51 protein-coding genes, 1 tRNA gene, 1 other RNA gene and 1 pseudogene (1 of these 54 cut by a window edge) are annotated in these 56653 nt (G+C 69.6%); 27 read left to right on the top strand and 27 right to left on the bottom strand.

The annotated features are described in order from the left end of the window. The 3 genes from AWC30_RS10790 to AWC30_RS10780 form a co-directional block, all read right to left on the bottom strand. On the bottom strand, window positions 1-348 hold the 5' end (the start) of the coding sequence (locus AWC30_RS10790; protein ID WP_085110192.1) for an alpha/beta hydrolase. It extends 1176 nt beyond the left edge of the window; the window shows 348 of its 1524 coding nt (coding positions 1-348); its start codon is at window positions 346-348; its stop codon lies beyond the left edge, outside the window. A 69-nt stretch (window positions 349-417) separates the two neighbouring features. Further along, window positions 418-1962, bottom strand: a complete 1545-nt coding sequence (locus AWC30_RS10785) for an alpha/beta hydrolase (protein ID WP_085110191.1) — start codon at window positions 1960-1962, stop codon at window positions 418-420. 49 nt (window positions 1963-2011) lie between these two features. Continuing rightward, window positions 2012-3403 carry a WS/DGAT/MGAT family O-acyltransferase gene (locus AWC30_RS10780; RefSeq protein WP_085110275.1) on the bottom strand — a complete coding sequence of 464 codons (1392 nt, stop codon included), beginning with the start codon at window positions 3401-3403 and terminating at the stop codon, window positions 2012-2014. 140 nt (window positions 3404-3543) lie between these two features. Here AWC30_RS10780 and panB point away from each other — a divergent pair, with 140 nt between their 5' ends. Beyond that, on the top strand, window positions 3544-4374 hold the full coding sequence (gene panB / locus AWC30_RS10775; RefSeq protein WP_085110190.1) for a 3-methyl-2-oxobutanoate hydroxymethyltransferase: 831 nt from the start codon (window positions 3544-3546) through the stop codon (window positions 4372-4374). 25 nt (window positions 4375-4399) lie between these two features. Continuing rightward, window positions 4400-5215: pseudogene (locus tag AWC30_RS10770) on the top strand (CHAD domain-containing protein); the annotation flags it as partial. A 14-nt stretch (window positions 5216-5229) separates the two neighbouring features. Here AWC30_RS10770 and rnpB read toward each other — a convergent pair. After that, window positions 5230-5629: RNase P RNA component class A (rnpB, locus tag AWC30_RS10765), an RNA gene on the bottom strand. 45 nt (window positions 5630-5674) lie between these two features. Next, window positions 5675-6949, bottom strand: coding sequence for an HNH endonuclease (locus tag AWC30_RS10760; protein WP_109562025.1), 1275 nt, complete (start codon window positions 6947-6949; stop codon window positions 5675-5677). A gap of 93 nt (window positions 6950-7042) precedes the next feature. Between AWC30_RS10760 and AWC30_RS10755 the strand changes: the two genes are divergently transcribed. Continuing rightward, entirely contained in the window at window positions 7043-7759 is a 717-nt protein-coding gene (locus AWC30_RS10755) for a 2OG-Fe(II) oxygenase (RefSeq protein WP_085110189.1), read from the top strand. Between the two features lie 3 nt (window positions 7760-7762). On the opposite strand, the gene AWC30_RS10750 is transcribed toward AWC30_RS10755, so the two are convergent. Genes AWC30_RS10750 through cobC form a run of 4 tightly spaced genes read right to left on the bottom strand, consistent with a single transcriptional unit; the run spans window position 7763 to window position 11782 of the window. Next, window positions 7763-8878, bottom strand: a complete 1116-nt coding sequence (locus tag AWC30_RS10750) for a bifunctional RNase H/acid phosphatase (protein WP_085110188.1) — start codon at window positions 8876-8878, stop codon at window positions 7763-7765. Further along, window positions 8875-9612, bottom strand: coding sequence for a zinc ribbon domain-containing protein (locus AWC30_RS10745; RefSeq protein ID WP_085110187.1), 738 nt, complete (start codon window positions 9610-9612; stop codon window positions 8875-8877). Before AWC30_RS10745 ends, AWC30_RS10750 begins: the two co-directional genes overlap by 4 nt. Then, entirely contained in the window at window positions 9609-10748 is a 1140-nt protein-coding gene (locus AWC30_RS10740) for a Nif3-like dinuclear metal center hexameric protein (RefSeq protein WP_085110186.1), read from the bottom strand. Before AWC30_RS10740 ends, AWC30_RS10745 begins: the two co-directional genes overlap by 4 nt. Next, window positions 10745-11782, bottom strand: coding sequence for an Rv2231c family histidinol phosphate aminotransferase CobC (gene cobC, locus AWC30_RS10735; RefSeq protein WP_085110185.1), 1038 nt, complete (start codon window positions 11780-11782; stop codon window positions 10745-10747). Before cobC ends, AWC30_RS10740 begins: the two co-directional genes overlap by 4 nt. Before the next feature lie 60 nt (window positions 11783-11842). Between cobC and AWC30_RS10730 the strand changes: the two genes are divergently transcribed. The 3 genes from AWC30_RS10730 to AWC30_RS10720 are packed head-to-tail and all read left to right on the top strand — an operon-like array spanning window position 11843 to window position 13795. After that, the gene (locus tag AWC30_RS10730; protein ID WP_234808039.1) at window positions 11843-12499 is read left to right on the top strand and encodes an HAD hydrolase-like protein; all 657 of its coding nucleotides are present in this window, start codon (window positions 11843-11845) and stop codon (window positions 12497-12499) included. Then, window positions 12483-12986 (top strand): low molecular weight protein-tyrosine-phosphatase, encoded by a 504-nt coding sequence (locus tag AWC30_RS10725; protein WP_085110184.1) that lies wholly within the window; start codon window positions 12483-12485, stop codon window positions 12984-12986. The genes AWC30_RS10730 and AWC30_RS10725 overlap by 17 nt, the downstream gene beginning before the upstream one ends. Beyond that, entirely contained in the window at window positions 12986-13795 is an 810-nt protein-coding gene (locus AWC30_RS10720; RefSeq protein ID WP_085110183.1) for an SURF1 family cytochrome oxidase biogenesis protein, read from the top strand. The genes AWC30_RS10725 and AWC30_RS10720 overlap by 1 nt, the downstream gene beginning before the upstream one ends. On the opposite strand, the gene AWC30_RS10715 is transcribed toward AWC30_RS10720, so the two are convergent. After that, window positions 13777-14724, bottom strand: a complete 948-nt coding sequence (locus AWC30_RS10715) for a cobalamin biosynthesis protein (protein ID WP_085110182.1) — start codon at window positions 14722-14724, stop codon at window positions 13777-13779. The genes AWC30_RS10720 and AWC30_RS10715 overlap by 19 nt on opposite strands. 49 nt (window positions 14725-14773) lie before the next feature. On the opposite strand from AWC30_RS10715, the gene AWC30_RS10710 reads away from it, so the two are divergent. Beyond that, a complete protein-coding gene (locus AWC30_RS10710; protein ID WP_085110270.1) occupies window positions 14774-15586 on the top strand; it encodes an oxygenase MpaB family protein in 813 nt (270 codons plus the stop codon). Between the two features lie 7 nt (window positions 15587-15593). Here AWC30_RS10710 and AWC30_RS10705 read toward each other — a convergent pair whose 3' ends face one another. The 4 genes from AWC30_RS10705 to AWC30_RS10690 form a co-directional block, all read right to left on the bottom strand. Further along, window positions 15594-16742, bottom strand: coding sequence for a hypothetical protein (locus AWC30_RS10705; protein WP_085110181.1), 1149 nt, complete (start codon window positions 16740-16742; stop codon window positions 15594-15596). A gap of 63 nt (window positions 16743-16805) precedes the next feature. Beyond that, window positions 16806-16877, bottom strand: a tRNA-Val gene (locus tag AWC30_RS10700). Between the two features lie 62 nt (window positions 16878-16939). Further along, the gene (locus AWC30_RS10695; protein ID WP_085110180.1) at window positions 16940-17401 is read right to left on the bottom strand and encodes a peroxiredoxin; all 462 of its coding nucleotides are present in this window, start codon (window positions 17399-17401) and stop codon (window positions 16940-16942) included. Continuing rightward, window positions 17401-17823 (bottom strand): DUF3052 domain-containing protein, encoded by a 423-nt coding sequence (locus AWC30_RS10690; protein WP_085110179.1) that lies wholly within the window; start codon window positions 17821-17823, stop codon window positions 17401-17403. Before AWC30_RS10690 ends, AWC30_RS10695 begins: the two co-directional genes overlap by 1 nt. A 178-nt stretch (window positions 17824-18001) precedes the next feature. On the opposite strand from AWC30_RS10690, the gene aceE reads away from it, so the two are divergent. The 7 genes from aceE to AWC30_RS10655 all read left to right on the top strand — a co-directional run bounded on the left by aceE (window position 18002) and on the right by AWC30_RS10655 (window position 27546). Beyond that, window positions 18002-20791 (top strand): pyruvate dehydrogenase (acetyl-transferring), homodimeric type, encoded by a 2790-nt coding sequence (gene aceE, locus AWC30_RS10685; RefSeq protein ID WP_085110178.1) that lies wholly within the window; start codon window positions 18002-18004, stop codon window positions 20789-20791. Between the two features lie 74 nt (window positions 20792-20865). After that, complete coding sequence (locus AWC30_RS10680) at window positions 20866-22098, top strand: PucR family transcriptional regulator (protein ID WP_085110177.1); 1233 nt, start codon at window positions 20866-20868, stop codon at window positions 22096-22098. A 160-nt stretch (window positions 22099-22258) separates the two neighbouring features. After that, window positions 22259-23167, top strand: coding sequence for an ACP S-malonyltransferase (locus AWC30_RS10675; protein ID WP_085110176.1), 909 nt, complete (start codon window positions 22259-22261; stop codon window positions 23165-23167). A gap of 77 nt (window positions 23168-23244) precedes the next feature. Beyond that, window positions 23245-23547, top strand: coding sequence for a meromycolate extension acyl carrier protein AcpM (gene acpM / locus AWC30_RS10670; RefSeq protein WP_085110175.1), 303 nt, complete (start codon window positions 23245-23247; stop codon window positions 23545-23547). Then, window positions 23544-24794: a 3-oxoacyl-ACP synthase KasA gene (gene kasA, locus AWC30_RS10665; RefSeq protein WP_085110174.1), complete on the top strand. Its 1251-nt coding sequence runs from the start codon at window positions 23544-23546 to the stop codon at window positions 24792-24794. The genes acpM and kasA overlap by 4 nt, the downstream gene beginning before the upstream one ends. A gap of 14 nt (window positions 24795-24808) precedes the next feature. After that, window positions 24809-26062, top strand: a complete 1254-nt coding sequence (gene kasB / locus AWC30_RS10660) for a 3-oxoacyl-ACP synthase KasB (RefSeq protein WP_085110173.1) — start codon at window positions 24809-24811, stop codon at window positions 26060-26062. Window positions 26063-26124: 62 nt separating this feature from the next. After that, window positions 26125-27546 (top strand): acyl-CoA carboxylase subunit beta, encoded by a 1422-nt coding sequence (locus tag AWC30_RS10655; protein WP_085110172.1) that lies wholly within the window; start codon window positions 26125-26127, stop codon window positions 27544-27546. Window positions 27547-27749: 203 nt separating this feature from the next. On the opposite strand, the gene AWC30_RS10650 is transcribed toward AWC30_RS10655, so the two are convergent. Continuing rightward, window positions 27750-28499: an SDR family oxidoreductase gene (locus AWC30_RS10650; protein ID WP_085110171.1), complete on the bottom strand. Its 750-nt coding sequence runs from the start codon at window positions 28497-28499 to the stop codon at window positions 27750-27752. A 141-nt stretch (window positions 28500-28640) separates the two neighbouring features. Between AWC30_RS10650 and AWC30_RS10645 the strand changes: the two genes are divergently transcribed. Then, window positions 28641-29561, top strand: coding sequence for a LysR family transcriptional regulator (locus AWC30_RS10645; protein WP_085110170.1), 921 nt, complete (start codon window positions 28641-28643; stop codon window positions 29559-29561). Here the strand turns inward: AWC30_RS10645 and AWC30_RS10640 are convergent. After that, complete coding sequence (locus tag AWC30_RS10640; RefSeq protein WP_085110169.1) at window positions 29530-31047, bottom strand: glycerol-3-phosphate dehydrogenase/oxidase; 1518 nt, start codon at window positions 31045-31047, stop codon at window positions 29530-29532. The genes AWC30_RS10645 and AWC30_RS10640 overlap by 32 nt on opposite strands. An 83-nt stretch (window positions 31048-31130) precedes the next feature. Here AWC30_RS10640 and AWC30_RS10635 point away from each other — a divergent pair, with 83 nt between their 5' ends. Further along, entirely contained in the window at window positions 31131-32711 is a 1581-nt protein-coding gene (locus AWC30_RS10635) for an FAD-binding oxidoreductase (protein ID WP_085110269.1), read from the top strand. After that, on the top strand, window positions 32708-33619 hold the full coding sequence (locus AWC30_RS10630) for a diacylglycerol kinase (protein WP_264000203.1): 912 nt from the start codon (window positions 32708-32710) through the stop codon (window positions 33617-33619). The genes AWC30_RS10635 and AWC30_RS10630 overlap by 4 nt, the downstream gene beginning before the upstream one ends. Before the next feature lie 125 nt (window positions 33620-33744). On the opposite strand, the gene AWC30_RS10625 is transcribed toward AWC30_RS10630, so the two are convergent. Further along, window positions 33745-34257, bottom strand: coding sequence for a DUF3145 domain-containing protein (locus AWC30_RS10625; protein WP_085110168.1), 513 nt, complete (start codon window positions 34255-34257; stop codon window positions 33745-33747). 143 nt (window positions 34258-34400) lie between these two features. Next, complete coding sequence (locus tag AWC30_RS10620) at window positions 34401-35219, bottom strand: serine hydrolase domain-containing protein (RefSeq protein ID WP_085110167.1); 819 nt, start codon at window positions 35217-35219, stop codon at window positions 34401-34403. A gap of 51 nt (window positions 35220-35270) precedes the next feature. On the opposite strand from AWC30_RS10620, the gene AWC30_RS10615 reads away from it, so the two are divergent. The 4 genes from AWC30_RS10615 to AWC30_RS10600 all read left to right on the top strand — a co-directional run bounded on the left by AWC30_RS10615 (window position 35271) and on the right by AWC30_RS10600 (window position 39237). Next, window positions 35271-36356 carry an S-(hydroxymethyl)mycothiol dehydrogenase gene (locus AWC30_RS10615; protein WP_085110166.1) on the top strand — a complete coding sequence of 362 codons (1086 nt, stop codon included), beginning with the start codon at window positions 35271-35273 and terminating at the stop codon, window positions 36354-36356. Further along, window positions 36353-36976, top strand: a complete 624-nt coding sequence (locus AWC30_RS10610) for an MBL fold metallo-hydrolase (RefSeq protein ID WP_085110165.1) — start codon at window positions 36353-36355, stop codon at window positions 36974-36976. Before AWC30_RS10615 ends, AWC30_RS10610 begins: the two co-directional genes overlap by 4 nt. Window positions 36977-37061: 85 nt before the next feature. Continuing rightward, on the top strand, window positions 37062-38150 hold the full coding sequence (locus AWC30_RS10605) for a class I SAM-dependent methyltransferase (RefSeq protein ID WP_085110164.1): 1089 nt from the start codon (window positions 37062-37064) through the stop codon (window positions 38148-38150). Further along, the gene (locus AWC30_RS10600) at window positions 38143-39237 is read left to right on the top strand and encodes a DUF2804 domain-containing protein (protein ID WP_133053682.1); all 1095 of its coding nucleotides are present in this window, start codon (window positions 38143-38145) and stop codon (window positions 39235-39237) included. The genes AWC30_RS10605 and AWC30_RS10600 overlap by 8 nt, the downstream gene beginning before the upstream one ends. A 12-nt stretch (window positions 39238-39249) precedes the next feature. Here AWC30_RS10600 and AWC30_RS10595 read toward each other — a convergent pair whose 3' ends face one another. Together AWC30_RS10595 and AWC30_RS10590 are read right to left on the bottom strand one after the other, a co-directional pair. Further along, a complete protein-coding gene (locus AWC30_RS10595) occupies window positions 39250-40719 on the bottom strand; it encodes a glycoside hydrolase family 183 protein (protein WP_085110162.1) in 1470 nt (489 codons plus the stop codon). A gap of 203 nt (window positions 40720-40922) precedes the next feature. Further along, window positions 40923-41567: a TetR/AcrR family transcriptional regulator gene (locus tag AWC30_RS10590; RefSeq protein ID WP_085110161.1), complete on the bottom strand. Its 645-nt coding sequence runs from the start codon at window positions 41565-41567 to the stop codon at window positions 40923-40925. A gap of 109 nt (window positions 41568-41676) precedes the next feature. Here AWC30_RS10590 and AWC30_RS10585 point away from each other — a divergent pair, with 109 nt between their 5' ends. The 3 genes from AWC30_RS10585 to AWC30_RS10575 all read left to right on the top strand — a co-directional run bounded on the left by AWC30_RS10585 (window position 41677) and on the right by AWC30_RS10575 (window position 44759). Next, window positions 41677-42600 carry a metal-dependent hydrolase gene (locus tag AWC30_RS10585; RefSeq protein ID WP_085110160.1) on the top strand — a complete coding sequence of 308 codons (924 nt, stop codon included), beginning with the start codon at window positions 41677-41679 and terminating at the stop codon, window positions 42598-42600. Window positions 42601-42608: 8 nt separating this feature from the next. Next, on the top strand, window positions 42609-43784 hold the full coding sequence (locus AWC30_RS10580) for a hypothetical protein (protein WP_085110159.1): 1176 nt from the start codon (window positions 42609-42611) through the stop codon (window positions 43782-43784). An 84-nt stretch (window positions 43785-43868) separates the two neighbouring features. Further along, entirely contained in the window at window positions 43869-44759 is an 891-nt protein-coding gene (locus tag AWC30_RS10575; protein WP_085110158.1) for an SAM-dependent methyltransferase, read from the top strand. A gap of 12 nt (window positions 44760-44771) precedes the next feature. Here AWC30_RS10575 and AWC30_RS10570 read toward each other — a convergent pair whose 3' ends face one another. Then, window positions 44772-46316: an acetolactate synthase large subunit gene (locus tag AWC30_RS10570; protein ID WP_085110157.1), complete on the bottom strand. Its 1545-nt coding sequence runs from the start codon at window positions 46314-46316 to the stop codon at window positions 44772-44774. A gap of 124 nt (window positions 46317-46440) precedes the next feature. Between AWC30_RS10570 and AWC30_RS10565 the strand changes: the two genes are divergently transcribed. Then, entirely contained in the window at window positions 46441-47079 is a 639-nt protein-coding gene (locus AWC30_RS10565) for a cutinase family protein (RefSeq protein WP_085110156.1), read from the top strand. On the opposite strand, the gene AWC30_RS10560 is transcribed toward AWC30_RS10565, so the two are convergent. The 4 genes from AWC30_RS10560 to AWC30_RS10545 all read right to left on the bottom strand — a co-directional run bounded on the left by AWC30_RS10560 (window position 47076) and on the right by AWC30_RS10545 (window position 51028). Further along, entirely contained in the window at window positions 47076-48653 is a 1578-nt protein-coding gene (locus AWC30_RS10560) for a class I adenylate-forming enzyme family protein (RefSeq protein WP_085110155.1), read from the bottom strand. The genes AWC30_RS10565 and AWC30_RS10560 overlap by 4 nt on opposite strands. 42 nt (window positions 48654-48695) lie before the next feature. Beyond that, entirely contained in the window at window positions 48696-48998 is a 303-nt protein-coding gene (locus tag AWC30_RS10555; RefSeq protein WP_085110154.1) for a hypothetical protein, read from the bottom strand. After that, window positions 48995-50209, bottom strand: coding sequence for an inorganic phosphate transporter (locus AWC30_RS10550; RefSeq protein ID WP_085110153.1), 1215 nt, complete (start codon window positions 50207-50209; stop codon window positions 48995-48997). The genes AWC30_RS10555 and AWC30_RS10550 overlap by 4 nt, the downstream gene beginning before the upstream one ends. 264 nt (window positions 50210-50473) lie before the next feature. Beyond that, window positions 50474-51028, bottom strand: a complete 555-nt coding sequence (locus AWC30_RS10545) for a TetR/AcrR family transcriptional regulator (protein ID WP_234808038.1) — start codon at window positions 51026-51028, stop codon at window positions 50474-50476. Window positions 51029-51120: 92 nt separating this feature from the next. Between AWC30_RS10545 and AWC30_RS10540 the strand changes: the two genes are divergently transcribed. Next, entirely contained in the window at window positions 51121-52638 is a 1518-nt protein-coding gene (locus tag AWC30_RS10540) for a carotenoid oxygenase family protein (RefSeq protein ID WP_085110152.1), read from the top strand. A 31-nt stretch (window positions 52639-52669) separates the two neighbouring features. Here AWC30_RS10540 and AWC30_RS10535 read toward each other — a convergent pair whose 3' ends face one another. Further along, a complete protein-coding gene (locus AWC30_RS10535; RefSeq protein WP_085110151.1) occupies window positions 52670-53839 on the bottom strand; it encodes a globin domain-containing protein in 1170 nt (389 codons plus the stop codon). Window positions 53840-54116: 277 nt separating this feature from the next. Here AWC30_RS10535 and AWC30_RS10530 point away from each other — a divergent pair, with 277 nt between their 5' ends. Beyond that, window positions 54117-54878 (top strand): hypothetical protein, encoded by a 762-nt coding sequence (locus AWC30_RS10530; RefSeq protein WP_234808037.1) that lies wholly within the window; start codon window positions 54117-54119, stop codon window positions 54876-54878. 32 nt (window positions 54879-54910) lie between these two features. On the opposite strand, the gene AWC30_RS10525 is transcribed toward AWC30_RS10530, so the two are convergent. After that, the gene (locus AWC30_RS10525; RefSeq protein ID WP_085110150.1) at window positions 54911-56563 is read right to left on the bottom strand and encodes a sulfatase-like hydrolase/transferase; all 1653 of its coding nucleotides are present in this window, start codon (window positions 56561-56563) and stop codon (window positions 54911-54913) included. Window positions 56564-56653 lie beyond the last annotated feature (90 nt).

Here is a 56653-nt window from a genome sequence, read left to right as displayed (position 1 = left end):
GGCTCCCATGGTCGCGGCTGCGTCGACCGCCGAGGCGCCCGGTCCGCCCGGGTTGATCAGCAGAGCGCCGATGCGCTTTCCGGTGGCCGGGATGCGCAGCACCGCGATATCGGCCTGTGCGCCACCGGGTTCGGCGTAGTCCACCGGGACCGGAAGCATCGTGCAGCGGGCCGCGGGGATGGCGCTGGTGTCACCGACGAGTCCGCGGCAGTCCGACCAGTCGACCTGGCCGGCCCTCGCGTCGCGGGCCTGCCCGGCCCCGGAGTCGGGCGCCGCGGCCACCGGCGGGGCGCCGGCGAGCAACGCGACGGCGAACAGCGTTGTACCCCATCGGCTCGCGCGACCCATGGTTTGTGATCGTCGCAGAGCAACGCTGCGAAACGATCACGCTCGGGTCTCGTTTGCTGTAACGCCCGTTCAGCTGCCGGCGCAGCGGGCGTCCGGCGGCGGCATGGTGCCGTCGATGAGGTAGTCGCTGGCCATGTCGTCGACGCACTCGTCGCCCTGGAACACCACGGTGTGCTGGGTGCCTTCGTAGGTGATCAGGCCGCCGTCGAGCTGTTCGGCCAGGTCGACGCCGGCCTGGTACGGGGTGGCGGGGTCGCCGGTGGTGGAGACGACCACCACCGGGGGCAGGCCGGGCGCGGAGATCGTGTGCGGTTCGCTGGTCGGCGGGACCGGCCAGAACGCGCAGGTGCCCAGCGGGGCATCGCCGGTGAACTCGCCGTAGCTCATGAACGGCGCGACTTCGCGGGCCCGCTTGTCCTGCTCGATCACCTTCTCCCGATCGGTGATCGGCGGCTTGTCGACGCAGTTGACCGCGACCCGCGCGTCGGTGGCGTTGGTGTAGTGACCGTTCTTGTCCCGGTTCATGTACAGGTCGGACAACAGCAGCAGGGTGTCGCCCTTGCCCTCGACGAGCTCGTTGAGCCCGTCGGTGAGGTGGGTCCAGAACGCCGGGGAGTACAGCGACAGGATGGTGCCGACCACCGCGTCGTTGTAGCTCAGCCCGCGCGGGTCGCGGGTCTTGGCCGGCTTGTCGACCAACGGTTCGACCAGGCTGAGGTAGACGTCGACCGCCTTGTCCGGGTCGTCGCCCAGCGGGCACCGCGGTCCGGCAGCGCAGTCGGCGGCGTAGTCGTTGAAGGCGTTCTGGAACGCCTCCATCTGGCGCAGGTCGGCTTCCAGCGGGTCGGCGTTGGGGTCCACCGCTCCGTCGAGGATCATCGCGCGCACGTTCTCCGGGTACGCCTCGGCGTAGGCGGAGCCGATCCGGGTGCCGTAGGAGTAGCCCAGGTAGGTCAGCTTGTCGTCGCCGAGCGCGTCACGGATCGCGTCGAGGTCACGCGCCACGTTGACGGTGCCGACGTTGGCGAGGAACTCCTCGCCCACCTTGTCCACGCAGCGCTGGACGTACTCCTTGGTCTCGTCCTCGATCTCCCGGACCCCTTCGGGGCTGTAGTCCACCTGCGCCTCGGCGCGTAGCCGGTCGTTGTCGGCGTCGGAGTTGCACCACACCGCGGGCCGGGAGGAAGCCACCCCGCGCGGGTCGAAGCCGACGAGGTCGAACCGCTGACGGATCCGGTCGGGGATGGACTCGAGCAGGCTGGCCGCGGCCTGGACGCCCGATTCGCCCGGGCCGCCCGGGTTGATCAGCAGCGAGCCGATCTTCTCCCCGGTGGCCGGGAACCGGATCAGAGCCAGGGTGGCGACACCCGCGTCGGGGTCGTCGTAGTCGACCGGGACGGCCACCTCGCCGCATTCGGCGCCGGCGGGCAGTTTCGCCGCCGTCCCCGCCGACACCCGGCAGCGGTCCCACTTGACCTTCTCGCCGATCTTGGGTGAGCCGGGCACCGCCTGACCGTCGACGACACGGACACAGCCGCCCAACAGCAATCCGACGGCGACCAGGACGGTCCAGACCAGCGTGGTGCGCCCAACCCCGGCGCGATGGCTCCTCATGGCCGTCCATGCTGCCATGGCCCCGTGGCGGGCCCGGGGCGACGGGTGGTCAGCGGGTCGCCGAGAGCAGTTCGTCGAGCGCGGGCGCGAACCCGTCGGCGAGCCCCCACAGGTCCGGCAGCAGCTCCGGGCAGCCGATCAGGCCGACGTTGAGTTTGCCGTCCAGCGACATCACCGTGATGTTGAGGCCGGAGCCGTGGAAGATCGGCCCGATCGGGTACATCGCCTTGATCTCGCAGCCCAGGAAGTACAGCGGCTCCTGCGGCCCGGGCACGTTGGAGATCACCAGGTTGTGCACCGGGCGGCTGCTGGTCAGCCGGGTGCGGGCGTACAGCCGCATGGCGGCGCCGAAGACCGCCGGGCCGGCGAACTGCGACCAGTCCTGCAGCAGGGTGGCGCTGATCGCGGAGCTGTGTTCCTTGGCCACCGAGTTGGCCTCGGCGATGGCTTCCAGCCGGTTGACCGGGTCGGCGATCTGGGTCTCCAGCGGGGAGAACATCCCGGAGACCTGGTTGCGGCCCGGCCGGTCGGACTTGCCGTGCACCGAGACCGGCACCATCGCGACCATCGAGGAGGCCGGCAGCTGTCCCCGGTCGAGCATGTACCGGCGCAGCACACCGGAGACCAGCGCCATCACCACGTCGTTGACCTTGACGTCGAAGTGGTCCTTGACCTTCTTGACGTCCTCGAGGTCGAGTTGGGCGAACGCGATGTTGCGGTGCGCGGTGATGGTGGCGTTGAACGGGGTGCGCGGGGCCGCGAACGGGCGGGCCATGGTCAGTCCGGTCCGCGCCCGGTCGAGGGTGTTGACCACCGAGGACACCGTCGACGGCAGCATGCCGAGCAGGTTCAGCGGGCGGGTGGCGAAGCGCATCAGCCCGCCGGCGGCGATCTCCAGGGTGGTGGCACCGCCGACGCCCGCTTCGGGTGGCGGTGCGGGCGTGTCGGGTTCGAGGCTGCACAGGGTGGACATCAGGTTGGAGCCGCTGACCCCGTCGACTGCGGCGTGGTGCACCTTGGTCATCACCGCCAGCCGCCCGCCCTTGGCGGCCTCCACACCGTCGATGCCCTCGATGACCCAGGTCTCCCACAGCGGCCGGCTGCGGTCCAACGGCAGCGCGGCGATGTGTCCGCAGATCTGGGCGAGTTCGTCGCGGCCGCCGGGTGGCGGCAGCCCGATGCGGTGCAGGTGCCGGGAGACGTCGAACTCGGTGTCCTCCACCCACACCGGATGGTCCAGGTTCAGCGTCGTGTTGGCCAACTTCTCCCGGAACTGCGGCATCGCGGCCATCCGCTCGGCCAGCGCGTCGCGGAACGCCTCGAAGCTGTAGCCGCCCGGCATGGTGGCGGTGTCCAGATCGAGGATCGAACACACATGCAGGGGTTGGGTGGAGGTCTCGAGGTAGAGGAAACTGGCGTCGAGTCCGCTGAGGCGCTGCATCTGCCGATCGTATGTGAGAAATTCCACTGGAGTTCGCTGTTCAGTCCCAGTGCGATCAATGGCACACTGGCAGCGTCCGACGAACCCGGGGACCCCGCAGGGCCTCGAGGATCGTACCGACCACCGTTTGAAGGACAGTGATGTCTGAGCACACCGTGTACGGCGGGGCGGCTCCGCGTACCCAAACCCGAATCCACCATCTGCAGAAGATGAAGGCCGAAGGCCGGAAGTGGGCGATGCTGACCGCCTACGACTACTCCACGGCCCGCGCATTCGACGACGCCGGCATCCCGGTGCTGTTGGTCGGCGACTCGGCCGCCAACGTCGTCTACGGCTATGACACGACGGTGCCGATCTCGATCGACGAACTGATCCCGCTGGTGCGTGGGGTGGTGCGCGGCGCGCCGCACGCGCTGGTCGTCGCCGACCTGCCGTTCGGCAGCTATGAGTCCGGTCCCGGCGCAGCGTTGGCCGCGGCGACCCGCTTCATGAAGGAGGCCGGTGCGCACGCGGTGAAGCTGGAGGGCGGTGAGCGGGTCGCCGAGCAGATCGCGACGTTGAGCGCCGCCGGTATCCCGGTGATGGGTCACATCGGATTCACCCCGCAGAGCGTGAACACCTTGGGCGGTTTCCGGGTCCAGGGCCGCGGCGACGCCGGCGAGCAGACCGTCATCGACGCGATCGCGGTCGCCGAGGCAGGCGCGTTCTCGGTGGTCATGGAGATGGTGCCGGCCGAGTTGGCCACCCAGATCACCGGGAAGCTGACGATCCCGACCGTCGGGATCGGCGCGGGCCCCAACTGTGACGGGCAGGTGCTGGTCTGGCAGGACATGGCGGGCCTGACCACCGGGAAGACGGCGCGGTTCGTCAAGCAGTTCGGCGCCGTCGGCGACGAATTGCGGCGTGCGGCAAGCCAATACGCCACCGAGGTGGCCAGCGGCGAGTTCCCGGCCGAGGAGCACTGCTTCTAAGGGCGACCCCGTGCCCGAAGCCGTCGGGCCGCGGCCCGCACACCAGTCGGCCGACCACGCCGACCCGATCCGCGTGGCGGTGGCCGAGCAGGTCGAGTATTTGCTGGTCTGCGACCACGACGTGCGCGCCGGCGGCGAGGATGCGGTGCACCAGATGCGGGTGACCACCCGCAAGCTGCGCAGCCTGCTTCGGGCCCGGCTCCGCGATCGGGATCGGTGGCTGTCGGCGGAACTGCGTCAACTGGCCGCGGTGCTGGGGAGGGCTCGCGATGCGCAGGTCCTCGCCGAGCGCTATCGCGGCGCACTCGATCGATTGGCACCGGAGTTGGTGCGCGGGCCGGTGCGGCAACGGCTGGTCGACACCGCGGTGGCACGCTATGACGAAGGGCGCCGCGAGGCGCTGGCGGTCATGGACTCAGCGCGGTATCGCCGATTGCTCGACGGTCTCGACGGTCTGCGCACCGGGCCGTGGAGCGGCCAGGAGTCCCGGCCCGACCTGGCCGCCGCCCAGCGGCGGGTCCGCAAGGCCGCCAAGGCGGCCCGCGCCGCCACCGGCGCCGATCGCGACGTCGCGTTGCACCGGGTCCGCAAGGCGGCCAAGCGGTTACGCTATCTCGCCGCCGCCGCCGGGGCGGATGACCTGGCGCGCGACGCCAAGACGGTGCAGAGCCTGCTCGGCGATCACCAGGACAGCGTGGTCAGCCGGGGAAACCTGCTGCAGCAGGCGGAGGCCGCCCACCGGGCCGGGGAGGACACCTTCACCTACGGAATCCTCTACCGGCAGGAGGCCGAGCTGGCCCGACGGCGGCGGGCCGAGGTGGCGCCTGCACTGGCGCGGCTGCGCCGGACGGAGGGCGGACGAGTTGGCCTGTAAGCCGGATTCTGTTCCGCACCCCCGCAATACGGCGGCGCGGCGGCGACCATCCATCTGGGCACACCGTCGCCGGGTGCCTCGAGCGGCCTACCCGCAGACTCGGGCGAGCAACCCTCGAACATCTGCGCGGCCGCAGCGCGGCTGCGGCCTTCTTGGCCTTGCTTCGGGTGGGGTTTGCCGAGCCGTCCCGGTCACCCGGGACGCTGGTGCGCTCTTACCGCACCGTTTCACCCTTACTACCAGGTAGCGGTCTGCTTTCTGTGGCACTTTCCCGCGGGTCACCCCGGATTGCCGTTAGCAATCACCCTGCTCTGTGAAGTCCGGACTTTCCTCGACCCCGGCTGGCTGACCAGCAGGGGCCGCGGCCGCCCGGCCAACTCGTCCGCGCTGCATACGGTACCCGTTACCCGGCGTCACGGCCAGCGTTCATGCAGCGTGCTGCTCGGTCAGCAGGGCGTACAACGCCTTCTCCATCTCGCTGAATCGCGACGGCGGCCCGGTGGCCACCGGTGGGGCGGTGCTGCGGTAACACGCGCCGGTCGGGGTGACGTACTCGGCCCGGTGCCTGCCGGTGGCCTGGTCGGTGCCTGCCCCGACCCGCCAGCCGTCGGCCTCCTTGGTCTGATTGCACGCCTCGCACAGCCCCAGACCGTTCCCGGCGCTGGTCGGCCCCCCACGCCGGTGCGGCTCAGCGTGATCGCGGTGGCGGATCGGCGCATCGCAGTACGGGGTACGGCAACGCTGGTCACGCAACCCGATGAAGTCGGCCAGTCCGCGCGGGAACAGTCTCGCCCGCGATTCCAGTGCCACCAGCGCGCCCGACACCGGGTTGGCGTAGAGGCGCCGCAGCGTCGCCCGCGACCGCTTGTCGCCCAGCGCCAAGCCGATCATGCGCTCGGCGATCGCCACCGGTACCGGCCCGTATCCGCCGAGGACGGCGGAGCCCGGTACGCCGCCGAGCAGCACCTCGTCGGAGATCACCAGGTTCACCGCGACCGGGGCCGGCTGCGTCGCCGGGCAGCCGGTCACCCGTTCGATGAGGGTGTCGGCCATGACCTGGCCACGCGGGCGGCCGTCGCCGCAGGTGTCGGCGGCACGACGAAGGGCCGCGTACACCGACACTCCCTGCGCCACCGGCAGCAGCGCGGTCAGGTAGGTCATCGTGTCCGGCGCCGGACGGATCGTCACCCGGCGCTCCGATTCGGCTTTGGCGCACCGGTCGACGACCGCGTGTGGATCCAGCCGGTAGGCGATCGCCTTGGCCGCCGCGGCCAACCGGGCGTCGCCGACGCCCTCCAGGGCGGCCACGTCGCCACACAGTTCGCTGTCGAGTCGGCGCCGGTCGGCCACCTCCAGGCAGGCCGATTCACGCACCACGATGGTGGCCCGCCATTCCGAGAGGGCGCCGGCCTCCAACGCCGCGAGGGTGTGCGGCATCTCGTGGACGAGCGCTTTGGCGAACCCGAGATGCCGGTTTCCGCGGGCCGGGGAATCCTGCCGCGCCAGCGCTACTTCGGCGGCCACTCCCCGACCGCGCCGGGCCGACGGCACCCCTGACTGGGCCTGTGCCGCCCGCCGGGCGGCATCCAGCGCAGCCGCGGCCCGCGCCTGATCGGCCGCCGCGGCGGCTTTGACCCGCTCCAGCACCGCGATCCGTTCGACGAGATCGCGCTCCCCCAGGCCCGCGTCGACCACCGCCATCTCGGTCGAGATGGTGCTCATGGCGGCCGAATCGATCATGGTGCAACCGTATGTTGGGGGTCTGACAAGACCGGACCGTGAAGGAGACCGGCGATGACGACAACACGGTGGGGCAACCGGGTCGACCGCGCGGACTGGCCGGCGGTGGCCGCGGCGCTCGACGCCGACGGCGGGGCGTTGCTGCCCCGGCTGGTCACCGCCGCGGAGGCCGCGCGGTTGCGTCGGCTCTATCCCCGTGACGAATTGTTCCGCAGCACCGTCGACATGGACCGCCACCGCTACGGGTCAGGCCAGTACCGCTACTTCCGCTCGCCGAACCCCGAGCCGGTCGACGCGCTCAAGGCCGCGCTGTACCCGCGGCTGTTGCCGATCGCCCGGGACTGGTGGACCAAGCTGGGGCGGGCGACGCCCTGGCCGGAGCGCCTCGATGACTGGCTGGCGATCTGCCACCGCGCCGGACAGACCAAGTCCACCGCGCTGATGTTGCGCTATCACGCCGGCGGGTGGAACGCGCTGCACCGGGACCTCTACGGCGACTTGGTGTTCCCGCTACAGGTGGTGATCAACCTCAGCGACCCCGGCACCGATTACACGGGCGGGGAATTCCTGCTCGTCGAGCAACGGATGCGGGCGCAGTCCCGCGGGACCGCCACCCAGATCCCGTTCGGTCACGGCTACGTGTTCACCACCCGCGAGCGGCCGGTGCGCTCCCAGCGCGGCTGGTCGGCGGCGCCGGTGCGCCACGGGGTGTCGACGGTGCGCAGCGGTGAGCGGGTGACGCTGGGGTTGATCTTCCACGACGCCGCGTGAGGCTCAGGTCTGCGACGACGGAAGGTAGGCGGTCTGGTTGACCAGCCGCACCGCCGCACCCCCGTCGGGAAAGAACTCGGCGATACTGAGCGACGCCAGGTCCAGGTGCAGCCGGTAGAGGATGCCCGGCCCGGCGTCGAGGGCCATCCGCAGCAGCGTCTTGATCGGCGTGACATGGGAGACCACCAGCACGGTCGCGCCGCCGTATTCGGCGATGAGCCGGGTGCGGGCGCGACGGACCCGTCGGGCCACCGCATCGAAGCTCTCCCCGTCCGGCGGCGTCGTCGCGGTGTCCGCCAGCCAGGTGCGGTGTAACTCCGGATCGCGTTCGGCGGCTTCGAGGAACGTCAGCCCCTCCCACGCACCGAAATCCGTTTCGGTGAGGTCCTCGTCGACGGTGACCTCGAGGCCGAGCGCGTCGGCGGCGGCGGCCGCGGTGTCGCGGCAGCGCTGCAGCGGTGAGCTGACCACCGCGGCGATGCCGCCGCGCTGCGCCAGGTAGCGCGCTGCCGCGTCGGCCTGTTGACGCCCCACCTCGGTCAGCGCCGGGTTGCCCCGCCCGGAGTAGCGGCGCTGCACCGACAGCTCGGTCTGACCGTGGCGCAACAACAGCAGTCGGGTGGGGGTGCCACGGGCCCCGGTCCAGCCGGGCGCGGCCGGCTTCTCGGCCGGTTTCGCAGCCGGTTTCGCAGCCGGTTCGCCCGCCGGGTCGCCGGCGGCCGCGGCGTCCATCGCTTCATTGGCCAGCCGGTCGGCGTGGGAGTTCTTCTCCCGCGGAATCCAGGTGTAGCGGATGTGGTCGAATCGGTCGGCCAGCGCACGGGCCTGCCGGTGCAACTCGGCCAGATCGGGGTTCTTGACCCGCCAGCGCCCCGCCATCTGTTCGACGACGAGCTTGGAATCCATCAGCACCGCGACCTCGGTGGCGCCCACCTCGGTCGCCTCCTGCAACCCCGCGATCAGGCCGCGGTACTCGGCGACGTTGTTGGTCGCCCGACCGATCGCCTGCTTGTTCTCGGCCAGCACCGCCGAACGGTCCTCGCTCCACACCACGGTGCCGTAGCCGGCCGGACCCGGATTGCCCCGCGACCCGCCGTCGGCCTCGATGATGACCTTCACGCGCCGGCGCCTTTGGCGCGCAACAGGATCGCTCCGCACTCCGGGCAGCGCACCACGTCGTCGTCGGCGGCCGCCGCGATCCGGGCCAGCTCGCCGCGGTCGATCTCGATGCGGCAGGCCCCGCACCGCGGTCCCTGCAACGGTCCGGCGCCCACCCCGGTGCGGCTGCGTTGCCGTTCGTAGAGCGCCAGCAACGCTTCGTCGAGCTCGGCGCTCACCGTGTCGCGCCTGCCGCTGCGGTCGGTGCGGGTCCGGCCGATCTCGTCGGCGGCGGCCTCCAGCGCGCGCTGCGCCTCGGCCAGTTCGGCTCCGAGCGCGTCGCGTGTCGTCTCCTCGGCGTCGGCTTGCCCCTGCAGTTCCTCCCGGCGCTCCATGACCGCCAGCAGGGAATCCTCCAGGGACTGGCGTCGTCTCTGCAGTGTCTCCAGTTCATGCTGCAGGTCGGTGAGTTGTTTGGCGTCGATCGTGCCGGAGTCGAGCAGCCTGCGGTCACGATCCTCCCGTTGGCGCACCCCGTCGATGTCGGATTCGAAGCGGGCGATCTCACTGTCCAGATCGTCGAGGGCCAGGCGCAGCGCGCCGAGCCGGTCCTCGGCAGCGCCGTGCTCGGCGTTGATCCGGTCGCGCTCCACCTGCTCGGGCAGGTGGGCGGCGCGGTGGTCGAGTCGCGCCAGCTCGGCGTCGAGTTCAGCGAGTTCCAACAGCGAACGTTGTTGCGCTACCTCAGCCTTCATGCCTGTCCTTCCTCGGCCGCGGTTTCGATGTTCCACGGGTCGGTCCGGATCTCGCTGACCCGCACCGGGAGCCGGTCACCGAATTCGGTGCGCAGCACCCCGGCGGCCTGCCTACACCACGGGTACTCACTGGCCCAGTGTGCGACATCGACCAGCGCGACCGGCGAGGCCCGGCGGTGCTCGTCGGCCGGGTGGTGACGCAGATCGGCGGTCACGTAGGCCTGCACGCCTGCCACCGCCGCCGCGTCGAGCAGGGAATCCCCCGCCCCGCCGCAGACCGCGACCCGCGATATCGGCGCTCGCGGGTCGCCGGCAGCGCGTACCCCCCAGGTCGTGACGGGCAGGCGGGAGCGGACCCGGGCGGCGAACCGCTGCAGCGGTTCGGGTTCGGGCAGCGTCGCGATGCGGCCCAGTCCGACGTCGGCGGGGGTGGGCACCAGGCTGAAGATGTCGAACGCGGGCTCCTCATACGGGTGCGCCGCGCGCAGCGCCGCCAGCACCCTGCCCCGGATACGGGACGGCGCGATCGCCTCGACGCGGTCCTCGGTGACCTGCTCGACCGAGCCGACGCTGCCGATCGCCGGGTCGGCCCCCTCCTGTGGCAGGAACTGTCCGGTGCCCGTCACGCTCCAGCTGCAGTGCGAGTAGTCGCCGATGCGGCCTGCGCCGGCGGCGAACACCGCCTCGCGGACCGCGTCGGCGTCGTCGCGCGGCACATAGATCACCCATTTCTCGGTGTCGATGTCGGCGGGTTTGGGTTCCAGCACACCCTCGACGGTCAGCCCGAGGGTCTCGGCGAGCGCGTCGGAGACCCCCGGCGACGCCGAGTCGGCGTTGGTGTGCGCGGTGAACAGCGACCGCCCGGTCCGGATCAGCCGATGCACCAGCGCCCCTTTGGGCGTGCTGGCCGCCACCGTGTCGACTCCGCGCAGCAGCAGCGGGTGGTGGGCCAGCAGCAGGGACCGGTCCGGCACCTCGTCGACCACCGCCGCCGTCGGGTCCACCGCGATCACCACCGAGTCCAGCGGCTCGTCGGGGTCACCGCAGACCAGCCCCACCGAATCCCACGATTGGGCCAGCCGGGGCGGGTAGGCCCGCTCCAGCACGTCGATCACGTCGGCCAACCGCACCGTCATGAAATCCTTCTCCTTTCCGGTAACTCCGTGAGCGCGGCCGCCAACGCCGGCCACTCCGGCCGGACCGCCGCCCGCAGGTAGTGGCCGTCGAGGCCGACGAAGGTGTCACAGCGGCGCACCGCGATGTCGCGCGCCGCCAGATGCCCGCGTGCCCGCGCCGCGTCCTCGACGGTGAACAGCACGAACGGCGCCTGCCCAGCCACCACCGCGCAGCCCGCGGCGTGCAACCCGGCGACCATCTGGCGGCGCAGCCCGGCCAGCCGCTCGGCGTCGGCGGCGACCTCGGCCACCGCTCGCGGCGCACAGCATGCGGCGACGGCCGCGAGCTGCAACGTGCCCAGCGGCCAATGTGGGCGGCGCGCGGCGAGCCGGGCCAGGACGTCGGGCGGGCCCACCGCGTAGCCGACCCGCAGACCGGCCAGCCCCCAGGTTTTGGTGAGGCTGCGCAGCACCACCACGTCGGGCAACGACACCCCGGCCAGCGAGTCGGGCTCGCCGGGCACGGCGTCGGCGAAGGCCTCGTCGACCACCACGATCCGGCCCGGTCGCCGCAGCGCCAGCACGTGGTCGCGGGGATGGCTGACCGCGGTCGGGTTGGTGGGGTTGCCGACCACCACCAGGTCGGCTTCCTCGGGGACCGCGGCCCCCGCCAGGGTGAACGGCGGTGCCAGCACGACGTGGCGATAGGGCACGCCGGCGGCGTCGAAGACGGCTTGCGGTTCGGTGAACGACGGCGCGAGTAGCGCGGCCAGATTCGGTTCGAGCTGCGGCAGGAGCGCGAACCCCTCGGCCGCCCCGGCCAGCAGCAGCACCTCGTCGGGGTCGCGGCCGTGCCGGGCGGCGACGGCTGCCGTCGCGGCGTCCCGGTCGGCGGCGCCGGGGTAGCGGGCCAGGTCCGGCAGCCTGCCGGCGAGCCGGTCGAGCAGCCAGGCCGGCGGCCGGCGGTGCCGGACGTTGACGGCGAAGTCCAGCATTCCGGGCGTGACGGCCTGATCACCGTGGTAGCGCGGCGCGCTCACATCCAGACTCGCCACACCGCAAACAGTAGTGCTCCTCGGCGCGGGCCGGTCGGGCGCGTCGGGGAGAATGGGCACGTGACGCGCCCGAACTTGGTCATCTTCGATCTGGATGGCACCCTGACCGACTCCGCCGCCGGCGTGGTCTCAAGCTTCCGGTACGCGCTGGAGCAGGTCGGCGCCGCGGTCCCGGCCGGGGACCTGGTGGGCACCCTGGTCGGCCCGCCGATGCACCAGACCCTGACGGCGATGGAACTGGGCGCGCGGACCGACGCGGCGATCGCCGCCTACCGGGCCGACTACTCGCGCCGGGGTTGGGCGATCAACAGCGTCTTCGACGGGATCGCGCCGCTGCTGGCCGACCTGCGCGCGGTCGGGGTGCGGCTGGCGGTGGCCACTTCCAAGGCCGAGCCGACCGCCCGTCGGGTGCTGGAGCATTTCGGGTTGGACCACTATTTCGAGGTGATCGCCGGGGCCAGCCCGGACGGTTCCCGAGCGGTCAAGGCCGACGTGGTCGCCCACGCGTTGGCCCGGTTGGCCCCGCTTCCCGACCGGATCCTGATGGTCGGTGATCGCCGCCACGACGTCGACGGCGCCGCCGCCCACGGCATCGCCACCGTCGTGGTGGAGTGGGGTTACGGGCAGTCGGATGTCTTCGGCGACTCCCCTTTTGTCGCGGCACGTGCCGCGACGGTCGCCGAGCTACGGGAGGTACTCGATGTCGAAGTCCGCTGATCCGCGCCTGCACGTCACGTTCATCTGTACGGGCAACATCTGCCGCTCGCCGATGGCCGAGAAGATGTTCGCCCACCAGATCAGCCGACGAGGCTTGCACGACGCGGTGCGGGTCACCAGCGCCGGAACCGCCAACTGGCATGTCGGCAAGGGCGCCGACGAACGCACCAACCAGGTGCTGCGTGCCCGCGGCTACCCGACCGAGCACCGCGCCGCCCATGTCGGCGACGACCATCTGGCCGCCGACCTGCTGGTCGCCGCCGGACGCAACCACGTGCGGCTGCTGCACCAGCTAGGGGCCGCCGCCGGCCGGGTCACGATGTTGCGGTCGTTCGATCCGCGTTCCGGTGCGGTGGCGCTCGACGTGGAGGACCCGTACTACGGAGACATCGCCGATTTCGAGGAGGCGTTCACCGTCATCGAGGCCGCGCTGCCGGGCCTGCACGACTGGGTCGACCAGCGGCTCACCGACCGTGAGGGGGGTTGATGCGACGGCTCGGATTCCTGCTGCGGCCCGGCTGGCTGGCGCTGGGGGTGGTGGTGGTCGCGTTCACCTATCTGGCGTTCACCGTGCTCGCGCCGTGGCAGCTGGGCAAGAACACCGAAACGTCGCGGGAGAACAGCCAGATCGCGCACTCGCTGACCGCCGATCCGGTACCGGTGACCACGCTGCTGCCCGACCAGGATTCGGCCGCGCCCGACGCGCGCTGGCGGCGGGTGACGGCCACCGGCCACTATCTGGCCGACAAGCAGGTGCTGGTGCGCATGCGGGTCATCGACGGTCAACCCGCCTTCGAGGTGCTCGCCCCGTTCGTCGTCGACGGCGGCCCGACCGTGTTGGTCAACCGCGGTTTCGTACGGCCGCAGCAGGGCTCGCAGGTGCCGCCGATCCCGCCGCCGCCGGCCGAGACCGTGTCGGTCACCGCGCGGCTGCGCAACCCCGAAGGAGTGGCCCCCGGCAAGGAGCCCCTTGTCGGGGACGGCTTCCCGCAGGTGTACACCATCGACACCGGACAGGTCAGTGACCTGACCGGGGTGCCGCTGACCGGGACGTATCTGCAACTCGTCGACGATCAGCCCGGCGGGCTGGGGGTGCTGAACCTGCCGCAGCTGGACGCCGGACCGTTCCTGTCCTACGGCATCCAGTGGATCGCGTTCGGCATCTTCGCGCCGATCGCGCTGGGCTACTTCGCCTACGCCGAGTTGCGGGCCCGCCGCCGCGAACGGGACGCCGCCGCCACCCCGCCGCAGACGGTGGAGGAGAAACTGGCCGACCGCTACGGCCGTCGGCGCTGAGCGGCCACCAGAACCGCGAGCGCCGCGGCCCCGGCCTGCACCGCCCGGGACAGCCGCACCGCCCGGCGCAGATCGGTCACCGTCGGGTCCGGTCCCCCGCCCAGGGTGGGCCGGATCTCCAGCCCGTACCGGTAGGGCGTCGGGCCGCCCAGCCGGATACCGAGCGCGCCGGCGAACGCCGCCTCCACCACGCCGGCGTTGGGGCTGGGATGCCGTCCGGCGTCGGCCCGCCAGACCGCGAGCGCCTCGCCCGGCCGTCCGCCCACGATCGGTGCGCACACCGCGGTGAGCACGGCCGTGACCCGGGCACCCAGATGGTTCGCGACGTCGTCGAGCCGCGCGGCGGCCCACCCGAACCGCGCGTAGCGCGGCGAGCGGTGCCCGATCATCGCGTCCAGCGTGTTGATCCCGCGGTAGGCCAGCACCGCGGGCAGGCCGCCCAGCGCCGCCCACAGCAACGGGGCCACCTGGGCATCGGCGGTGTTCTCCGCGACCGATTCCACCGCCGCCCGCGCCAGTCCCGGCGGGTCGAGGGCGGCCGGGTCACGCCCGCACAACGAGGGCAGTAACCGGCGGGCCGCGTCGATGTCGCCGGCGTCGAGCAGATCAGCCATCACCAGGCCGATGTTGGCCAGGGTGGTGCCGCCCAGCGCCGCCCAGGTCGCCGCCGCGACGGGGACGAGCTGCCCGCCGGCGCTCGGGCGTACGCGCCGCGCCAGCAGGCCGAGGGCGGCCAGACCGCTGACCAGGATGGCGACGTGTGCGGCCCCCGCGGCCCGGCTGTCTCGGTAGGTGACCCGCTCCAACACCGCGGCGAGTTGCCCGAAGCCCGCGACCGGGTGCCCCCGGCGCGGATCGCCGAACGCGGCGTCGAGCAGACAGCCGACGGCGATCCCGGCCGCCCGGGGGCGCTCTTTGGGCGCAAACACCCCGGCAGCGTCTCATATTTGATGTACTCGGGATCGTGGAGCGATGCCGATGACGACCAGCGCCACCAGGATCGTCGATCTGCTCACGCCGGCCGGGCTGCTGTTGCCCGCCGCGAACGTGATCATGCAGCTGTCGCTGCCCGGGGTGGGCTACGGAGTCCAGGAGAGCCGCGTCGACAGCGGCAACGTCTACAAGCATCCGTTCAAGCGCGCCCGCACCACCGGCACCTACCTGGCGGTCGCGGCGCTCGGCAGCGAAGTGGAACGGCACCGCTACCGCAAAGCGGTCGACGTGGTGCACCGCGAGGTGCGGTCCACGGCGACCAGCCCGGTGCGTTACAACGCTTTCGACCCGAAACTCCAACTGTGGGTGGCGGCGTGTCTGTACCGCTACTTCGTCGACCAGTACGAGACGCTGCACGGTCCGCTCGATGAGGCCACCGCCGACGCGGTCTACGCCGACGCCCGGCGACTCGGAACCACCCTGCAGGTGCGCCCGCAGATGTGGCCGGCGGACCGGGCGGCGTTCGAGCAGTACTGGAAACAGACCCTGAACGAACTGCGTATCGATGCACCGGTTCGCGACCACCTGCGCGGGGTGGCGGCGATGGTGTTCCTGCCGTGGCCGCTACGACTGCTCGGCCCGTTCAACCTCTTCGCGACGACCGGGTTCCTGCCGCCGGAGTTCCGTGCGCTGATGGGGTTGGACTGGACGAACGGCCAGCAGCGCCGGTTCGGCTGGCTGGTGCGTGCGCTGCGCGTCGCCGATCTCGTCATCCCGCGCCGGATGTGGCTGCTGGGTTATCAAGCGTTCCTGTGGGATATGCGGCTGCGGGCGCGACTGGGTCTGCCGCTGGTGTGACGCCGTGTCACCCGGCGGGTCGGGCGGGCAGCGGCGCGATCGCGGTCACACCGTCAGCGATGTGGGTGCGATGCCCCTCCGCGTCGATGAACATCAGGGTGCCGTGCGGCACCTCGTCGGTCCGGCCGGCGGGGGCAACGACCGCGAGGCGGCCGCCGGCCAGCGGGAGGGCGAAGATCGCCGGGCCGCCGGTGTCCAGCTGCGACCAGCTGCCATCCTGATAGGCCCAGACCGACGGCGGCGGGCCGTCCTCGCTGTCGTCGGTGCCGCACCCGGCGGGCCGGTAGGCGACGTAGGCGGTGCCGTTGTTGCCCCACCAGGCTCGGGTGGCGCGCAGGTGGCGCCGCGATCCGGGGGCCGGCGGGTGGATGCGGATGGTGTGGCCGGAGGCGAGGTCGATGACATCCAACGGCGCGTAGCCGGGATCGGCGGCGCAGGGGTGCGTCGGGTCCGGCGATCCGCTGTTCAGCATCACCCGGTTCCCGCCGGGATCGACCACCGCCCAGACGTCGATCGCCCGGGCGAATCCGTCGTATCGACCCAGGTCGGTGGTGGTTCCGTCGAGCTGCGCCCGGTAGAGCGTCTGCGGCTGCTCCCAGAGTGGTGCGGTGTCCGGTGTGTCCGCGTCGGTGGCGAAGAACAGGTACTGGCCGGGTGTGGCGTCGAGGAAGTACGAGTAAGGCGCCGTCGCTGGTCCGGGCCGGGGCAGCCGGATGCGCCCCAGAGTGCTCGGCGTCGGTTCGGCGGCGGCGAGGTCGATCGCGTGTACGGCGGCCCAGGCGTGGTCGGTATCGGCGGCGGCGTCGAACCACCCGACCAGGCTGGCGCCGAGCGAAACCCGCGGACACGGTCCGGCGCAGGGGATCTCGGTGCGGCGCAGGCTGGCCGTGTCGAGGACGGATACCGACGACTCCCCCAGCGCGTACAGGAAGCGCCCGTCCTCGGTGACCGGGATCCGCGCCGCGACCGGGTCGGCGGTACCGCGCGGCAGGCGCGCGACCACCGTGACCCCGTCGACGACGGCGAGTTCATGGTCGGTCTGGAATACGAATCGGTCGGTGCCGTCCGCGGGCCCGGTCAGTTCCTTGCCCTGGCATCCGGCCAGGCTCGCCGCTACCAGTGACAACGCCACCATCAGCCGCAGCCACACCGTCACCGTCAGATCATCGCATCAGTCAGGGCAGGCGCACGCCGTTGGTGCCGACCGGGTCTGTTCGAGTGGGCGCGGACGGTATCGAACCGCCGACCGCTGGTGTGTAAAACCAGAGCTCTACCACTGAGCTACGCGCCCCTGCGTGGGGCAGGTTACCCGGCGCGGAGGCGGGTCCCCAAAACGCCGTCGCGTTCGAGCGATCAGCCGTCCAGGGCGGCCAGGGCGTCGGCCCACGCCTGTTGGTCACGGGCTTCGCCGGGCTGCTTCATCTCCGCGAACCGGATGATCCCGCCGCGATCGACGAGGAAGGTGCCGCGGTTGGCGAATCCGGTCTCGTCGTTGAAGACGCCATAGGCCTGGCTGACCGCCCCGTGCGGCCAGAAGTCCGACAGCACCGGGAACAGGAAGCCGCTGTCGGCGGCCCACACCTTGTGCGTCGGCGGCGGTCCCACCGAGATCGCCAGGACCGCGCGGTCGTCGTTCTCGTACCGCGGCAGGTGATCCCGAATCTCGTCGAGTTCACCCTGACAGATGCCGGTGAACGCGAGCGGGAAGAACACCAGCAGCACGTTCTTGGCATCCCGATAGTCGGTGAGGCTCACCGGCTGCTGGTTCTGGTCGCGCAGCGTGAAGTCCGGAGCGGCGGTGCCCACCGCCAGCATCAGCGCTTCCCGGGCCGCGACTTGGGTTGCACCAGCCGGCTGGCGCTCCACTCGCCCAGGTTGACCGACGAGGTCGGCATCAGCCCGGCGGTCGGCGCAGACTCGGCGATGTCGGCCGGCTGGACGTGGCCGGGCCGGCCGGTCTTGGGTGTCACCACCCAGATCACCCCGTCGTTGGCCAGCGCGGTGATGGCGTCCATCAACGTGTCCACCAGGTCGCCGTCGGTGTCGCGCCACCACAGCAGCACAACGTCGACCACCTCGTCGGTGTCTTCCTCCAGCAGGTCGTTGCCGCACGCCTCCTCGACGGCGCCACGGATGGCCTCGTCGATGTCCTCGTCCCAGCCCCATTCCTGGACTATCTGGTCTTTCTGGATGCCCAGCTTGCGGGCGTAGTTCGAGGCGTCGTCCGCCGCGACCACCTGGGACCTCCTTCACCTGTCAACGCGATCAGCACCATCGTTGCACAACCCGCCGCCTTTGCTCCGATCACCTCGCCGATAACCGAGTGGGGCACGATGGAGGAAGATGGCAGATGACCGGTGACCGACACATGGCCGCCGGGCCATCGAAGATCAACCGCCAAACGAGGAGCGGAAGTTGACTACCGAGTTCGTGCGCCACGACCTGGCGAAAAACTCAATCGGCTCAACCGAATCCGACCGGGTTCGAGTGATCCGCGAAGGAGTTGCGTCCTACCTGCCCGACATCGACCCCGAGGAAACTTCGGAGTGGCTCGAGTCGTTCGACGCGATGTTGTCGCGTTCGGGACCGTCGCGGGCCCGCTATCTGATCCTTCGGCTGCTCGAACGCGCCGGCGATCAGCGGGTGTCGATCCCGGCGCTGACGTCCACCGACTACGTCAACACCATCCCCACCGAATCCGAGCCCTGGTTCCCCGGCGACGAGGACGTCGAACGGCGCTACCGGGCGTGGATCCGCTGGAACGCCGCGGTCATGGTGCACCGCGCCCAGCGGCCGGGCGTCGGCGTCGGCGGCCACATCTCGACCTACGCGTCGTCGGCGTCGCTGTACGAGGTCGGGTTCAACCACTTCTTCCGCGGCAAGTCCGACCCCGGCGGCGGTGACCAGATCTTCATCCAGGGCCACGCCTCCCCCGGCATCTACGCCCGCGCGTTCCTGGAGGGCCGGCTGTCGGTGCATCAGCTCGACGGGTTCCGCCAGGAGCACAGTCACCCCGGCGGCGGTCTGCCGTCCTACCCGCACCCGCGGCTGATGCCCGACTTCTGGGAGTTCCCCACCGTCTCGATGGGGTTGGGCCCGATGAACGCGATCTACCAGGCCCGGTTCAACCACTACCTGAAAGACCGCGGCATCAAGGACACCTCCGATCAGCACGTGTGGTGCTTCCTCGGCGACGGCGAGATGGACGAGCCGGAGAGCCGCGGCCTGCTGCACGTCGCCGCGCTGGAGGGTCTGGACAACCTCACCTTCGTGATCAACTGCAACCTGCAGCGGCTCGACGGCCCGGTCCGCGGCAACGGCAAGATCATTCAGGAGCTGGAGTCGTTCTTCCGCGGCGCCGGCTGGAACGTGATCAAGGTGGTCTGGGGCCGGGAGTGGGATGCCCTGTTGCACGCCGACAAGGACGGCGCCCTGGTCAACCTGATGAACGCGACGCCCGACGGCGACTACCAAACCTACAAGGCCAATGACGGCGGCTACGTGCGCCAGCACTTCTTTGGCCGCGACCCGCGGACCAAGGCGCTGGTGGAACACCTGAGCGACGACGAGATCTGGAGCCTCAAACGCGGCGGTCATGACTACCGCAAGATTTACGCCGCCTACCGCGCCGCGCTCGACCACCAGGGCCAGCCGACCGTCATCCTGGCGAAGACGATCAAGGGTTACAGCCTCGGTTCCTACTTCGCGGCGCGCAACGCCACCCATCAGATGAAGAAGTTCCGAGCCAACGACCTCAAGGCGTTCCGGGACAGCATGCGCATCCCGATCTCCGACGCCGAACTCGACGAGAACCCCTACCTGCCGCCGTACTACCACCCCGGCGAGGACTCCCCGGAGATCCGGTACCTGCTCGATCGCCGTCGCACCCTCGGCGGCTTCCTGCCGGAACGGCGCACCAAGGCCAAGGTGCTGGCCCTGCCGGAGAGCAAGGTCTATCAGCCGGTCAAGGACGGTTCGGGCACCCAAGAGGTCGCCACCACCATGGCGACGGTACGGGTGTTCAAGGAGTTGTTGCGCGACAAGGAGATCGGTCCTCGGATCGTGCCGATCATCCCCGACGAGGCGCGCACGTTCGGGATGGACTCGTGGTTCCCGTCGCTGAAGATCTACAACCCGAACGGTCAGCTGTACACCTCGGTGGACGCTGAACTGATGCTGGCCTACAAGGAGAGCGAGATCGGCCAGATTCTGCACGAGGGCATCAACGAGGCCGGGGCGGCCGCGAGTTTCATCGCCACCGGCACCTCCTATGCCACCCATGACGTGCCGATGATCCCGGTCTACATCTTCTACTCGATGTTCGGCTTCCAGCGCACCGGCGACGAACTGTGGGCCGCCGGCGACCAGATGACCCGCGGGTTCCTGCTCGGCGCCACCGCCGGACGCACCACGCTGACCGGTGAGGGCCTGCAGCACGCGGACGGGCATTCGATGCTGTTGGCCAGCACCAACCCCGCGGTGGTGGCCTACGACCCGGCGTTCGCGTTCGAGATCGCCCACATCATCGAAAGCGGCCTCGCCCGGATGTACGGCGAGGCCCCGGAGAACGTCTACTTCTACATGACGATCTACAACGAGCCGTATGTGCAGCCGGCCGAGCCGGACGGCCTCGACACCGAGGGCCTGCTCCGCGGCATCTACCGCTACCGGGCCGCACCCGAATCGCGGCGGCACAGTGCGCAGCTGCTGGCTTCCGGGGTGGCGATGCCGTGGGCGCTGCGCGCGGCGGAACTGCTGGCCGAGGAGTGGGACGTGGCCGCCGACGTGTGGTCGGTGACCAGCTGGAGCGAGTTGCACCGGGACGGTGTCGACATCGAGCGGGAGCGGTTGCGCCACCCCGACCAGCAGCACCCGGTCCCCTACGTCGAGCAGGCGCTGGCCGACGCCCGCGGGCCGGTGGTAGCGGTGTCGGACTGGATGCGCGCGGTGCCCGAACAGATCCGGCCCTGGGTCCCGGGCCGTTACGTCACCCTCGGCGCCGACGGGTTCGGTTTCTCCGACACCCGCCCGGCGGCGCGGCGCTTCTTCAACATCGACGCGGAGTCGCAGGTGGTCGCGGTGCTCGAGGCGTTGGCCCGCGACGGTCAGATCGATCCGTCGGTGCCCGTTGAAGCCGCCCGCAAGTACCGGATCGACGACGTGCTGGCGGCACCGGAACAGACCTCCGACCCCGGGGTGGCCTGACCTCGACGCCACTTCGACGCCCACGCGACCGAGTTTTAGGGAGAACCGCCAGAAACCGCGCGTATCTTTTAGGGATGGCCGACAAACCGCTGCCGACCGCCCACTCGCCGCTGGTCCTGCTGGACACCGTCCCCGACTCGCTGCTGCGTCGACTCAAGCAGTACTCGGGCCGGCTGGCCACCGAAGCGGTGACCACCATGCAGGACCGGTTGCCGTTCTTCGCCGACCTGGAGGCCTCGCAGCGCGCCAGCGTGGCGCTGGTCGTGCAGACCGCGGTGGTGCAGTTCGTCGAGTGGATGCGCAATCCCACCGACGGGGTCGGCTACACCGCACAGGCCTTCGAGCTGGTGCCCCAGGACCTGACCCGCCGGATCGCGCTGCGCGACACCGTCGACATGGTGCGGGTCACGATGGAGTACTTCGAGGAGGTGGTCCCGGCCCTGGCCCGCTCGGAGGACCAACTCACCGCGTTGACCGTCGGCATCCTCAAGTACAGCCGGGACCTGGCGTTCGCGGCCGCCTCCGCCTACGCCGACGCCGCCGAGGCGCGCGGCACCTGGGACAGCCGGATGGAGGCCAGCGTCGTCGACGCGGTGGTGCGCGGCGACATCGGGCCCGAGCTGCTGTCCCGGGCGGCCGCGCTGAACTGGGACACCACCGGGGCGGCCACCGTGGTGGTGGGCACACCGGCGGCGGGCCGCGACGAGGCGCCGGACCCACACGCCAGTCAGGAGGTTCGCGACGCGGCGGCCCGGCACGGGCGTGCCGTCCTCAGCGACATCCACGGCACCTGGCTGGTGGCGATCGTCTCGGGCAAGCTGTCGCCGACCGAGCGGTTCCTCGCCGACCTGCTCGCCGCGTTCTCCGACGGCCCGGTGGTGATCGGCCCGACGGCGCCGATGCTGACCGCCGCGCACCACAGCGCCACCGAGGCGATCGCGGGCATGAACGCGGTCGCCGGCTGGTCGGGCGCGCCGCGCCCGGTGCTGGCCCGCGATCTGCTGCCCGAACGCGCGCTGATGGGCGATCAGGGCGCGATCGCGGCGTTGCACACGGACGTGATGCGTCCGTTGGCCGATGCCGGGCCCGCGTTGACCGAGACACTCGACGCCTACCTGGACTGCGGCGGCGCGATTGAGGCGTGCGCCAGGAAGTTGTTCGTTCATCCAAATACGGTCCGTTACCGGCTCAAGCGCGTCACCGACTTCACCGGACACGATCCGACCCAGCCGCGGGACGCCTACATCCTGCGGGTGGCCTCGACGGTGGGCCGACTTACCGTTCGACCTCCCCGAATCGAGGCATGAGGTGATCGCCGCCGCGATTCGGGCGACCGGTCAATATTGCGGCACGATCTCAGGAACGTTGCATCACGACGCCTTTTGTGGGATCCCCACAAAAGCCTAAGATGAGGTTTATGTTCGTTTACACCGCGCAAACCCCTCTTCACAGTGTTCTCTTAAACACGTGATTGCTTTGCTCGCACCCGGGCAGGGTTCGCAGACCCCCGGGATGTTGTCGCCGTGGCTGGAGCTGCCCGGTGCCGCCGACCAGATCACCGCTTGGTCGACGGCCAGCGGACTGGACCTGGCGCGGCTGGGCACGACAGCGCCGGCCGAAGAACTCACCGACACCGCGGTCACCCAGCCGCTGGTCGTGGCGGCCACGCTGCTCGCCCATCGGGAGTTGACCCGTCGCGGACTGCTCAGCGACGCCGAGCTGGTGACCGCCGGCCACTCCGTCGGCGAGATCGCCGCCTACGCGATCGCCGGAGTGTTCTCCTCCGACGATGCGGTGAAGCTGGCCGCGACCCGGGGCGCCGAGATGGCCAAGGCCTGCGCCAAGGAGCCCACCGGCATGTCCGCGGTGCTCGGCGGCGACGAGACCGAGGTGCTGGCCCGCCTTGAGCAACTCGACCTCGTCCCGGCCAACCGCAACGCCGCCGGTCAGATCGTCGCCGCCGGCGCGATGGCCGCGCTGGAGAAACTGGCCGAGGACCCGCCCGCGAAGGCCCGGGTTCGCGCGCTGGACGTCGCCGGCGCGTTCCACACCCACTACATGGCGTCGGCGCTGGACGGCTACGCAGCCGCGGCTGCGGCGATCACCCCGGGCGAGCCGACCATGACATTGCTGTCCAACTCCGACGGCCAGCCGGTCACCGGCGGAGCCGAGGCGATGGAGAAGCTGGTCGCCCAGCTGACCCGCCCGGTGCGCTGGGACCTGTGCACCACAACCCTGCGCGACCGCGGCGTGACCGCGCTCGCGGAGTTCCCTCCGGCGGGCACCCTCACCGGTATCGCCAAGCGGGAGTTGCGGGGTGTCCCCGCACGCGCCATCAAGGCGCCCTCAGACCTGGACGAGGTGGGGCAGCTCTAAGCCGATTCTCGCCAGTTACAACCACATAAGTACGTCCAGTTAGTAACCAACCGAACGAAAACGAAGGGAGCCACACTGTGGCCGCCAGCCAGGAAGAAATCATCGCCGGTCTCGCCGAGATCATCGAAGAGGTGACCGGGATCGAGCCGTCCGAGGTCACCGTCGAGAAGTCGTTCGTCGACGACCTGGACATCGACTCGCTGTCGATGGTCGAGATCGCGGTGCAGACCGAGGACAAGTACGGCGTGAAGATCCCCGACGAGGACCTGGCCGGGCTGCGCACCGTCGGTGACGTCGTCGCCTACATCCAGAAGCTCGAGGCCGAGAACCCCGAAGCCGCCGCCGCGCTGCGCGAGAAGTTCGGAGCGGACAGCCAGTGACCAAGCCGTCCACTGCCAACGGCGGTTACCCCAATGTGGTGGTAACCGCCGTTGAGGCGACCACATCGTTGGCTGCCGACATCGACGGCACCTGGAAGGCCTTGCTTGCCGGCGAGAGCGGCATCCACGTCCTCAAGGGCGAATTCACCGAGAAGTGGGACCTTGCGGTCAAGATCGGCGGGCAGCTCAAAGACCCCGTCGACGACCACATGGGCCGGCTGGACATCCGGCGGATGTCGTACGTCCAGCGGATGTCCAAGCTGATCAGCGGGCGGCTGTGGGAGAAAGCCGGCAGCCCCGAGGTCGACAAGGACCGGCTCGCGGTGGTCATCGGCACCGGTCTGGGTGGCGGCGAGAAGATCGTCGAGACCTACGACCTGATGAACGAGGGCGGCCCGCGCAAGGTGTCGCCGCTGGCCGTGCAGATGATCATGCCCAACGGTGCGGCTGCGGTCGCCGGGCTGCAACTCGGCGCCCGTGCCGGGGTGATCACGCCGGTGTCGGCCTGTTCGTCGGGCTCGGAGGCGATCGCCCACGCCTGGCGCCAGATCGTCATGGGTGACGCGGACATCGTGGTCTGCGGTGGTGTCGAAGGCGGCATCGAGGCACTGCCGATCGCGGCGTTCTCGATGATGCGTGCGATGTCGACCCGCAACGACGAGCCGGAGAAGGCGTCGCGGCCGTTCGACAAGGACCGCGACGGCTTCGTGTTCGGCGAGGCCGGCGCGATGATGATCATCGAGACCGAGGAGCACGCCAAGGCTCGCGGCGCCAAACCGCTGGCCCGGCTGATGGGGGCGGCGGTCACCTCCGACGCCTTCCACATGGTGGCGCCGGGTCCCGACGGCAAGCGGGCCGGGTACGCGATGACGCGGTCGTTGGAGCTGGCCGGCCTGTCCGCCAAGGACATCGACCACATCAACGCCCACGGCACCGCCACCCCCATCGGCGACACCGCCGAGGCGAACGCGATCCGGGAAGCGGGCTGCGAGAACGCCGCGGTCTACGCGCCGAAGTCGGCGCTCGGCCACTCCATCGGTGCGGTCGGTGCGCTCGAGTCGGTGCTCACGGTGCTCACCCTGCACGACGGGGTCATCCCGCCGACGCTGAACTACGAGACGCCGGACCCGGAGATCGACCTCGACATCGTCGCGGGCGAGCCACGCCACGGCGATTACCAGTACGCGATCAACAACTCATTTGGTTTCGGCGGGCACAACGTCGCGCTCGCGTTCGGCAAATACTGAACGAAAGGTCCCGAATGGCAGCGTTGGCTACGGGGAGCGGCTTCCCCAATGTCGTTGTCACTGGCATTGCCATGTCCACTGCTTTGGCAACCAACGCGGAAGACACCTGGAAACTGCTGCTCGAAGGCAAGAGCGGGATCCGTGAGCTCACCGATCCGTTCGTCGAGCAGTACGACCTGCCGGTGCGGATCGGCGGCCATCTGCTGGAGGACTTCGAGGACGATCTGACCCGCATCGAGTTGCGGCGGTTGTCCTACCTGCAGCGGATGTCGACGATCCTCAGCCGGCGGGCGTGGGAGAACGCCGGCACGCCCGAGGTGGACACCCGGCGGCTGATGGTCTCCATCGGCACCGGGCTCGGGTCCACCGAGGAACTGGTGTGGGGTTATGACGCGATGCGCGAACGCGGCGCCAAAGCGGTCTCCCCGCTGGGTGTGCAGAAGTACATGCCCAACGCCGCGGCTGCCGCGGTCGGTCTGGAGCAGCACGCCAAAGCCGGTGTACTGACCCCCATCTCGGCGTGCGCGTCCGGGTCGGAGGGTATCGCCCGTGCGTGGCAGCAGATCGTTCTCGGCGAGGCCGACATCGCGATCTGCGGCGGCGTGGAGACCAAGATCGAGGCGGTGCCGATCGCGGCGTTCGCGCAGATGCGCATCGTGCTGTCGACCACCAACGACGACCCCGCCGGTGCGTGCCGGCCCTTCGACAGGGACCGCAACGGTTTCGTCTTCGGCGAGGGCGGCGCACTGCTGGTCATCGAGACCGAGGAACACGCCAAGGCTCGCGGCGCCAAACCGCTGGCCCGGCTGATGGGGGCGGCGGTCACCTCCGACGGCTACCACATGGTGGCCCCGGACCCCAACGGGGAGCAGGCCGGACATGCGATGACGCGGTCGATCCAGTTGGCAGGCCTCAAGCCCACCGACATCGACCACGTCAACGCGCACGCCACCGGCACCCAGGTGGGCGACGTCGCCGAGGGCAAGGCGATCAACAACGCGATGGGTGGCCACAAGCCGGCGGTGTACGCGCCGAAGTCCGCACTGGGCCACTCGGTCGGCGCGGTCGGGGCGGTGGAGGCCATCCTCACGGTCCTGGCGCTGCGCGACGGGATCATTCCGCCGACGCTGAACCTGGTCAACCTCGATCCGGAGATCGATCTGGACGTGGTCGCCGACAAGCCGCGGCGGGGTGACTACCGGTACGCGGTGAACAACTCGTTCGGCTTCGGCGGGCACAACGTCGCGACCACCTTCGGACGGTACTGACCGGGGGAAACGCACCAGCCCGGGCACACCGCCCAGCAATTACAGGAGACGGAGACACGGAGATGACCATCACCGCACCCGAGACAGTTGACGAGTCCGTGGACCCGCGCGACCCGCTGCTGCGGCTCTCCGCTTTCTTCGACGACGGCAGCGTCGAGTTGCTGCATGAACGGGACCGTTCCGGGGTGCTGGCCGCCGCCGGCACCGTCAACGGGGTGCGCACCATCGCGTTCTGCACCGACGGCACCGTCATGGGTGGGGCGATGGGCATCGAGGGATGCCGGCACATCGTCAACGCCTACGACACCGCGATCGGCGAGCAGAGCCCGATCGTGGGGATCTGGCACTCCGGCGGGGCTCGGCTGGCCGAGGGCGTCAAGGCACTGCACGCCGTCGGACTGGTGTTCGAGGCGATGATTCGCGCCTCCGGCTACATCCCGCAGATCTCGGTGGTGGTCGGGTTCGCCGCCGGCGGTGCGGCCTACGGGCCGGCGCTGACCGACGTGATCGTCATGGCACCGGACAGCCGGGTCTTCGTGACCGGGCCGGACGTGGTGCGCAGTGTCACCGGCGAGGACGTCGACATGGCGTCGCTCGGCGGCCCGGACACCCACCACAAGAAGTCCGGCGTGTGCCACATCGTCGCCGACGACGAGACCGACGCCTACGAGCGCGGCCGTCGGCTGGTCGGGTTGTTCTCCCAGCAGGGGCATTTCAACCGCAGCAAGGCCGAGGCCGAGGAGATCGACCTGCAGACCCTACTGCCGGAGTCGCCGCGGCGGGCCTACGAGGTGCGGCCGCTCCTCGACGCGCTGCTCGACGAGGACACCCCGTTCGAGGAGTTCCAGGCCCGCTGGGCGCCGTCGATGGTGGTCGGCCTCGGCCGGCTCTCCGGGCGCACGGTCGGGGTGCTGGCCAATAACCCGCTGCGGCTGGGTGGCTGCCTGAACTCCGAGAGTGCGGAGAAGGCGGCCCGGTTCGTGCGGCTGTGCGACGCGTTCGGGATCCCGCTGGTGGTCATCGTCGACGTCCCGGGGTACCTGCCCGGCGTCGACCAGGAATGGGGCGGGGTGGTGCGCCGCGGCGCCAAACTGCTGCACGCGTTCGGTGAGGCCAGCGTTCCCCGGGTCACGCTGGTGACCCGGAAGATCTACGGCGGCGCCTACATCGCGATGAACTCCCGATCGCTGGGCGCCACCAAGGTGTTCGCCTGGCCGGACGCCGAGGTCGCCGTGATGGGCGCCAAGGCAGCGGTGGGGATTTTGCACAAACGCAAACTGGCCGCCGCTCCCGAGGAGGAGCGGGAGGCGCTGCACGACGAGTTGGCCGCCGAGCACGAGCGGATCGCCGGTGGTGTGGACGCCGCGATCGACATCGGGGTGGTCGACGAGAAGATCGACCCGGCCCACACCCGTTCGAAGATCACCGAGGCGCTGGCCGAGGCGCCGGCTCGCCGCGGCCGCCACAAGAACATCCCGCTGTAACCTGGCCCGCACCGCGCGTGCCACCCGGCGCGCTCCGGTGCCCAGCGTGCGATCCGTGCGGCCCCCGATCCGGGCGCCCCCGAGCGCGCGATCGGTGCGGCCCCCGACGCCCAACGTGCACGTACTGCGAAAAATCGCGCCGGATCTCGCAGTGGATGCACGTTGGGCGAGGCGGGTGGCGGGCCGAGCTGTAGCGAGTCGGGTTAGCGGGTCGTGTAGCCCCCGTTGGCGAAGAGGGTCTGCCCGGTGATCCAGTGCCCGTCGCCGAGCAGGAACAACACCAGCGGGGCGATGTCCTCGATCTGGGTCAACCGGTTGCCCATGCCCTGCGACTTGTGGAACTCCACCCGCTCGGGGGTCTCCTGCGGGTAGAAGAACGGGGTGTCCATCGGGCCGGGCGCCACGCTGTTGACGTTGATCCCGCGTGACCCGAACTCCTTGGCCGCGGCGCGGGTGAAATGCTCCACCGGGCTCTTGGAGCCGGCGTAGGTGGAATAGCCGTCGGTGAACGCACCGAGCAGCGCGGTCACGATCGTGACCACCGACCCGTTGTCGCCGAGGCAGCGGCCGGCCTCTTTCACGAAGAAGTAGGCGGCTTTGGAGTTGATGTCGAACATCGAGTCGTACTCGGCCTCGGTGGTCTCCAGGATCGGCTTGCGCAGCACCTTGCCGACTGTGTTGACCGCGAAGTCCAGGCCGCCGAACGCGTCGGTCGCGGTGTCGAACAGGGCGGTGACGTTGGCCGGCTTGGTGAGATCTCCGGACACGGTGATCGCCTCGACACCGGCAGCACGGACCGCGGCGGCGGTTCGCTCGGCGTCGGCTTCGCTGGCCTGGCTGTGATAGTGCACCGCGACGTTGACGCCCCGTTCGGCGAGTTGCGTACTGATCAGCCCACCCAGGTTCTTGGCACCTGCAGCGACGACCGCGGATTTTCCGGCCAGGTCTTTCATCGTCGGTTCCCTCTTCTCGTTCGGTGGCGGCACGGGTCGGCGCCAGGGTCGTGTTGCCGAAGCTACGCCACCGAGCCACAAATGAGAAACAGATGTTTCCGGTTTACACACAACAAATATTTGTGGGTACGCTGGCTTCCCATGGCCACCGCTCTGCCGTCCGGCGCCCCCGACCTGCGCCGGTTGGGCTATTTCGTCGCGGTTGCGGAGGCCGGCGGGTTCACCGCCGCAGCCACCCGGCTGCACCTGAGCCAGCAGGCCCTCTCCAGTGCCATCCGCCAATTGGAGAAGGAGATCGGTGCGGACCTGTTGGCGCGCAGCGGACGCCGGGTCAGCCTGACCGACGCGGGCCGGACCCTGTTCGATGAGGGCCGCATCCTGCTGGCCGCCGCCGACACCGTCGCCCGACACACCCGAGCGGCCGCGGCCCCACCGCCGGACACTTTCCTGATCGGGCACTCCCCCGCGATCAGCAGCGCCGACGTCTACACGCTGCTCGCACCGACGATCGCGTCGTTCCCCGACACATCGTTCACCGTGATGCAGCTGTTCCCCGACCGGCTGATCGACGGGGTGCACGACGGGAGTCTGCAGCTGGGTCTGCGCCGCGGGGTGGCCGCCCAGGAGCGGCTGGCCACCGCCACCGCCGGGTACGACCGGATGCGGGTCGCCCTGCGCAGCGAGCACCCGCTCGCGGGCCGTGCGCTCATCGACGTCGCCGACCTCGCCGACACCCCGATCGCGCTGTGGGCGCCGCCGGGCTCATCCTTCTACAGCGATTTCCTGGTCAACGCCTGCCGGCGCGCCGGTTTCGAGCCGCGGTACCGGGTCAGCAGGGTGCAGGGCTGCCCACCGGAGGCCGCGGCACTCACCGAGAACGCCGCCGCGTTCGTCACCGGCCCGGCCGGTTCGGCATTGGACGGCGCGGTGACCGTCGTCGATCTGGCCGGCCCGCTGCTGGTGCCGGTGCAGGCGTTGTGGCAGCCGCATACCCGTTCCGCGGTGCGCGATCGCATCCTTCATCAACCGGTCACGGGAGGAACTCCGCCGCCGCCTCGATGACCCGCTCCCGGTCGGCCGGGACCAGCCCGATGCGGGTCCGGCGGTCCACGATGTCCTCGGCGGTCAGCGCACCCTCGTGGGTGACCGCGAACTCGAATTCGGCGCGCAGTACGTCCATCCCGTCGACGACCGGATCGCTCGGACGCGAACAGCGCGCGGCGCCCAGCACCGCCGGTGCTTCGGCGCCGAACCGAGCCACCAACGAACCCGGCATCCCGGCCGGAATCGTGTCGATTCCGGTGGCGCCCACCAGCGCCAACTCGGCGGTGCGGCACGGCCCGGCCGACAGGCCCCGAAGCCGCACCGCCCGATCGAGGGTGTCCTCGGCCATGTAGCGGTACTCGGTGAGTTTGCCGCCGATCACACTGATGACCCCCGAGTCCGCTTCAATCACCGCGTGGTCGCGGGAGATGTCGGCGCTGCGTCCCTCCCCCGCGTCCACCAGTGGCCGCAGCCCGGCGTAGGAGCCGATCACGTCGGGGCGGGACAGCGTGGTGGCCAGCGCGGTGTTGACCACCGACAGCAGGAAGTCGATCTCAGCCGAGGACGGCTGCGGCACATCGGGGACTGGGCCCGGTGCCTCTTCGTCGGTCAAGCCGAGATAGACCCGCCCCAGCTGCTGCGGCATCGCGAAGACGAACCGGTTGAGTTCGCCGGGGATCGGCACGGTCAGCGCCGCGGTGGGGTTGCCGAAGGCGGCGGCGTCGAAGACCAGGTGGGTGCCGCGGCTCGGCCGCAGTCGTAGCCCCGGGTCGATCTCGCCGGCCCACACCCCGGTCGCGTTGATCACCGCGCGCGCGCTCACCTCGAAGGTCGCTGCGGTCCGGGTGTCGGTGAGCCGCGCCGACGTTCCGGTGGCGTGGGAGGCGGCCACATAGGTGAGGATCCTCGCGCCCAGCCCGGCCGCGGTTCGGGCCACCGCGGTGACCAGCCGGGCATCGTCGACCAGCTGGCCGTCGTGGGCCAGCAGACCACCGGTCAAGCCGTCGCGGCGCACGGTGGGTGCGAGTGCCGCCGCGCGGGCCGCGTCGACGCGCCGCGACCGCGGCAGCACCGCGGCGGGCGTGCCGGCCAGCCGCCGCAGCGCATCCCCGGCGAGGAAGCCAGCCCGTACCAGCGCTCGTTCGCGGCGGCGCATCGAGGGCAACAACGGCACCAGCTGCGGCATCGCGCGCACCAGGTGCGGGGCGGTGCGGGTCATCAGGATGCCGCGTTCGACCGCGCTGCGTCGGGCGATGCCGACGTTGCCGGTGGCCAGATAGCGTAGGCCGCCGTGCACGAGTTTGGAGCTCCACCGGCTGGTGCCGAATGCCAGGTCGTGTTTCTCCACCAGCGCCACGCTCAGCCCGCGCGCCGCCGCATCGAGTGCGATGCCGGTGCCGGTGATGCCGCCGCCGATGACCAGGACGTCCACCGCGGGACCGTCGGCCAGCGCGGACAGCTCCGCGGCGCGCCGTGCCGCGGACAGCGCGGTGGCATCGGACATCACGGGTATCCGTTCGGGGTCGGTATTGCCATACTGTGGCCATGACGGTACCCGGCGATGACGGTGCGGGACTGCTCCCGCCGATGAAGTGGAACGCCTGGGGCGACCCGGCGGCCGCCAAACCGCTCTCCGACGGGATCCGCGGGCTTCTCAAACAGGCTCTGGGAGTCGAGGATTCGCCGACGCCCGAACTCGATGCCGACCAGGTGGTGCTGACCTCGTCACTGCTCTCCGACGCCGACCGCGCATCGCTGGCCGACATCGTCGGCACGGAGCACTGCCGCACCGACGAGCGCAGCCGGCTGTTGCACGCCGGTGGCAAGTCCACCTTGGACCTGCTGCGCCGGCGCAGCAGCGACCCGCAGGACGCCCCGGACGCGGTGCTGATGCCCGGTGACGAGACGCAGATCGCCGCAATCCTGGAACACTGTGCGGCCAATCGGATCGCGGTGGTGCCCTTCGGTGGCGGCACCAGTGTGGTCGGCGGGCTGGACCCGTTGCGCGAAACGTTCAATGCGGTGGTGGCGCTGGATCTGCGCCGCCTCGACCGACTGCTGGGAATCGACGAGATCTCGGGCGAAGCCGAACTGGAAGCCGGGGTGACCGGGCCCGCGGCTGAGGAACTGCTGGGTGCGCACGGGTTCTCGCTGGGGCACTTCCCGCAGAGCTTCCAGTTCGCCACGATCGGCGGGTTCGCGGCCACGAGATCCTCGGGGCAGAACTCCGCGGGCTACGGGCGGTTCGACGACATGGTGCGCGGTCTGCGGGTGGTCACTCCCGCCGGGGTCCTCGAGGTGGGGCGGGCGCCGGCCTCGGCGGCCGGGCCCGATCTGCGCCAACTGATGCTCGGTTCGGAGGGCGTGTTCGGGGTGATCACCCGGGTGCGGGTCCGGGTGCATCCGGTTCCGCCCAGCAGCCGCTATCAGGCGTGGTCCTTTCCGGATTTCGCCACCGGAGCCGACGCGCTGCGCGCGGTCACCCAAACCGGCACCGGGCCGACGGTGATCCGGCTCTCCGACGAGGTCGAGACCGGGATCAACCTGGCCACCACCGAGTCCATCGGCGAGGAGAGCATCACCGGCGGTTGCCTGGCGATCACGGTGTTCGAGGGGTCCGCCGAGCACACCGCGAGCCGGCAGGACGAGACCGCGGCGCTGCTCGCGGCGCACGGCGGAACGTCGCTGGGTGAGGGGCCTGCGCGGGCTTGGGAGCAGGGCCGGTTCGCGGCGCCCTACCTGCGCGATTCACTGCTGGACGCCGGCGCGCTCGCCGAGACGCTGGAGACCGCAACCCGCTGGTCCAACCTGGCCACGCTCAAAACCGCGGTCACCGAGGCACTCACCGGGTCGCTGTCCGACAGCGGCACCGCGGCGCTGGTGATGTGCCACATCTCGCACGTCTACCCCACCGGCGCATCGCTGTACTTCACCGTGGTGGCCGCCCAGCGCGGCGACCCGATCGCGCAGTGGCGGGCGGCCAAGACGGCCGCGTCGGAGGCGATCATGGCCAACGGCGGGACGATCACCCACCATCACGCCGTCGGCGCCGACCATCGGCCCTGGCTGGACGCTGAGGTCGGCGATCTGGGCGTCGAGGTACTGCGGGCGGTCAAGGCGGTGCTGGATCCGGCCGGAATCCTCAACCCAGGCAAGCTGATCCCGTGACCACCCGCCGCATCGAGCGGGTGACGATGCTGGCCAACCCGGCGGCCGGCCACGGCAACGCCACCGGTGCCGCCGAGCGGGCCGTCGCCCGGCTGCAGGAACGCGGTGTGGACGTGACCGTGGTGGTGGGTCGCGACGCCGCGCACGCCCGCCGACTGGTCGACGACGCGCTGGCCGCCGGCACCGACGCGCTGGTCGCGGTGGGCGGCGACGGGGTGATCTCGCTGGCCTTGCAGGCGCTGGCCGAATCCGGTGTGCCGCTGGGGGTCATCCCCGCAGGCACCGGCAACGACCACGCCCGCGAATACGGGTTGCCCACCGCCGACCCGGATGCCGCCGCCGACATCGTCGCCGACGGATGGGCCGACACCGTCGACCTGGGCCGCATCGAGCACGCGGGCGGAACGTCGTGGTTCGGCACGGTGATGGCGGCCGGGTTCGATTCCCTGGTCAGCGACCGGACCAACCGGATGCGCTGGCCGCGCGGCCGAATGCGCTACAACCTGGCCATCCTGGCCGAACTGTCCCGACTGCGCCCGCTGCCGTTCCGGCTGTCCTTCGACGGCGGCGAGCCGGCGAGCACCGAGCTGACCCTGGCGGCGGTGGGCAACACCCGCAGCTACGGCGGCGGCATGCTGATCTGCCCCGACGCCGACCCTCGCGACGGGTTGCTGGACGTCACCATGGTGCGTTCGGGTTCCCGCACGAAGCTGCTGCGGCTGTTCCCCACCGTTTACAAGGGCACCCACGTCGAGCTCGACGAGGTGAGCACCGCTCGGGCGGCCTCAATTCGGGTGGATTGCCCCGGCATCAACGCCTACGCCGACGGCGACTACGTCTGTCCGCTGCCTGTGACCGTCTCGGCGGTCACAGGCGCGCTGCAGATCCTGCGGCGCGACGCGGGGTGAATCTCCGGAGCGGGAAGGCCCATCCGCGAGTGAAGTACGACGGCGGGCAGCGGCGCCGGATTTCGCCCTGGAACTTCATTCGAGACCGGACTCACCACCGGCGGCGGGCTCAGCCGGCGGCGGGCTCAGCCGACCCCGCGGCTCAGCCAGTTGCCCTCACCGGTCTCGCCGCCGTTGCGGTAGGGCTCCAGCGCCTCGTCCCAGGCGATACCGAGCACCGTGTCGAGCTCGGCGACCAGCACGTCGGATCCGGCGTCCATCAGCGAGCGCAGCCGCATCTCCCCGACCATGATGTCGCCGTTGGCGCTCATCGCACCGCTCCACAGTCCCAACTGCGGGGTGTGGGAGAAACGTTGACCGTCCACGCCCGCGCTGGGGTCCTCGGTCACCTCGAAACGCAACACCGACCAGGACCGCAGCGCGTCGGCCAACCGTGCACCGGTGCCCACCGGACCGACCCAGTTGGTCACCGCACGCAGTTGGCCGGGCATCGCCGGTTGCGGAGCCCACTCCAGATTCGCCCTGGCCTGCAGGGTCGACGACAGCGCCCACTCGACATGCGGGCACACCGCCGCGGGTGAGGCGTGGATGTAGACCACGCCGGTAGTCGCGTCGGCGAATTGGTTCGACGCACGCATCTGCTGCTCCTTACGGTTCCGCTAGGGACGTCTTCCCCAACGGCCTGGCGGAACCGAAAGCACGATGCAACTGTGTCGTACGCGTCTATTGTGCCTTGTGAGACCCCTGTTGCGCTAGTCTCCGCACGATTCTCATGGGTCTCTCAGGCGCTCTCGGCCAGGACCGCGTCCGAGAGCGCCGGCCACAGCGGCGTCGCCCACTCCCCGAAGGGCCGGTCGGTGAGCACGACCAGCGCTTTGGCGCGTTCGGGGTCGACCCACAAAAGCGTGCCGGTCTGCCCGAAATGGCCGTAGCTGCGCGCCGAGTTGGTCTGACCGGTCCAGTGCGGCGACTTCTCCCCCTTGATCTCGAAACCCAGTCCCCAGTCGTTGGGGCGCTGGACTCCGAAGCCGGGGAGCACGCCGTCGAGGCCGGGGAACTGCACCGAGGTGGCCTCGGTGTGCATCTGTTCCGACACCGTCGTCGGCGCCAGCAGATCGGCGGCGAAGGCGGCCAGGTCGGCCACCGTGGAGGTGGCGCCGTAGCCCGCCGCGTCCGCGCCACCGCCCAGCTCGGTGGCGGTCATGCCCAGCGGACGGCAGACCGCCTCGAGCACGTAGCTGTCGAAGTCGATCCCGGTCACCCGCTGCAGCGTTTCGCCCAGGACGGTGAACCCGTAGTTGGAGTAGATGCGCCGGGTGCCCGGCTCGGCGAGCACCTGATCGGAGTGCATCGTGTACCCGGAGGTGTGCGCCAGCAGGTGTCGGACGGTGGAACCGGGCGGGCCGGCCGCGGTGTCCAGCTCGAAGGCCCCCTCCTCCACAGCGACCTGTGCGGCGCGTGCGACCAACGGTTTGGTCACCGACGCCAGCGGGAAGGGCCGGCCGGTGTCGCCGCGGGTGGCCGACACGCCGCCCGGGCCGACCACCGCCGCCGCGACGTTGTGGACCGGCCAGTCGTCAACCAGATCGAGGGCAGCCATCGCCAAGCAGCCTAGCCTCGACAGGCACCAAGCAACCGATAGGTTGTAGGCATGGGTCAAACAGTTCGTGGTGTGATTTCACGGTCCAAAGGTCAGCCCGTCGAGTTGGTCGACATCGTCATTCCCGACCCGGGGCCGCACGAGGTGGTGGTCGACATCATCGCGTGCGGGGTGTGCCACACCGACCTGACCTACCGCGACGGCGGCATCAACGACGAATACCCGTTCCTGCTCGGCCACGAAGCCGCAGGCACGGTCGAGTCGGTCGGCTCGGAGGTCACCGCGGTGGCCCCCGGTGACTTCGTGGTGCTCAACTGGCGGGCGGTCTGCGGTGAGTGCCGGGCGTGCAAGCGCGGTCGGATCCGGTACTGCTTCGACACCTTCAACGCCGAGCAGCCGATGACGCTCACCGACGGCACCGCGCTGACCTCCGCCCTGGGGATCGGCGCGTTCGCCGACAAAACGCTCGTGCACGCCGGCCAGTGCACCAAGGTCGACCCGGCGGCGGACCCGGCGGCGGCCGGGCTGCTCGGCTGCGGGGTGATGGCCGGAGTCGGTGCGGCGATCAACACCGGTGCGGTGAGCCGCGACGACAGTGTCGCGGTGATCGGCTGCGGCGGTGTGGGTGACGCCGCCATCGCGGGTGCGGCGCTGGTCGGCGCCAGGCGCATCATCGCGGTCGACACCGACGCCACCAAGTTGGAGTGGGCCCGCGAATTCGGCGCGACCCACACGATCAACGCCCGCGAGACCGACGTGGTCGAGGCCATCCAGGAACTCACCGACGGGTTCGGCGCCGATGTGGTGGTCGACGCGGTCGGCACGCCGACAACCTGGGAGCAGGCGTTCTACGCCCGCGATCTGGCCGGCACCGTGGTGCTGGTCGGGGTGCCGACGCCGGACATGCGCATCGACATGCCGCTGGTGGATTTCTTCTCCCGCGGGGGGTCGCTGAAGTCCTCCTGGTACGGCGACTGCCTGCCCGAACGCGATTTCCCCACGCTGATCGATCTGTATCTGCAAGGACGGTTTCCATTGGACAAGTTCGTCACCGAACGCATCGGGCTCGACGGCGTCGAGGAGGCGTTCAACAAAATCCACTCCGGTGAGGTGCTGCGTTCGGTGGTGATCCTGTGACCGGCATCCAGCGCGTGGTGACCAGCGGCACGTTCGAACTCGATGGCGGCAGTTGGGAAGTCGACAACAACATCTGGGTCGTCGGCGACGACTCCGAGGTGATCGTCTTCGACGCCGCCCATGAGGCCGGACCGATCAAGGAGGCCGTCGGTGGGCGCCGCGTGGTCGCCGTGGTCTGCACCCACGGCCACAACGACCACGTCACCGTCGCCCCCCAGCTCGGCGAGGAGTTCGACGCGCCGGTGCTGATGCACCCGGCCGACGACATGCTGTGGCAGATGACCCACCCGGACAGGCGCTACCGTCCGGTCGAGGACGGCGACACCCTGCAGGCCGGCGGCATCGAGTTGCGGGCGCTGCACACCCCCGGGCACTCGCCCGGCTCGGTCTGCTGGCATGCCCCCGACCTGAGCGCCGTGTTCAGCGGCGACACCCTGTTCCAGGGCGGACCGGGTGCGACCGGGCGGTCCTTCTCCGACTTCCCGACGATCCTGGCGTCGATCTCCGAACGGCTCGGCAAACTGCCCGGCGACACGGTCGTCTACACCGGCCACGGTGACTCGACCACCATCGGCGACGAGATCGTCAACTACGACGACTGGGTGGCCCGCGGGCACTGATCGTCACGGCGAACCCGGTCGCGGGCGCTGACCGCGACGACTACGGTCGACGGTGAACAGGGTGCGAGCCGCGAGGAGTTGACTGGTGCCGGAATCCAGCATTGTCGTTCGGCCGGAGCCGGAAGACAGTGCCTCCTACCTTCCGTCGTCCCGCCTGGAGACGGCCGGGTTGGCCCGTGCGGTCGAGTTGTTCAAGGCCGCCGCCGAAGCGGTGCCGCTGTATCCACCCCCGCAACCGTTGGTCATCGCCGACTACGGCGCCTCGACCGGCTACAACTCGCTGCTGCCGATCGCCGCCGCGGTCGACGCGCTCCGGCAACGCACCCGCGCCGAACACGCGATCCTGGTCACGCACACCGATTTGCCGGAGAACGATTTCTGCGCGCTGTTCCGCACCCTCGACGGCGACCCGGACAGTTACCTCAGCCGCGACCCGGCGTGTTTCTCCTCGGCGATCGGCCGCTCGTTCTACGACCAGATCGTGCCGTCGAACACCGTCACCCTGGGCTGGACGTCGTGGGCGGTGATGTGGTTGCGGCGGGTCCCCAGCGACCTGCCCGACCATGTCTTGGTCGCGTTCAGCGCCGATACAGACGCCGCGGCGGCCTACACTCGCCAGGCCGCCCAGGACTGGCAGGATTTCCTGGCGTTCCGGGCCAGGGAACTGCGCCCCGGCGGCCGGTTGGTCGTGCTCACCGCCGCGGTCGGTTCCGACGGGCGGTTCGGCTTCCAGCCGTTGGTCGATGCCGTGATGACCGCACTCAACGAGCAGGTCGGACACGGTTTGATCAGCGCGGAGGAACTGCGCCGCATGGTCATTCCGATCGTGGCGCGCTCGGAGCGGGACCTGCGTGCGCCGTTCGCGCCGAACGATAGGTTCGAGGGTCTGCAGGTGGAGCACCTCGAGATCTTCGACGCCGGTGACCGGTTCTTCACCCAGTATCGCCGCGACCAGGACGCCGCCGCGTTCGGCGCCCAGTGGGCCGGTTTCGCCCGGGCGTCGCTGTTCGGTGTCCTGCTGCTGGGCCTCGACGGCGGCCCGACCGACCCGCGTGCCGGCGAACTCTGCGACGCGCTGGAGGCATCGGTCGCGGCGGTTTTGGCGAAAGACCCCGAGCCGGTGCGTATTCCCATGGCGGGCGTGGTGGTGGTCAAGCGCCAGCGCGGTGGCTGATTCACTCCTACCGCAGGCGCGGGCAACGATTCTCGCCGCGAAACAGCACCGGCACCCTATCCTCGCATCCATGGGGACGCCAGATGCGTTGGTGACGAGCGGTGCTCGGAACTACGGCCGTTTCGATGACCGGGTGCCGATCACCAATCCCGCCGACGCTTACCGCGGCTTCTCGCGGCTGTGGCACCGGTTCCGGCTGAAGGAATGGATCGGCTTCCTGTTGGTCCATCCGGAGATGTCCGGCGCCATGATCATGCAAGACGTCCGGTACATCGCGTCATCGGAACTGTTCATCCGCGACGTGAGGACGAACCGTCTGGTTGAGAAGGACGTGATCCTGCGCGGCGGCAGCATCGGACTGCCGCCGGATCTGAGGCACGGCGGACGTTGCACAGTCGAGAAATCCGGCTATCGACTGCAGTACGGTTTCGAACTCAGCGCGAAAACGATCTCGCTTGAGTTCGATTGCGCGGCCGACCGGCGCGGCCCTGCGATCGCCGGGTCACTCACCCTTGACGTCGAGGACGCGATCCCGGCACTGAGCATCAGCGCGAAGATCACGCCGACCATCGACTACTACACGTTCAAACAACCGTTTCCCGCCGAGGGCACGGTCACCGTCGGCGATCGGACCTACGTGTTCGATCGCACCAGGGATTTCGCGCTCATTGATGAGAATCGCTCGTACTTCCCGTATTCCACCCGCTGGACATGGGGCACGTTCGCCACCCGCGTCCCGGCCGGGGTCATCAGTTCCAGCTTCGTCGACCGCTCTGAGTTGAGCGATGCCGACGACGAGTCCTCGAACTGGGTACCCGGTGGTGTCGAACCGCTGGTCGGCATCACCTTCGAGTTCGACCCGGCGAATCCGATGAGCACCGCTCGTGTCCGAGACCGGGACGGCCGGCTCGACGTGACGTTCACCCCGTCCGGTCACAAAGACGTCGACGTCAACCTGCTCGCCGCCGCGATCGACTACATCCAGGTCGCCGGGACCTACCGGGGCGCCGTGACCTCGCTGGCCGGTGAGGTCTTCACCTTTGCCGAGGCACCGGGGGTACTCGAACGGATGAAGACCCGGTTCTGACGCTGCGCGAGACTACGACACCGTCGCTTTCATCAACGCGACGTTGTAGTTCGACCACTGCGACATCGTGAAGTACAACTCGTTGCCGTCCCCGGTGATGACCGGTGACCACGGGTGGATGTAGGGCGCGTAAATACCGCCCTTGCCTGCGGCTGACACCAGGGTGGTCGCGTCGCTCCAGGGCCCTTCGGGGTTCTCGGCGGTGCGCATCACGACGTTGTTGAACGTGTTGGTGTAAAGCATGAGGAACTTGTCCAGCTCCTTGCTGTAGGCCACCGAGAGTTCGCTGGTGCGGTCGAAGACCACCTGGATGGCCAGGAAGGGGAACCAGCGCACCCAGCCGAACGGGGTGTAGTACTCATACGCCCACCGGTCGGTGATCTGACCTTCGGCGACCCGGGACAGGAACACCGAACCGCCCCGTCCGGGCGTGGTGCCGTAGGCGTAGACGTAGCCGTCTTTTTTGACGTAGGCCTGCTGTTGGAAGTTCTGCTCGCCCCACATGAAGAACACGCTGGGTACCGCGAAGAACATGCTCGGCCGGATGCTGGATTGCGGCACCGTCCAGTTCTCGCCGTTGTCGTTGGAGACCGCGATCGCCGAGAAGTTGGTCGACCAGGAGCCGGGCTGGCCCCAGGCGGAGATCGACATGAAGTTGATGTACTGGGTGGTGCCGACCGAGATCGCCGCGGTCGGGATGATCGTCACCTCGTTGGCGAGGCCCAGGCTGTTGATGATCTGCTTGGAGAAGTTGGGCCGGTTCGCGTTCACCGGCGAGCCTGCCTTGAGGTTGCCGTATTGCGCAGCCGGGACCGAGATGCCGTGCGCCGGGTCCGTGTCGGAGGTGCGGAACAAGACGTTGCTACGCCATTCCTGTCCCGGAATGTCGCAGTTTCCGAAGGTGTCGCCGAACGCCATCAGCAACTGCCGGTCCGCACCGGAATAGCCGTTGTCCCACATGATCCCGAGGTCGGTGCCGGAGATCCCGAACCGCGAGTAGGTGTTGTTGGGCGCGATATTCCCCGGGCCGGTCGCCCCGGTGACCCACTCGACCATCGTCGCCTCGCCTTCCGCCGCCACCGCGGTCGGCGCGGCGGACCGCGGTTGGGCCGGTTCGGTGACGTTGCGGGCGATGGAGTCCGGCGTGAAATCGTCCGGCAGCACGCTCTGCGGTACCGCCGGGTTGGGCACCGGTTGCCCGGAGGCGTCGGGCAGCAACGCCGCGCTGGGCGTCATGATCGCCGAGTCGGGGGCCGTGACCGTGCCCGGCTCGGCCGGCTTGCGACCGATCGGCAGGTGCAGGATCGGCAGCCGCGGCAGCATCCGCTGCTGGGGGGCCTGCTGCGGCATCATGCGCGACTGCGGACCCGGAACGAAGACCGAGCACGGGTCAGCCGCGGCCGGTGCGGCGACGACGACCGGCGCGACCGCGGTCAGCGTGGCCACCAGCGCCGCAGCACCCAACCGCCGATGAACCTTCATCTCACCTTTCGCGCACCCGTCATGGCGGCGACGACCGGTCACCGCTGATATGCCTGTGACGCTAGCGTCAAAAGTGGAGTCTGAGATTTCTGAGGTTTGAAACGGGACCGGTCCGTGACCGCGCCGTAACCGGTCCGTCGGCGGGGTGTCGTTCACCGAGCGTGCAGGCTACGCGGCGATTCGGGCCGATCGGCAGTAGATCCCTACACGCTCGGCGCGGCCGAGGCGCGGCGATCGACCGCCCGCAGTTGGTGCGCCTCGATCGCGCCACCGAGCCAGCGCCGCAGGAAGGCGCGCCGCTCTCCCGCAGACCGGGCCGGCGCGTCCGGTACCGCGAAGAACGACAGCATGATCCGCAGGGTGAACTCCACCAGTTCGCCCAGGTCGGTCTCATCGAAGCCGTGCGCGGCCCAATCGACGTCGAAGCGGGCGATCATCCGCATCCCGAATGCGCGCGCCTCGTCGGAGGCCAGATCCACGGTGTGGTCGTGTCCGTAGGATCCCGACAGCAGAATGCCCAGGTGCGGCGTGTGATGCACCGTCTCCAACGTGTAGGCCGTTCCCGCGGTGAGCGCCTCGGCCGGGTCGGTGATGCCCGCGACGTGGTCGGTGAGCTGGTCGAGGAACCCGTCCACCGAGGCGATCGCAGCCGCCCGCATCAGCGCGTCGGCGGTCGGGAAATAGCGGTAGACGGTTTGGCGGATCACCCCGAGCGCGGCGGCGACGTCGGCGATGGTGACCGCGGCGCCGGTCTTGGCGATGAGCTCGACCGCCGCGGCGACGATGCGTTCGACCGCCTCGTCGTCGGCTTGCGGCGGCTGTCCGCCCCACCCCCGCCTGCGTGCCATCGTCTGCGCCCGTTCCTCCCGCCGGCTTGACGGTATCTCAACCGCTTGCAATCATACAGACATCCATGTCTGTGTATGACTGTATGTTCCAACCAGAGGATATCCGCCGATGACCGATCTGCAGGTGCGCAAGATGCGCTTCGCGTTCGCCGACTACCCCGTCCCCTTCCTGTGGAATGAGGCCAACCCGGCCTTCTCGGCGATGGCCAACTCGGTGTCGTTCCTGGCTGTCGCCTTCGAGAACATGATCAGCGCGATGATCCCCGAGGCGCAGAAGCTGATCACCGATCCCGCGATCGCCGAGGAGGCCGATGCGTTCGTGCGCCAGGAGGGCCAGCACTCCTGGGCGCACCGCCAGCACGTCAAGGGACTGATCCGGGCCTACCCCGGCCTCAAGGGCACCTTCAACGAAGTCCTCGCCGCGTTCAACGATCTGACCAACAACACTCCGCTGAAATACCGGCTGGCCTACACGGCGGACCTGGAGGCCACGTTCACCCCGGTGTTCAAGTTGATGCTCGATCACGACGACACCCTGTTCGCGCCCGGTGACGACCGGGTGGCGTCACTGTTCCTGTGGCACTTCGTCGAGGAGGTCGAGCACCGTAGTTCGGCGCTGATCATCTACAACCACGTGGTGAACAGCCCGTTCTATCGGATGCGGGTTGCGCCTTCGATTTTCAAGCACGTGATGGCCACGTTGCGAATCGCCGCGCAGGGCTTCAACACTCACGTTCCGTTCGAAGACCGCAAAGTCGATGCGATGTCGACGTTCGTACCCTACCGCTACAAAAAGGCGGTACTGGACAGGCTGCCGTTCGCCAAGCCCGTCGACAACGGCCCGGTGGACAACGCCTTCGGGCACCTGCCGGTGCGCGACCAGCTCACCGCGCTCGCCGGAGTGTTCCGCAGCCAGATGCCGTATCACAACCCGGCGCACGAAAAGCTGCCCGCGCTCGCCGACGAATGGTTTGATCGCTACAACGCCGGATACGACGTGACGCAGTGGTACACCGCTGCGGCCGCCAACTAAGGAACCCGATGCCTGATCTGTGTACGGACACCTTCGCCGACCTCGCCACCTCGATGGGCTTCACCTGCGCCGACACCGGCGGGCTGGTCGAGTTCCGCAACCCGTTCGGGTTGGAGAACTGGACCATGCCGATACTGGAGCTGACGATCATCGTCGGCGCGGTGCTGGCGTTGGCCTACGCCATCCGGCGCTACCGGCGCCACAGCGACGCCACCAACCTGGTGCTGTGGTTCGGCGCGATCGCCTATCTGCTGATCATCGAACCGCCGCTGTACTTTCCGGGCGCGTTCGGGATCGCCGACCACGTCGACACGATGTTCGCGCACAACCTGTTCACCGTCGAATTCCTCTGGGGCCGACTGCCGCTGTACATCGTGGCGATCTACCCGTTCATGGCCACGATCTCGTTCGAGATCGTGCGCGTGCTCGGCGTGTTCCGGCGCTACGGGACGTTGGCCGGTGCGGTGTGCGTCGGGTTCGTCCACCACGCCTTCTACGAGATCTTCGACCACCTCGGCCCGCAGCTGCGTTGGTGGGAGTGGGCGGGCGACAACCCGATGAACCAGCCGTTCTTCGCCTCGGTGCCGATGGGCAGCGTCGTGGTCTTCGCCGCGCTCTGGCCGCTGTCGCTGGCGTTCTGCGTTCAGTGGTTCGTCGGCCGGCACATGGACCGTGGCAAGCGACTCAGCCCGCTGAGCCTGGTCTGGCGCACCGTGGCGGTCGGCGTACTCGCGTCGCTGGGCACCGCGATCCTGCCGCTGCCCGCGACCATCACCCAGTGGGCCAGCGACGGCCGTTACCAGGGCTATGCCTACCTGCTGGAACTGATCGTCGTCGCGGTGGTCGCCGCGGTCATCTTCTACCGGCAGTGGCAGCGGTTGCAGACCGATGGCCCGCTCTCGCTCGCCGGCGGGCTGACCACCGAGTCCTACCGCGACCGGCTGATGGTGGGCTACGCAGCGGTCTACCTGGTCGTGATCGGCCTGCTGTGGCTGGCCGCCCTGCCCGACTACTTCGGCGCCGTGGCCGGGCGTACCGCGGACGGCAACCCGATCGGCAACGTCTTCTATGTGACGCTGTGCTTCCTGATCGCGGCGATCTGCACCGCGATGGCGGTCAAGGCCAACGCCGGTAAAGCACCGGTGGCCCAGACGAGGGCGCCGAAGCCGGTGAGCGCCGGGTAGATCCCGTCGCGGTTTCGCGACGCGGCGACTCGGCCTACCATTCGGTACTGATTCGCGACGGCGACAGGAGCGGAGGAGACCGGGATGGCGCGCAGCGACGGTGACACCTGGGACATCGTGACCAGCGTCGGTCTCACCGCGCTCGGGGTGTGCGCCTCGCGGGCCCTCGACGCGGAGCTGACGCCTCCGCTGGCCGACGACGAGTTCGCCGCGGGGTTCGTGGCCGCGGCCGGTGAGCCGAACCTCGCTGCCGCGGTGGCGAACCGGGATCTGTCGACGGCGGCCGGGTTCAACGCCAACTGGGTGGGGGTGCGCACCCGCTTCTTCGACGACTACTACGCCGCCGCCACCGCCGACGCGATCCCGCAAGCCGTGATCGTGGCGGCCGGCCTCGACGCACGTGCCTACCGGCTGTCCTGGCCACCGGACCACACGCTGTTCGAAGTCGACCAGCCCCGCGTGCTCGACTTCAAGCAGCAGGTGCTCGATGAGCGGACGGCCGTGCCGACGACCCGCCGGGTCACCGTCGCCGTCGACCTGCGGGAGGACTGGGCGACCGCGCTCACCGGCGCCGGGTTCGACCCGGCCCGACCGGCCGCGTGGGCGATGGAGGGACTGCTCCCCTACCTGCCGGGCAGCGCGCAGGACGCGTTGTTCGAGCAGGTGCACGCGCTGTCGGCGCCGGGCAGCCGGATCGCCGCGGAACTGGGTCCCGATCCGGGGACGCTGACCCGCTTCGCCGACTACCTGCGGGATTTCGGCGGCGATCCCACCCAGGCGCCGATCGGTGAACTCTGGTACGACGACCCGCGCCGCGACACCCCTGCCTGGCTGACCGAGCGCGGCTGGACGGTCCGCCCGGTGGATCTGGTCGAGCGGGCCGCGACCGACTACGGCCGCCCGTTCGGTGAGCTCCCGGAGTTCTTCGAGACGTTGCTGCGCACGAAGTTCTTCACCGCGGTCCGCGGCCGCTGACCGAACGCCGGATCAGATCCGCGCGTCGATGAGGTGCGGCCCCGGAGCGGCCAGCGCATGTTGGAACTGCTCGGCCAACTCCTCGCAGGTGGTCGCGACGGTGGCCGGCACCCCGAATCCCTCGGCGATCGCGGCGAAGTCCATCTCCGGGCGGGACAGGTCCAGCAGGTCGTTGGCCTTCGGTCCACCGCCGTCGGCGCCGACGCGGGCGAGTTCGAGGCGCAGGATCGCGTAGGCGTTGTTGTTGAGCAACACGGTGGTCACGTCGAGGTTCTCCCGCGCCATCGTCCACAGCGCCGAGATCGTGTAGGCCGCACTCCCGTCGGCCTGCAACGCGATCACCGGGCGGTCTGGAGCCGCCACCGCCGCGCCCACCGCGACCGGCAGCCCCTGTCCGATCGCACCGCCGGTCAGCGCGAGCACGTCGTGGCACGGCGACCCGGCGGTGGCGGCCGGCAGTAGCACGCCGGAGGTGTTGGATTCGTCGGAGAGGATCGCGCGCTCGGGCAGCAGGGCGCCGATCACGTCGACCCAGTTCTGGGCGGTCAGCTCCCCGGTCGGCAGCTCGGGCACGACCGGTGGCGCCGGCCGCGCCGCGATGCCCGGGGCGAGCAGGTCGGCGAGCTGCTCCAGGGCCGCGACGACGTCGGTTTCCAGCCCGGCCAGCGTGTGGACGACCGCGCCGTCGGGAACGAGGTCGCTGGGTTTGCCGGGGTAGGCGAAGAACGTGACGGGTGCGCGGGTTCCCACCACGATCAGGTGCTCGATGCCGGCCAGTTGCGCCCCGGCCTGTTCGGCGAGGTAACCGAGCCGCTCCACCGGGGGAACGCCGGCGCCGCGGGTCAGCCGGGCGGGAAACGTCTCGACCAGCGTGCGTGCGCCGGTGGCCGCGGCGATGCGGTCGGCTGCGGACAGCCCGGCCAGCCCGGTGGCCGGCCCGCCGAGCAGCAGGCAGGTCGGCGCACCACCGCGCAGCACCTCGGCGATCTCCTCGATGACCTGCGCGTCCGGGGCGGACGGTGGCACCGGTTCGACCGCGGCGGCGGCCTCGGCGCCGTCGTCCCAGGAGATGTCGGCGGGCAGGATCAGGCTGGCGACCCGGCCCGGACTCGCCTGGGCCGCCGCGACGGCCTCGGCGGTGTCCCGACCGACCTCCGCGCCCCCGCCGGTGCGGCGCACCCAGCCGTGGGTCCAGTCGGTCAGCGGCTCGATGTCGGATTCCAGCGGTGCGTCGTACTTCTTGTGGTAGGTCGCGTGATCGCCGATGACGTTGACCACCGGGGTATGTGCGCGCCGGGCGTTGTGCAGATTCGCCAAACCGTTGCTCAGCCCCGGACCAAGGTGCAGCAGCGTCGCGGCTGGCTTCCCGGCGATGCGGCCGTACCCGTCGGCCGCACCGGTCGCGACCCCTTCGAACAGGCAGAGCACGCCGCGCATGTCGGGTACCTCGTCGAGGGCGGCCACGAAGTGCATCTCCGAGGTGCCGGGGTTGGCGAAACACACCTGGACACCGGAGTCGACCAGCGTGGTGATGAGCGCCCGTGCGCCGTTGGTCATGAAATCCTTTCCCGACGTCTCAAGCCAGTCGAACGCGGCCGAGTATATCGACGCACACCTCGGGCCGGAGGGTCGCCGGGACCCTGGATCACGCGCCGAAAACCGCGCGTGGGAACCTTTACCCATGATCGGAGTCCTTCGTTTTCTCGGAGCTGCCGTGCTGGCCGGGGCCGCTTTCGCGGCGCCGGTCGCGGTGCCGTCGGCGAGCGCCGATCCCTGTCCCGACGCCGAGGTGGTGTTCGGCCGCGGGTCCGGTGAACCGGTCGGGCTCGGCGGCGTGGGCCACGCCTTCGTCGACGCGTTGCGCGCGAAGCTGCCGGACAAATCGATCGCGGACTACGCGGTGAACTATCCGGCGACCCACGACTACCGGTCCAGTTCGGAGGTCGGGGTCTCCGACACGGTGGCGCACGTCCAGTCGGTGATCGCCACCTGCCCCGACACCCGGATCGTGCTGGGCGGCTACTCGCAGGGCGCGCTGGTGATGGAGATGACCAGCGATCGGCTGGCGCCGGAGGCCGCCGACCACATTGCCGCGGTGACCCTCTTCGGGGCGCCAACGAGCAGCTACGCGGCGTCGCTGTGGGGCGGACCGCCGCCGGTGCTCAACGAGTCCTACCGCGCCAAGAGCGTCGAGTACTGCGTGCCCGATGACATCGTCTGCACCGAGGGCGGCAACATGGTGGCGCATGCTCTCGGCTACGCCGACTCCGCGCTGCCTGCCCAAGGGGCAGACTTCGCGGCCGGCCGGCTCAGCGGTTAATCAGCGATAGCCGTGCGGGCGCGGATATCTTCGCGCAGAACCCCTTTGGCGACCTTACCGCCCGATGAGCGGGGCAACTCGTCGACGACGATGAGTCGTTCGGGCAGCAGTTCCTTGGAGACGCCGCGCTCCAGCAGGTAATCGATGAGGTCGGGCAGCTCAAGACCGGTGGGTCCGGCCGCTTCGACGTAGAGACAGACCTTCTCGCCGAACACGGCGTCGGGCATCGCCACCGCCGCGGCCACCGAGATCGCCGGGTGGGCACTCGCCGCATCCTCGACCGCGGCGGCGCTGATGTTCTTGCCGCCGCGCAGGATGAAGTCCGAGGTGCGTCCGCTGACGGTGAGATATCCCTCCGCGTCGATGCGGCACAGGTCTCCCATCCGCATCCAGCCGTCGGCGGTGAAGAGTTGATCGTTGCCGGTGTCGTCCAGATAGCCGAGGCTGGTCGCAGGCCCGCGACACGCCGGCTGACCGTGCCCGGTTGCGGTCACGTCACGGTCACCGTCGAACAAGCGCACCGCCATCTCCGGCACGATTCGCCCGCCGGTGGTCAACCGGCGTCGGCGGGAGTCGGCCGGGGTGGTGCCGCTGAGCAGGCCGGTCTCGTTGGAGCCGTAGAACTGCAGGATCGTCGCACCGGTCAGGTCCTCAAAGTCGGCGGCCGGCCGGTAGGGCAACGTCTCCCCGCCGGTGAACACCACGCGCAGCGAGCTGAGGTCGTGGTGGTGGCGACGCGGGTCGGCCATCAACATCGTCAGTTGGGTGCTGACACAACACAGCACGCTGACCCGGTGTGCGGCGATCGCCTCCCAGGTCGCGGCGGTGGTGAAGCGTGGCAGCCGTACCGTGGCGGCGCCCAGATGGATCGGGGTGGTGTGGCTGGTCCACAGACCGAAGCCGAACGGTGTCGGGATGACCGGCAGGACCACGTCGTCTGCGGTCAGCGCGGCGTGCTCGACCGCCTTTCGGTGGAAGTAATGCCACCGGTTCTGGGTGTGCACGACGCATTTGGGGGTCCCGGTGGTGCCGGAGGTGGAGTTGATCAGGAAGACGTCGTCGGGGTCGAGTGCGGGTCCCGGCTCTCCTCCCGCGAGACCCAGGCCCAGGTCGCGCAGCACCAGCGGCGTCGCCGACACGGTGTGGGCCACCTCGGCGGCCGCCTGCGCATGCTCGGGGTCGCTGACGACGAAAGCCGGTCGGGCTGTGGTCAGGATCGCGGTGGCCTCGGTGGTTCCGGCACGGGCGCCGAGGCCGACCGTCACCGCTCCGCATCGTTCGACCGCGACCAGCAACACGTGGATGGCGGCGCGATCGCTGTGCCACACCGCGATCCGCAGGCCCGGTTGCACCCCGGCGCCGGCCAACTGCGCAGCGAGCGCGTCCGCCGCGGCGTCGAATCGGCGCCAGGTCAGGCTCGCCCCGTGGTGGTCGAGGTAAGCGACGTGCCCGGGCGTATCGGCAGCGTTGCGTCGCACCGCGCCGGACAAGGTGGTCATCGACCACCAGCCGTTGGCGTAGTAGCGGTCCCGTTCCTCGGCGGTGAACGCCGGGGAACGGTCGATGGCGCGCATCACCGCATGATAGGTAGCCCCGCAGGCCGACTGTCGCGGCCGTCAGTCCAGATCGAAAAGATCGTCCCAATCGTCCCAGTCATCCCACTGCCAGCCGATCCTGTGCTCGATGAAGTCTCGGGCGATGAACAAGATCCCGGCGATCACGATGACGAGCAGTAGCGCGAAGATCATCCAGCGCAGCATGCGCTGACGCCGGCTGCGTTCGACCGGTACGCCGACAGCACCGTCGCCGGCCGGGCCCAGCCGCACCGCGACCGCGAAGAGCGCCGGCAGGGCGGCTCCCGCGACCAGGCCGAAGAACAAGATCTTCGCAGTGGCGGCGTAATCGAACCAGCCCGTCATCGTTCTCCGCCTTCCAACGCGGTGACGGGTTCGACCGCCGGTCGGCCCAGACCCGTTTCCGGTTCGGCGGAGACGTCCAGGCCGCCGGTCAGACCGTCGCACCAGTCGGCGGTGACATTGGTGTGATCGACGCGGACCTTTCGGGACTTGAGCCAGATCAGCGTCGTCACCCCCGCCAGCAGGCCGAGTCCGGCCGCCACACCGCCGATACCGCCGATGGTGTGGATCAGCCGGTAGCTGCCGGCGCCGACGGCCCCGGCCAGCGGCAGGGTGATCAGCCAGGCGACAGCCATCCGGCGGACGACCTGCCAACGGACCTCGGCGCCGGGCTTTCCGAGACCCGCGCCCAGCACCGACCCGGTCACCACCTGGGTCGTCGACAAGGTGTAACCGAAGTGGCTGGACAACAAGATGACGGAGGCCGACGAGGTCTCCGCGGCCATGCCCTGTGGGGATTCGACGTCCACCAGGCCCTTACCGAGCGTGCGGATCACCCGCCAGCCGCCGAGGTAGGTGCCGGCCGCCATGGCCAGCGCACACGAGACGATGACCCACAGGGGCGGCAGCACCTGGGTTTTACTTGCCGCACCATAGGAGATCAGCGCCAAGAAGATGACACCCATGGTCTTTTGGGCGTCGTTGGTGCCGTGGGCCAGCGATATCAGGGCCGTCGAGCACACCTGGCCGCGCCGGAACTCGCGTAGCGTGCGGGTACGCGACAGCCCACCGATGAGTCGGTAAACCGATGCGGTGGCGACCGTTCCGATCACCATGGCCGCGATGACCGCGACCACCGCGGGCACCATCACCTTGGCGACGACCCCGCCCCAGAGCACTCCGCGGGCCCCGGCAGCCACGATCATCGCCCCGACCACCCCGCCGATCAGAGCGTGCGAGGAACTCGACGGAATCCCGAACAGCCAGGTCAGCAGATTCCAGACGATGCCTCCGATCAGTCCGGCGAACATCATCTCCAGGGTCACCAGGTGGGTGACGACGAGGTCTTTGGCTATGGTCGCGGCCACCTGGGTCGACATGAAGGCCCCGAGGAGGTTCAGCGACGCGCACAGTGTCACCGCGGTTTTCGGCTTGAGCGCGCCGCTGGCGATCGCGGTCGCGGTGGCGTTGCCGGTGTCGTGAAAGCCGTTGGTGAAATCGAATCCGAGCGCGGTGACCACCACCACGATCAAGAGGAATAACTCTAAGTGCACTCCGGCAATTTTGCTGGTCGCGCTGCCCCGCTGTCGAACCCGCAGCTAACAGGAGTTCGTCGTGTGTCCCGCCGACCGCTCTCCGACCGCATTTGGCGGTGGGATGATCTCGAGTTCAACTCGGCGGCAAACGATCTGGACCTTGCAGAGTAACCCCGCCGGCAATCGGATCCCGGGCAGTCTCCGCCGCCTCGGGCGGGTACCCACAAACTGTACGTTTCCTGTGAATTATCGCCGCGTCGGCGGTCGCCGAGACGGCGCCGTTCACGGCCGCAGCACCGCGCGGCCGACCGCCTCGGCGATCTGCCGGTCGGACAGCGCACTCCGCTCGACGAGCAGGTGCGACAGCACCGTGCGCACCACGAATTCGGCAGCCTGAGCCGGCGGCAGCGCGAGCCGCGGGTCGTGCTGCATGGTCACGGCGACCGCGCCGGAAACGGTCTGGACCAGGTCCATCCGGTCGTCGCCGATCTTCAACATGGCACGCAGCAGCCAGTGCGGTTCGTTGTCCCGGACGTAGATGAAGGCCCGGTGGCCCCGCAGGTACCGCAACGCGGTCACCATCACCGAGGCGATTCGGTCAGCCGGATCGGCCGCCGGATCGATCGCGGCGACGACCGCCGCGATCATCTGCTGGATCTCGTGCTCGGCGAGCGCCGAGACCAATCGGTCCTTGTCGCCGAACTCCCGGTAGGCGGTGGCGCGGGAGACCCCCGCCCGTGCGGCCACCTGGCGCAATGTCAACCCGTCGATGCCCTGCTCAGCGATCAACCCGAGGGCGGCCTGCATCAGTTCAGCGGAGAAACGCGTCGCGGCCACTGACTCTTCTTACCCCACCGGCGTGTCTCGGAGCCGTTGACGAACCAACCGAGTGAGACTAGTTTTCAAATCAGTCTCAGTTAGGAGCTTTGATGGTTTCGCTGTCACCACCGGCCGGCACACCACCGGACCTGAGTCGCCTCCCGGGGTTGCAGGAGTATCTGGCCACACTGCCGAACCGCGAGCGGGCGCAGGCCGACCGCTGGCTCGCCGAGCTGGACGCACCCGATCTGGCCAGTCTGGGGGTGAGCGAGGCCCAATGCACCGAACACGACTACGACGTCACCGCGGTCGACGGAACGATGCCGACCGAGTTGTCCGGGACGTTGTACCGCAACGGCCCGGGCCGGTGGCAGGATCACACCGGCCGACCACTGCGGCACCTCTTCGACGGAGACGGCATGCTCTCCGCGTTCACCCTTCGCGGCGGACGGGTGCACTACCGCAACCGTTACGTGCGCACCCGCCACTTCCGCGGCCGTAGCGGAACCAGCCATCTGGGCACCGCCGCCGCGGGCGGATGGCCGGCCACCGTCGGTCGCATGCCACCGAACTTGGCCAACACCAACGTCGTCGGGCACGCCGGGCGACTGTATGCGCTGTGGGAGGGCGGCCCGCCGCACGAGATCGACCCGCAAACGCTGGAAACCCTCGGGGTACGCCGGTTCGGCGGGCAACTGCGGTGGATGGGCTCCTATTCCGCGCACCCCTCCGTCTGCTCGCGCAGCGGCGAGATGTTCAACTTCGGGGTTGAGTTCATCCCCCGCCCGCATCTGCGCATCTACCGCACCGATCCACGCGGGCGCTTGCGCCACTTCCGTTCCGCGCCACTGCCCTATACGGCGATGGTGCACGATTTCGCTCTCACCGACCGCTATCTGGTGTTTCTGGTCTCCCCGATCATCCCCGATGCGGTACCGGTCGCGTTGGGCCTCAAGCCGCTCGGCGACGCGCTGCGGTACCGGCCCGACCGCGGCAGCGTGATCATCCTGGTCCCCCGGGACGGGGGGAAGATCCGTCGCATCGACTGCGAGCCGACTCTGCAATTCCATCTGAGCAACGCTTTCGATGACCGCGGCGACGTGGTCATCGACGCGATCACCTACGAAGACGGCCGCCTGTTGGACCGCTTGGCACGGTTCCACACCAGCCGACTCGACGACATCCCGTCGGTGTTCACCCGGTTCCGGGTGACTGGTGCCGGTCGGGTGAGCAGTGAACCGTTGTACGACAGTCCGTGTGAGTTTCCTCGCCACCACGGCGGGTTGGAGGGCCGACCGTACCGCTACGCCTATCTCAACACTCGGCTCAACCTGGCGGCCTTCTACGACTCGGTCACCAAACTGGACCTGTCCGACAACACCGCGACGACGTTTACCGCCGCCGACCCGGGCAATAGTTTCTGTGAGCCGGTATTCACGCCCAAGCCCGACGCCGTGCGCGAGGACGATGGTTGGTTGCTCACCGTGGAATATCAAGCCGCCCGCCACACCTCACGGCTGGTGGTCTTCGATGCGGCCGACCTGACTCGGGGCCCGATCGCCACCGCCGGACTTTCCCACCACATCCCGCAGGGCTTCCACGGTAACTTCGTCTCACATCCACGGTGAGTTGCCCTATCAGCCGGTGCGGCCGGCACGTTCAAGCCACCTGCAACCACAAGTCCGGGCCGAAGACCTCGTAGTGGATGGACTCGGCGGTGATCCCACGCCGAACCAGTCGGTCCTTCATCGCCTGCATGAACGGTAGCGGGCCGCACAGATACACCTGCACGTCGTCGGGCAGATCCATCTCGGTCAGGTCCGTCGACATCCCGATCTCGGAGTACCAGGTCCGCATGATCGCCTCGGGCAGGCGCTCGACCAGGTTGGCGAGTTCACTGCGGTGCGGGTGAGCGGCGCGTGACCGATCGGCGTGCACGACCCACACCGGCCGGGGGTCCCCGGTGTCGACGAGGTGGCGCAGCATCCCGATCATCGGGGTGCAGCCGATCCCGGCCGACACCAGCAGCACCGGCACCGGTTCCGGGGTCAGGGTGATGTCGCCGAACGGCGGCGACACGTCGAGCACATCACCCTCGAACACGTTGCTGTGCAGGAAGTTCGACACCTGGCCGATCGGCGATCCGGGTTCGGAGTCGACCTTTTTGACGGTGATCCGCCAGCGGCCAGCGTCGCCGGCGCTGATGCTGTACTGGCGGATCTGACGAGCCCCGGTGGGCAGGTGCACCCCGACCGAGGTGTACTGGCCGGGCCGGTGAGCAGGCAGCGGGATGTCCACCCCGGTCAGGGTCAACGCGATGCAGTCCGGTGACTCCTGGGTCCGGGCCAGTACCCGCGCACGGCGCCACACCTGCCCGGGCAACACGCCCGCCTGCGCGTAGAGCTCGGCCTCCCGGCCCATCAGGGAGTTGGCCATCAGCCAATACACCTCGTCCCAAGCGGCGGCGATCTCGTCGGTGACGGTGTCCCCGAGCACGGCGCCGATCGCGGCGAACAGGTAGTGGTGCACGATCCGGTACTGGTCGGCGGTGACCCCCAGCGAGGCGTGCTTGTTGGCGATGCGAGACAGCACCTTGTCCGGCGGTGGGGCGTCGTCGGCGACCAGCAGCGCGGCGAAGGCGGCGATTGCACCGGCCAGCGCCCGTTGCTGGTCGCCGCGAGCCTGGTTGCTCTGGTTGAACAGGTCCTGCTCGAGTTCGGGGTGGTCGGCGAACATCGTCGTGTAGAAACGGCGGGTGATCTGTTCGATCGCCGCACCGACGGTCGGCAAGGTCTCCTTGACGACCGCGGCGGATTCGGGGCTGAGCATGGTGAGGCCTTTCTGTTGAACGGGCCGACTCCCCTACTACCGTGTCCACCGGGTGCTACATCAGCGTCATCGCGGTGTTAACAGCCGGAAAAACCGGTGCGGAGCCTCCTCACCGGAGGTGGGGATCTTATCGTTCTGAAGTGGCGGAGCAAACCGAACATGTACATGCCCTATATGGGTGCCTGACCTCGCCGAGCCGACGAGGGTTTCGGGTGGCGGCAACGCGGTGGCGCGGCGTGCCCAAGCCGTAGCATGCGGCTATGCCGGTGGTTCAAGCGTGGGCGTCTCAATGAGGCGGGTCTCCTGGCGGCACGCATCGGCGACGTTCGGCAGTGCCGCGATCCTGACCGTCACCGCGGCGGCGTGCCAGTCGACACCGTTGTCCGAGGCGAACGCCACGACGGCGGTGGCGACCTCGCCCACCGCGAGCCCCGATACCCTCCAATACCGGCCACTCTGGCCCTTCGCGTCGCACGAGGAGGCCGACCAATGGCTGCTCGACGGGCCGGCCGACGACTGGCACGCCGACGCCGAAGCGACCGCGCACCGATTCACCCGCGACTACCTGGGCTTTTCCGGGATCGATCACGCCGAGGCGGTCAGGACCAACGATCGCGAGGCCTGGGTGGAGGTCGGCTTCGCGGTGCCCGGCGGTGCCATCGCAACGGCCGCCACGGTGCACCTGGCCCGGTTCGGCAGCGACGCCGCCGCACCGTGGGAGGTTGTCGGCACCCAGGACACGGTGCTGACCTTGGACTCCCCCGGCTACGGCAGCACCGCCGACTCGCCCATCGAAGCAGGCGGGGTGATCTCCGGTGTCGACGAGTGCATCCACTTGGCGGTGCGCCAAATTTCGCAACCCGATCCCCTCGGGGAGTTCTCCTGCCGACCCGCCGGCGGCGACCATAGCCGGTGGGCGGCGACGGTGACGTTCAGCGGGGCACAGCCGGGAACGCTCACGCTGGTCGCGTGGACCGGCGGCCATGTGGTCGACGTCGAGAGATTCGCGGTGACCGCCCTGGGTGTCCCCACCGACTGAGGACGTCTCGGGCCATGTCCGGGCTCCCGTCGTCAGCCGGCCCGGCGCTTCGTGAGTTCCGCCATGTCGGCCATGCCCTGCTCCTGGGCCTCGTGTAGGAAGTCCGGCAGCGGCGCCCGCAACTCCGGCAGCACCTGGTGGTCGAGCAGCTCTTGCAACTCGGCCTGGCGTGGGTGGTGGCCGGCCTGGTTGTCCACCTCGGCGATCCCGTCGGACCCGCCGTAGTCGTACAGTTCATGTTCGATGGGTCGCGTGGTGTCGATGTCCATGCTGCCGGGTTTCCAGTAGGAGTACACGCCGAACTTCGCCTCCGGCGTGCGCACGCCGAGGATGTGGCTGGGCGCCGACGTCGGGATTTCCGCCGACGGCGAGGGAAGGCCACCGAAGATCTCTCTGGCGGCCGGCGATTTCGCCAGCGTCACGAACTCCTCCACCGACATGTCGTCGGTGGCGTGCGCAATCCACGGCCGGCCCGCATGCCCACTGTCGGCGGCGATGGCCGCGAGGTCGGCACGGTCCGCCAGGTAGGAGTACCGCGAATCCGAGCGCCACCGGTCCCCGCCGTGGGCGATGGACAGCATCAGCGGCGCCAAGTCGACGCTGGAGGTGAGCTGGGTGCGGGTCTCGCCCGGGTTCGGAGTGAGACGGCCTGACGGGTCGCGCAGGTACAGCGGCACCCGGATGCTCTCCTCGTACAGTGCGGCGCCCTTGCCGCGCAGGCCGTGCGAGCCGGCGTATTCACCGTGGTCGGAGGTGAACACCACGATGGTGTCGCGGTCGATGTCGGGCCGCGCCGCTACCGTGTCGAGCACCCGGCCGATCTGGTCGTCCACCTGCTGCTGGAGCCACAGGTACATGTCCAGGCAGCGGGCCCACAGCGCCGGGTCGGACATCTCCCCAGTCAGCACCGGTGACATGAAGTTCATGTAGTCGATCTGCAGCTGCGGCTTGTTCCGGCGGCGCAGATCCTCGGCGGTTTCGAAGTTGGCCGGTCGTGCATCGAACCGGCGTGGGACATCGTCGGGCAGCGGACTTCTCGGCCACCAACAGATGTCGTGCGGGTTGACCAGGGACACGGTGGTGCACCACGGTCCGTCGCCGGCGTGCTCGTCGAACCAGCCGTTGAACTGTTCGACGATCGAGGGGTCCTGCTCCAGCCCCTGGTTGGGTGCGCCGTTGGGTGAGGGGTAGGTGCCGCCGGCGAAACCGTGCGCGTCCAGCCCGTCGGGGGTGGTGTCGGCGTGGTGGCCCAGGTGCCACTTCCCCCACCACCAGGTGCGGTACCCGGCCTCGCGCAGCATCGTGCCCCAGGTCGGGAACCGCGGCGCGAGGGTCGATTCGATGGGCCCTTCGCCGGTGTAGAGACAGCCGGTCTGATGCGAGTACAGCCCGGTGGTCATCACGCCGCGGGACGGCGTGCACATGCTCGAGGCGCTGTAATGCGAGCCGAACGTGATGCTTTCCCGCTGCAGCCCGCCGAGCCGGGGCAGGAGCGCGCTGAGCTCCCGGGGTTCGGGGAACCACTGCGGGGCGCGCATCTGGTCGACGATGATGACCAGAATGTTGGGTTTCGCGGTGTCGGTGCCAGGTCTGCGCAGCAGTTCGTAACCGCCCACCCCTACGGCTGCCGCACCGGCGGCCACCGCCGCCCCACCCAGCAGCGTCCGCCGGCTGATCTTCGTCATGGCGGTCAGCTTAAGCCTCGATCCACGGACGAATTGGCTGGTCGTCGGGTGTCGTGACGAGGAAAGTGCCCTCTGAGCTGCGATGATGAG

Origin of the sequence: Mycolicibacillus trivialis, assembly GCF_002102395.1 — a bacterium.
In the GTDB taxonomy this organism is placed as follows: Bacteria; Actinomycetota; Actinomycetes; order Mycobacteriales; family Mycobacteriaceae; genus Mycobacterium; species Mycobacterium triviale.
The sequence above is the reverse complement of the archived record's forward strand: the minus strand, read 5'-3'. Positions and strand labels throughout refer to the sequence as shown.

What these genes read in the sequence shown, in the direction of transcription:
- AWC30_RS10785 (WP_085110191.1), bottom strand. Translation starts at nt 1,962, where the DNA reads ATGAGGAGCCATCGCGCCGGGGTTGGGCGCACCACGCTGGTCTGGACC.
- AWC30_RS10780 (WP_085110275.1), bottom strand. Translation starts at nt 3,403, where the DNA reads ATGCAGCGCCTCAGCGGACTCGACGCCAGTTTCCTCTACCTCGAGACC.
- panB (WP_085110190.1), top strand. Translation starts at nt 3,544, where the DNA reads ATGTCTGAGCACACCGTGTACGGCGGGGCGGCTCCGCGTACCCAAACC.
- AWC30_RS10760 (WP_109562025.1), bottom strand. Translation starts at nt 6,949, where the DNA reads ATGGCGGTGGTCGACGCGGGCCTGGGGGAGCGCGATCTCGTCGAACGG.
- AWC30_RS10755 (WP_085110189.1), top strand. Translation starts at nt 7,043, where the DNA reads ATGACGACAACACGGTGGGGCAACCGGGTCGACCGCGCGGACTGGCCG.
- AWC30_RS10745 (WP_085110187.1), bottom strand. Translation starts at nt 9,612, where the DNA reads ATGAAGGCTGAGGTAGCGCAACAACGTTCGCTGTTGGAACTCGCTGAA.
- AWC30_RS10740 (WP_085110186.1), bottom strand. Translation starts at nt 10,748, where the DNA reads ATGACGGTGCGGTTGGCCGACGTGATCGACGTGCTGGAGCGGGCCTAC.
- AWC30_RS10725 (WP_085110184.1), top strand. Translation starts at nt 12,483, where the DNA reads ATGTCGAAGTCCGCTGATCCGCGCCTGCACGTCACGTTCATCTGTACG.
- AWC30_RS10720 (WP_085110183.1), top strand. Translation starts at nt 12,986, where the DNA reads ATGCGACGGCTCGGATTCCTGCTGCGGCCCGGCTGGCTGGCGCTGGGG.
- AWC30_RS10710 (WP_085110270.1), top strand. Translation starts at nt 14,774, where the DNA reads ATGACGACCAGCGCCACCAGGATCGTCGATCTGCTCACGCCGGCCGGG.
- AWC30_RS10695 (WP_085110180.1), bottom strand. Translation starts at nt 17,401, where the DNA reads ATGCTGGCGGTGGGCACCGCCGCTCCGGACTTCACGCTGCGCGACCAG.
- AWC30_RS10680 (WP_085110177.1), top strand. Translation starts at nt 20,866, where the DNA reads ATGGCCGACAAACCGCTGCCGACCGCCCACTCGCCGCTGGTCCTGCTG.
- kasB (WP_085110173.1), top strand. Translation starts at nt 24,809, where the DNA reads ATGGCAGCGTTGGCTACGGGGAGCGGCTTCCCCAATGTCGTTGTCACT.
- AWC30_RS10655 (WP_085110172.1), top strand. Translation starts at nt 26,125, where the DNA reads ATGACCATCACCGCACCCGAGACAGTTGACGAGTCCGTGGACCCGCGC.
- AWC30_RS10650 (WP_085110171.1), bottom strand. Translation starts at nt 28,499, where the DNA reads ATGAAAGACCTGGCCGGAAAATCCGCGGTCGTCGCTGCAGGTGCCAAG.
- AWC30_RS10645 (WP_085110170.1), top strand. Translation starts at nt 28,641, where the DNA reads ATGGCCACCGCTCTGCCGTCCGGCGCCCCCGACCTGCGCCGGTTGGGC.
- AWC30_RS10640 (WP_085110169.1), bottom strand. Translation starts at nt 31,047, where the DNA reads ATGTCCGATGCCACCGCGCTGTCCGCGGCACGGCGCGCCGCGGAGCTG.
- AWC30_RS10635 (WP_085110269.1), top strand. Translation starts at nt 31,131, where the DNA reads ATGAAGTGGAACGCCTGGGGCGACCCGGCGGCCGCCAAACCGCTCTCC.
- AWC30_RS10625 (WP_085110168.1), bottom strand. Translation starts at nt 34,257, where the DNA reads ATGCGTGCGTCGAACCAATTCGCCGACGCGACTACCGGCGTGGTCTAC.
- AWC30_RS10620 (WP_085110167.1), bottom strand. Translation starts at nt 35,219, where the DNA reads ATGGCTGCCCTCGATCTGGTTGACGACTGGCCGGTCCACAACGTCGCG.
- AWC30_RS10615 (WP_085110166.1), top strand. Translation starts at nt 35,271, where the DNA reads ATGGGTCAAACAGTTCGTGGTGTGATTTCACGGTCCAAAGGTCAGCCC.
- AWC30_RS10595 (WP_085110162.1), bottom strand. Translation starts at nt 40,719, where the DNA reads ATGAAGGTTCATCGGCGGTTGGGTGCTGCGGCGCTGGTGGCCACGCTG.
- AWC30_RS10590 (WP_085110161.1), bottom strand. Translation starts at nt 41,567, where the DNA reads ATGGCACGCAGGCGGGGGTGGGGCGGACAGCCGCCGCAAGCCGACGAC.
- AWC30_RS10585 (WP_085110160.1), top strand. Translation starts at nt 41,677, where the DNA reads ATGACCGATCTGCAGGTGCGCAAGATGCGCTTCGCGTTCGCCGACTAC.
- AWC30_RS10580 (WP_085110159.1), top strand. Translation starts at nt 42,609, where the DNA reads ATGCCTGATCTGTGTACGGACACCTTCGCCGACCTCGCCACCTCGATG.
- AWC30_RS10575 (WP_085110158.1), top strand. Translation starts at nt 43,869, where the DNA reads ATGGCGCGCAGCGACGGTGACACCTGGGACATCGTGACCAGCGTCGGT.
- AWC30_RS10570 (WP_085110157.1), bottom strand. Translation starts at nt 46,316, where the DNA reads ATGACCAACGGCGCACGGGCGCTCATCACCACGCTGGTCGACTCCGGT.
- AWC30_RS10565 (WP_085110156.1), top strand. Translation starts at nt 46,441, where the DNA reads ATGATCGGAGTCCTTCGTTTTCTCGGAGCTGCCGTGCTGGCCGGGGCC.
- AWC30_RS10560 (WP_085110155.1), bottom strand. Translation starts at nt 48,653, where the DNA reads ATGCGCGCCATCGACCGTTCCCCGGCGTTCACCGCCGAGGAACGGGAC.
- AWC30_RS10555 (WP_085110154.1), bottom strand. Translation starts at nt 48,998, where the DNA reads ATGACGGGCTGGTTCGATTACGCCGCCACTGCGAAGATCTTGTTCTTC.
- AWC30_RS10540 (WP_085110152.1), top strand. Translation starts at nt 51,121, where the DNA reads ATGGTTTCGCTGTCACCACCGGCCGGCACACCACCGGACCTGAGTCGC.
- AWC30_RS10535 (WP_085110151.1), bottom strand. Translation starts at nt 53,839, where the DNA reads ATGCTCAGCCCCGAATCCGCCGCGGTCGTCAAGGAGACCTTGCCGACC.
- AWC30_RS10525 (WP_085110150.1), bottom strand. Translation starts at nt 56,563, where the DNA reads ATGACGAAGATCAGCCGGCGGACGCTGCTGGGTGGGGCGGCGGTGGCC.